Origin of the sequence: Bifidobacterium aemilianum (assembly GCF_003315635.1) — a bacterium.
Classification (GTDB): domain Bacteria; phylum Actinomycetota; class Actinomycetes; order Actinomycetales; family Bifidobacteriaceae; genus Bifidobacterium; species Bifidobacterium aemilianum.
On record NZ_PDCG01000004.1, the window covers coordinates 1 to 57,671 of the forward strand.

Below are 57,671 nucleotides of genomic sequence, written 5' to 3' on the forward strand. Positions count from 1 at the left end.
TCACCCGTTTGACGAGTCTGGATTTGGGGTCCAATGATCTCAGGGACGGCAGCCTGGCGCCCCTGGGCACGGGCTCGCTGACCTTGTTGGCCAGACTGTGCCTGGATCAGAACCACCTGACCGACCTGACGCCGTTGGGCAGCATGTACAACGGCGCCAATCCCAACCGCAAGCTGCCGGCCCTGGCCTATCTGGACGCCTCGGGACAGGCCATCACCATGCCCGAGCTGAGCACCAGCCTGAACAGCGTCCTCACCCTGGGACCCGCCAAATGGGACTACCACAACGGCTACAGAGACTACACGCTGGTCGCTCCCCCCAGCGGCGGCACCGCCAACCGCCTCACCGGGGGCACCGCCCGCGGAAGCATACCGGCCGCCCCCTCGCCCATCAACCCCGACACCACCTGGAAGGACGGGAACGGCACCCCCATCGCCAACGGCACCTGGCCCAAGGACACCTACTCCAACAGTTCCAACGGCACCATCCCCACCGGGGCAGGCACCATGAACTGGGCCAGACGCGGACCAGGCACCTACACCTACGGCTTCAGAACCCAAAAAACCCAGGGCGCCGGCATTAACTCCACCCCCGCCGGCGCCGACGGCACCATGATCTTCTCCGGCACCATCACACAAAAGGTCACCTACTCGGACGGCGGGTGCACCGTGGACTCCAGCACCATCACCGACTGCTTCACCAACAGCGACGGCGACAAACTCCCCAAAGCCGTCGCCAACGCCCTGGGCAAGACACCAAGCTCCACCTTCACCAGCACCGACACCACGGCGGCCAGCCTGAACCTGGCCGGCAAAGGCCTCAAGGACCTCACCCACCTGGACCGCTTCTGGTGGCTGGACACCCTGGACCTAAGCGGCAACCAGATCAGCGACCTGACCCCCCTCAAGGACAACACCCTCCTGACCAGTCTGAACCTGAACAACAACAAACTCACCGACCTCACCAACCTCAACCGTCTCACCCGTTTGACGAGTCTGGATTTGGGGTCCAATGATCTCAGGGACGGCAGCCTGGCGCCCCTGGGCACGGGCTCGCTGACCTTGTTGGCCAGACTGTGCCTGGATCAGAACCACCTGACCGACCTGACGCCGTTGGGCAGCATGTACAACGGCGCCAATCCCAACCGCAAGCTGCCGGCCCTGGCCTATCTGGACGCCTCGGGACAGGCCATCACCATGCCCGAGCTGAGCACCAGCCTGAACAGCGTCCTCACCCTGGGACCCGCCAAATGGGACTACCACAACGGCTACAGAGACTACACGCTGGTCGCTCCCCCCAGCGGCGGCACCGCCAACCGCCTCACCGGGGGCACCGCCCGCGGAAGCATACCGGCCGCCCCCTCGCCCATCAACCCCGACACCACCTGGAAGGACGGGAACGGCACCCCCATCGCCAACGGCACCTGGCCCAAGGACACCTACTCCAACAGTTCCAACGGCACCATCCCCACCGGGGCAGGCACCATGAACTGGGCCAGACGCGGACCAGGCACCTACACCTACGGCTTCAGAACCCAAAAAACCCAGGGCGCCGGCATTAACTCCACCCCCGCCGGCGCCGACGGCACCATGATCTTCTCCGGCACCATCACACAAAAGGTGTACAAGTATGATGTGACGTTCAAGCCGGGCAACGGGGAGGCGGACTGGACCCAGCACGTGTACAGCGACAAGGCCATCGAACCCAGCCAGCCCAGCTGGATGCACTATACGTTCAAGGGCTGGTACACCGCCGCCACGGGCGGCTCCAAGTGGGACTTCGACACCAAGCTGACCGACAGCATCACCCTGTACGGCCAGTGGGAGCCCATCATGCACCTGGTGGTGATCGACACCGACGGGGGCACGGGTCCCACCAGCCGCACCATCCACGAGGGCGACCCCATCGGCGCCATCCTGACAGCCAAGGAGGGCCACCACCTGGGCACACCAGCCTGGGTCAAAGTCGTGGGCAACACCGAGACGCCGTGGAACCTGACAGCCGACCCGGTCACCGCTCCCATGAGCGTCAAGGCCAAATGGCAGCCAGACCAATACACCGTGCGCTTCGCCAACCCCGACAGCACGGCCACACCACCGGCGGACCAATCCGTGCCCTATGGGTCCGGCCCCACCGACCCGGGGGCGCCCACCCCACCCGACTACGGGCCCAGCGAGGCCACACCCGCCTTCAAGGGATGGTGGACCCCCAAGGGCAAGCACTGGGACTTCAGCGCCGGCGGCAGCACCATCGGCCACGACGAGCTCGACGACCCGGGCCACACCATGACCCTGACTGCCCGATGGACCCGACAGGTCACCATCAGCTTCGACCTGGGCGGGGCGCCGGGGGCCACGCCGGCCGGCCGGACCATCGACAAGGGCGACACCCTGGCCGTGGCCAGCCTGCCCGCCGTCTCCTGGAGCGGGCACGCCTTCCAAGGCTGGTGCACCGACAACCCACCAACCAGACCATGGACCGGAGGCACCGTATCAGCCAACATGACCCTGCACGCCAAGTGGGCCCTCATCCACACCGTCACCATCCACGCCAACTGGCCCGGAGCCTCACCGTCCACCGCCACCCGCACCATCATCGACGGACGGAACGCCAGTAGCGAACTGGCCGGCCTAGGATGGAGCAGGCCAGGCTGGACCCGCACCCGCTGGACCCTCGACCAAGCCGGCACCCAGCCCTACACCAACCAACCCATCACCACCGATATGGACATCTGGGCACAATGGTCACCCAACCTCACCCAACTCCCCCACACCGGAGGACCACTCGGAGCCTGGACCGGACCAGTGGGCCTTGGGTTGGGATCGCTCGTGCTACTGGCCATCGACGGCCTCGTGTCCACCAGACGCAGGAACACGCGAGGCCACACGCTCAGGCGCTAAAAGACGCCTGAGCGAAGCCCGCACAAGACCGGGGCCACGGCACAGGGGATGCCGTGGCCCCCTTTTCATACCCACGCGAACAATCACAATCACAGCGGCCGGCTTGGGCGTAGCTCTGCCGCTTCCAGCGAAACTTGCGGAACGCTGCCATGTGACGACATACTGAACATAGAAAAGGAGGCTGAGATGACCAAGGCTGAGCACGTGTTTATTCAGAACGGCATAAGAACCGAATGGGATGACGATACCATCACCATCACCGAGGAAGGATTTCCTCATACAGCGACCCTTGACAACCAAGGAAACATTCTCAGCTCCACGTTCGGAAAGGATGGCATCAGCTTTCTCAATTACTATTGGGGAAAAATCATGCCTATGATTACCGATCTGCGTAACCTAGACCGGCAATACGCAAATGCCTGAGGTTTTCGTTCTTGATGGATACGCCGTCTATTTTTCCGCACTGGACAGGAACCATGGGGTCCATGTGCACGTTCGTAAAGGCAAGCAGCTAGATTTAGCACGCTTTACCATCAGTTCAGACCGAACCGTCGAGCTTGCGCACAACCACGGGAGACTTTCACAGTCGACCATCAATTATCTGCAGACGACAATCGCAGATACTATCGAAGAAGTACTGAGTCTCTGGGTCGTTTTTTCGGACCTAAGTATCACTTCGACAAGTAATTTCATGCACGGCTCCTGATCTGGGGTGAGCCGAGCCAGACCTGAACACTTCAGCAGCGAAAAACAATTGTGGGCGGCCCCTGGTCGGGGTCGCCCACAATTCTTGCTGGAGCCGGGTCAGCTGTATTCAGCTGACCTCAGCAGTCCGGATCTATCAGTCCTCGACAGCGCTGCGGCTATCAGTCCTCGGTCTCGAAGGGATCGAAGTCGTGACGGATGCGACGGCGGGGGCGCTCGGAGCGCTCCTCGCGGTCGGCGCGGTACTCGTTGTAGGTATCGTCATCGGTCGCGTAGCGGGGGTTGCGGTCGTCGCGGCGGCCACGGCCACCACGGCGGTCATCGTGGTCGGAACGGCTGCGGCGGTCGGACCGGCGATCATCACGATCATGGTCACCACGCCCGGCGCGGTCGGAACGGCGGGAATCGCGGTCCTCGTCCTCATAGCGGTCCTCATGGCGGCCACGGCCACCACGGCGGTCGTCATGGTCACGGTCGGAGCGGCGATCATCGCGGTCGTCACGGTCATGACCACGGTAGCCACCACGGTCACCGCCGCGATCTCCACGGTCCCCACGGTCACGGCCACCGCGGTAGCCTCCACGGCGGTCGTCGCGGCCACCACGGTCGCCACGATCACGGCTGGGACGGGAGGATTCCTGGTCCTCGAAGCCGGGGATGGCCAGGGAGATCTTGCCACGGTCGTCCACACCCTGGACGATGACGGCGACCTCGTCGCCCTCCTTGAGCACGTCCTCCACGGCGTCCACGCGCTCACCATCGGTGAGGTTGCGGATCTGGGAGATGTGCAGGAGGCCGTCGGTGCCGGGGGTCAGGTTGACAAAGGCGCCGAAGCTGGTGGTCTTGACGACCTTGCCGTTGAAGGTCTCGCCGGCCTCGGGCACATGCGGGTTGCCGATGCCGTCGACGATCTCGCGGGCCTTCTCGGCGGCATCGCCGCCCTCGGAGGAGATGTAGACGGTGCCGTCATCCTCGATGGCGATCTCGGCGCCGGTCTGCTCCTGGATCTGGTTGATCATCTTGCCCTTGGGTCCGATGACCTCGCCGATCTTGTCGACCGGCACGTGGGTGGTGATGATGCGGGGAGCATAGGGGCTCATCTCGGCCGGGGCGTCGATGCACTCGGTGATGACGTCCAGGATGGTGGTCCGGGCTTCCTTGGCCTGCTGCAGGGCTGCGGCCAGAATATCGGCGGGAATGCCGTCCAACTTGGTGTCCAGCTGCAGTGCGGTGATGAACTCGGAGGTACCGGCCACCTTGAAGTCCATGTCGCCGAAGGCATCCTCAGCACCCAGAATGTCGGTCAGGGTCTTGAAGATGTGCTTGCCGTCAACATCACCGGAGACCAGACCCATGGCGATGCCGGCCACGGGGGCCTTCAGGGGCACGCCGGCCGCCAGCAGGGACATGGTGGAGGCGCAGACGGAGCCCATGGAGGTGGACCCGTTGGAACCCAGGGCCTCGGAAACCTGCCGGATGGCGTAGGGGAACTCCTCCGTGTCGGGCAGCACAGGCAGCAGGGCCTTCTCAGCCAGGGCCCCATGGCCGATCTCGCGGCGCTTGGGAGAGCCCACGCGGCCGGTCTCACCGGTCGAATACGGAGGCATCTCGTAATTGTGCATGTAGCGCTTGGAGCTGGGACCGGACAGGGCGTCCAGGGTCTGCTCCATCTTGAGCATGTTCAGGGTGGAGACGCCCAGGATCTGGGTCTCGCCACGCTGGAAGAGGGCGGAGCCGTGCACGCGGGGGACGATGTCGACCTCGGCGGACAGGGTGCGGATGTCGCGCAGGCCACGGCCGTCAATGCGGTAGTCCTGGGTCAGGATGCGACGGCGGACAATCTGGCGCTGGAGTTCCTTGAAGGCGTTGCCCAGCTCCTTGTCCTTCTCGTTGGCATCCATGTCGAGGAACTCGTTGGCCAGCTGCTCGCGGACCTTCTCCTTGATCTCGTGAATGCGGTCCTGGCGGGGCAGCTTCTCGGCGATGGAGAGGGCCTCGTCCAGGTCGGCGTGGGCGATCTGGTCGATGCGGTTGTACAGGTCCTCGGTGTACTCGGGGAAGAGGGGGAAGTCCTTGGTCTCCTTGGCGGCAAGCTTCTTCAGCTCGTCCTGCGCCTCGCAGATGACCTTGATGAAGGGCTTGGCGGCCTCCAGGCCACCGGCCACGACCTCCTCATCGGGCTTGGTCTGGCCCTCATCATAGATGAGTTGCCAGGCGTTCTTGCCAGCACCGGCCTCAATCATGGCGATGGCGACATCACCGTTCTCAATGACACGACCGGCGACCACGATCTCGAAGACGGCACGGTCACGCTCGCTCCACTTGGGGAAGGCGACCCACTGGCCGTCAACCAGGGCCAGGCGCACACCGGAGACCGGACCCTCGAAGGGCAGGCCGGAGATCAGGGTGGAGGCCGAGGCGGCGTTCAGGGCGATCATGTCGTAGGCATCGTCAGGGTTGACGGCCAGGACGGTCTCGACGACCTGGACCTCATTACGCAAGGTGTGGGGGAACAAGGGCCGCAGGGGGCGGTCGATGATGCGGCAGGCCAGGATGGCCTCCGAGGACGGACGGCCCTCACGGCGGAAGAAGGAGCCGGGGATCTTGCCCGCGGCGTACATCTTCTCCTCCACGTCAACCGTCAGGGGGAAGAAGTCGTAGTTTTCCTTGGGGCTGGAACCGGCGGTCGTGGTCGACAGGACCATCGAATCGTCGTCCAGGTAGGCGGCTACGGCGCCGTCGGCCTGCTGGGCCAAACGGCCCGTCTCGAAGCGCAGGGTGCGCTTGCCAAATGTACCATTGTCTATTACGGCCTCAACGGCCTTGATTTCGGGACCCTCCAAGGGTTCCTCCTTTGTCTGTTCTTACTTCACTTACCACACGCTGGAACCGGTACCCACCGGCCAGCAATCATCCGAAGACCCCGCAGCATACCTGGCTGCGATCTTCTGTAGTTCTTCCGTCTTCCGCTCTGTTTCACTGTATCTTCAAATCCACTGTGCCATCAGAGCATATGAATTCTTGCAGATTCCCGGATATTCGGATGTTTGTCGGATGTTCTCCATCCATCGGCGGCCACCTGGCCACCTGTTGTTCTCTCTTTACTTGTATTCAGCTTGTGTTCAGCTGTATTGCTTACTGCTTACTGCTTGGCGGCCCTCACCTGAGGACCTCTGTCTCGTCTCGTTTCAACGTCAACCAGCAGCCACTGCAGGCCACACGACCTGCCCATCTTCCGTTTTCAGCACTCGACGCGGCCCCAATGCCCCTCCAAGCCGCAACATACCAGCGGGCTTGGGAGGGAGGTTCCGCAGCCATATGAAGCTGCCCGAGCGCAGGGCCCGGGCAGCAAGCACGACTTATCGACGCAGACCAAGCTGCTCGATGAGCGTACGGTAACGGTTGATGTCGACGCCCTTGAGGTAATCAAGCAGACGACGGCGCTTGCCGATCATCAGCATCAGACCACGGCGGGAATGATGATCATGCTTGTGTTCCTTCAAGTGCTCGGTCAGGTCGGCGATCCGCTTGCTGAGCAGGGCGACCTGGACCTCGGGGGACCCGGTGTCACCTTCGTGGGTCGCGTACTTCTTAACGATCTCTTGCTTCTCTTCAACCGTAAGTGCCACGGCATCCTCCTTATAGTAGCTGCGCGGTGCCAACGGCCCTATGCCGAAGCGCTCTGTATCCGCGGGCGAAACACGCCAAAGGCCCATTGTAAGCGAGGGTGTGGATTAAGAACGCGGCACGGGACGAAGCCTGGCCGTATGGGTGCGGCGCCCAATCAGACATGCACGGCCCGTCAGCGAAGGCCCACAGCGTACGAGCTGGGCAGGGCGGCCAAAGAACGAGTCGGACTTCAGGTCACCTAGAGAATACCGCCGAAAAGGATGAGGGCCAGGGCGATCAACTCGAACACGAAGAACATGATGAAGGCGGCCCAGGAGCGGGTGAGCACATTCAACGGCGAATCCTTGCGGACTAGAACCAGCAGCCCCACGAAAATCACGGCGAAGACGGCCACAGCCAAGCCAGCCGCGCAAATGCCGAGATTGGCGGCGTTGACCAGGTTGGAGGCTTGCCCGTAGACCACATAAGTGGAGTACCAGAAGTCGAACTTGAGCAGGGCGACCCCGGCGATCAACTGCTCCGCCGCCAGCGCGACCACAAAGATGATCCGCCAGAGCCAGCGGCGGGACTCGACCAGCGAGACGGCCAAGCCGGTGAACATGATCACCGTGACCGCCCAGGCTACCAGCGCGATACCCTGCGGCGCATAAGGCGTCAAGTGAACGATGATGGACTTGGTCCTGCGGATGGCCAGGGCACGGCCCAGCCAGTAGGGCACGATGATCGCGGCGAAAATCAGCAGACCATAGATGATTGCCGGCAAGGGCTTGGACCGCTCACGCTCGATATCCGCCAGCGACAGGTCGCTCTCCGGAATCGAAGCCTCTGGATGCTTGGACACATCCGTCGGCCCACTGACCACAACCATGCCCTTGCCTGTCCCACTAGCATCTTGGGAATTGCCCTCATTGCCAGCGGCGGCAGGAGCCAGGGACGAATCAGGCAAGCCGGCGGCAACGAAATCCCGCCGCTCCACCGAGCCATCGAATTCGCCCGTCATACCCACCTCACTCCGTAACACCATGTAATCCTCGCGCATGCAGAACCTCGCCACCGGTCCCCTGCCCGCGTCAATCACCGACATCCTACCCCAGCCCTTGGCCTGAAACCAATCACAGCCTTGACCTCTATGCGCACAATGTGTATTGCTGTGATATGAGATTCAGGGGGGGGGGGACGAACGAATCCTCCTCAGGGATGGATGGCGGTTCAGCACCCAACCCGGCAGCCACTGCCAATATGTCCACCCGACGAAATCAGGATGAGTGACCATCCCCAAACATAACGTCGACATCAATCCGACCACCGTCAAATCCATATGGAAGCAGGCTGGCATTACGGAAAAAGAGGACCAAATGAAACTCGCTTACCCCTCCATTCTCATCCCCTTCGAGGACCATTCGGGCGGCTAGACTGTCGAGTTCCCCGACCTGCCTGGCTATGTAAGTCAAGGCCGTACCTTGCCGGAGGCTCTCCTCATGGCCGAGGGCGCCGCCAGCGGCTGGGTGCTCGCGGAGCTGGAGAAGGGGAAAGGCGCCCCTACCGCCAGATCTTTCAAAGATATTCACCCTCAGACTGCTGGTGCGACAGTCTGCATGATTGCCTTGGACTTGGATGCCTACGCTGAGAAATACGGCTCAAAGGCAGTGCGCAAGAACGTCACCATCCCCGCCTGGCTGGACACCTGGGCCGGGCAGCAGGGCGTCACCTACAGCGGCACCCTACGCCAGGCCTTGGAGGAAGAGTACAAACAAGCCACACTGGCTCACTAAGGGGCTCCCATTCAACAGCTACCGGTCGCTGCCTCCATGGGGGGCGATGCCATATCTTGAAGGTCAGCCCCTGCCATCGTTGCCATAGCGCAACCAAGTTACTCATGGGCCCTCAACAGCAACCCCGGCAGCAATGAGGGCGCATTCAACGAGTGCATCTACCTCACAGTGGGCTCTATCTGATCCATCAAAACCACATATGAGCAATTCCCAATATAAGCTTTACCGCGAATCACGACCACGATTAGGCCTAACCCACACCTCAGCTTCTACGGTATGCCAAAGTAGTTCGACCCCACCCATACTTGAATGTATTCGTGCTCATCTAGGCATAGCGGTCAACCCTGCCCAACCATGCGGTCTCCCGACTGTCAGCCATACCTTTCCACAGGTGTAGCCGACACCGTAGCCTAAGCGCACCAAAAGCGGCCAAAACCAGTCCGAACTCGGATGCGGCCATCTTTCCCCGCTACGAACCGAAGCCTTGTATGACCTTCGTTCGCCGTTGGCATTCGGTGGTTGCCAACCCTCACATGTGGAGCGGATGACGGGAATCGAACCCGCGTAATCAGTTTGGAAGACTGAGGCTCTACCATTGAGCTACATCCGCGTGCGTGGCGCCCTGGGCGGCTGGTGCCGTCAGGAAGCAACTGTGCCATTATACACAATCACTGGCCCACGACAAGCAAGGCGACGGCCGAAGCCAAGCCGCCATCGTGGGTGAGGGACAGGCGCCAGGAAGGATGGGGGGTGGGGGTGGCTCCCGTGGCTGAAGGCAGCGAATCCTCAAGGGCCTTGCTGACACTTGGCGACATGATGACCTGCGGCCGGCCGCGTGAATCATCAAGAATCTCGACCTGCGACCAGGGAAAGTCGTCCAGGGAGTAGGGGTTGGACTCCTCCCCCAGCGACTGGCACCAGGCCTTGAGCACCGACTCCTTGCCGGCCCACTTGGCAGCCAGATGGATGGCCCGGCCGTCCCCCTTGGTCCGCCCGCGCTCGTCCGCCTGCCTGAGCTCGCGGGTGGAGAAGAGGGCCCCGAAGCTTGACCCAGGCTGATCCAATTGCCTCGCAAAGGCCGCGACATCAACAATGTCATGCCCCAGACCCAGCAGGTTCGTCAAGCTGCTTACCAAAGTCATCCCACTGCCCTCTCCTTGCATCATCAGCCATTGCCCACTGATCACAGAGACAAGCTAGGTGCCATCAGCACCCCCACACCCTACGCCCGTCACCTCGTCCCGTCACTCTACCGAATCGCTAAATGTCGTAAAACACATGCTCCTCACACAATCATGCACTTTTACGTCATTCATTCGCTCTATATGTCATAAAAAGTGCACCAAACTGTGTACAGCATGTGTCTCACGACATTTAGCGACGGGACTGGGAGAGTGGGCTGGAGGGGAAGACCAGGGCGGGCCGTCGCTGGTGGACGGCCCGCGGACCTGCCCTCGGGCGCGGGGCCCGACGGCTGAGCCTCAGGCGAAGTAGCCATCGGGGGCCAGGCGGGCGTCAGGGTTGAGGAGCATGGACTTCTCAGCCTCGTGGGCGCTGTAGCCGGGGGCATCCTCGTGGAAGCGGCGGTTGTCGATGGGCTCATAGAGCGGCGCCTTGCCCATCATGCCCTCCTCCAGGTGTCGCTGGCCGGCAGCCAGACGCTGGTTGGCCCGCTCACGCCAGGTCTCCAGGGCCTCGAGGCCGGCGGTGTTGGCCACGGCCGCCTCGAAGGCCCCGGGGTGGACGATGGCGCCGATACCGCTGACGTGCCCGAATCCCAGCGAGGTCACCAATCCGGCCTTGACCACACCGATGTGCAGGGGCTTGCGCAGCCAGACCATGTGGTCGTCTCCTCGCAGCTTGGGGTCCACACAATCCAGGGCCGCGTTGGCCGGCAGGAGACCGGACCCGAAGAGCTGGGTCAGGCCGTTGATCTGGAAGATGCAGGCCCCACCCTTGGCATGGCCGGTCAGGGTCTTCTGGGAGATCACGAAGAGGGGGTTGCCCTCAGACCGCCCGATGGCGTGGGCCAAGGTGTTGTGGAGCTCGGACTCGTTGGTGTCGTTGGCGTTGGTGGAGGTGTCGTGCTTGGAGACCACGGCGATGTCGTCGGGCGTGACGCCCAGCCGCGCCAGGTCCCGCACCAGCTTGGAGTCCCTACCGCCCAGTCCGGCCGCGAGCGCACCCAGCCCCGGAGCGGGGATGGAGGTGTGGGCCCCGTCGGCGTAGGAGTGGATGAAGCCGATCACGCCGGCCACCGGCAGGCCCATCCTCAGGGCTATGTCACCGCGGGTGAGCAGGATGGTGCCGCCGCCCTGGGATTCCAGGAAACCGCCGCGCCGCCGGTCGTTGGCCCGGGAGAAGAAGCGGTCGGAGATGCCCTTGTCGTACATCTCCTGGGACTTGGCCGTGGCGGACATGTTGCCGAAGCCGATGACCGATTCCACACCGATGTCGTCGATGGCGCCTGTGACCACGAAGTCTGCCTTGCCCAAGGCGATCTTGTCGGCGCCCTCCTCCAGTGAGACCGCGGCCGTGGCGCAGGCCGAGACCGGCTGGACCATGTTGCCGTAGCCACCGATGTAGGACTGCATGACGTGGGCGGCCACTACATTGGGCAGGGCCTCCTGGAGGACATCCGTGGGGATTTCGTGCCCCAGGAAGCGGTCAAGGTAGAGCTTGCGCATGGATGACATACCGCCGAAACCGGTGCCCTGGGTGGAGGCGACCATTGACGGATGGATGGCCTGGAGGACTTCGCTGGGGCTGAAGCCGGCGGAGAGGTAGGCGTCCACAGTGGTCACGATGTTCCACAGGGCGATCTGGTCCACGTCGCCGACCATGGAGGCGGGGATGCCCCACTTGAGCGGGTCGAAGCCCTTGGGGAACTGGCCTCCGACGGTCCGGGTCATGGCGGCGCGGCGAGGCACGCGGATCATGGAGCCGGGCTTGCGGGTCACCAGCCATTCATCGGATTCAGTGTCCGGGGCGATGGCGGTGTGGTCCGGGTCGAGCTTGACATACTCCTGGGCCAGGTCCGGGGAGGGGACAGAGAATTGGACCTCGTGGTCCAGGAAGATTTCGACCTCCTCCTCGTCGGTGCCGTCCCGGTAGTCGCTGCCCATACCCTCGTCAAAGGGGCGCAGGCCGGAGCGGGCCACGACCTCGTCATGGTAGCGCTGGGCGATGTCGCTTTCGGGGACCAGGTTGCCGTCGCTGTCGTACCAGCCGGGCTTGGGGCTGTCCTGCCAGGTGAGCAGGCCCATGTTCCAGGCCAGTTCGAGGATGGCGCCAGCGGAGAGGTCTACGGAGCCGTCGGACTTGATGCCCAGTTCGGCCTCGAAGCGGGTGCGGCCGGAGCCCCAGGGGCCGAGTTCGCCGATGGAGACCATGACGATCATGTCCTCGGGGCGGGCGGTGACTCCCTGCCAGTCCTCCAGGTTCACCTGTGGCTGGCGGCGTTGGCGCGGGGTGGGCAGGGCCTTGATGGTGGCCTTGGACTGGGCGGTCTGGGCGGTCTGACCAGCCTGGGCGAACTCACCAGTGTCACCAGTCTCACCGGCCCGGTCACCTTGCCGTTCGGCATCGGCCATGGCCTCGGCCCTCAGGGCCTTGATGTCCAAGGGTTCGGATCCCAGCCCACCGGTGAGGTCCACGTCCAGCGGCGCGGCCTGGGCCTGGAGTCGGGCCTGGTCGGTGGCCAGGTCCAGGATCTTCCGGGCGATTTCCTGGGTGGAGTAGGTCAGGATGCCGTGACGTTCGACCACGTCGACCAGGGGGTCGTTGCCACCCATGAGGTTGGTGCCGCGCACCCAGCCGATCTTGGGGTGGGCGAATGTCACCCGATCGGCCCAGTCGCGTTCGGAGCGCGAGCGGGTCACCATGGCGTCGAAGGCGGACTTGACCTCACCGTAGGCCCCGTCACCGCCGAAGACACCGCGGTTGGGCGAGCCGGGCAGGATGACATGGAGGCGGTGCTCCACATCCGTGTCGGCCCCGATGGCGCAGAAGCCGGCGATGGCCCGTTCAACCCCCCAGAGCATGAGCCTGGCCTGGGATTCGAAGAGGTCTCCGGCCTCGGCCAGGGTCCCGTGGACCGGCGGTGCGGCGAAGGGGAAGAAGAGACTGGGCTCGTAGGCGGGTTTGAGGATGGTGGTGGTGGCCCCGTTGACCTTCTTCTGGACATGACCAACCCAATCGACCAGGGCATCCACGTCACGGTAGGAGGACAGGTTGGCCGGGACCAGCCAGAGCTTGGCACCGCCCACGGCATAGCGCCGGTATGCTTCCTTGGCCCAAGCCTTGATGGAAGGCTTGAAGCTGTGGGAGGTGGCGATGACGGTGGCCCCGCCGGCAAGCAGACCGGTGACCACCTTGGCGGCGATCGAGTTGGGGGCCAGGCCGGTGACCACGGCCACATCGCAGGCGAAGCGGGTGGCGGCCGGGTCGTCCTTGGGGGACTCCTGAGCCTCCAGGGCTATGCGCTCATAGACGGCGGCCAGGGTCGAACGACCCTCCTGGGCGCACTTGCCGGCGAACCACTTGGCCTGCTGGGCGACCTCCTTGCCTGCTCCGATGAAGGAGAGGTCGGCAACGGTCTGGTCGTCCTCGTAATAGAGGCGGGCAAGGTCCTCACGGGCCGAGGCCCAGCGGTCATCAAAGAGGATGGCCTTGGACTGAGAAAAGCGGGGTTCGACCTGCTTGAGCCAGTCGGAGCCCAGTTCTGACTCAACGGCGGCGACCAAGGCGGCCGAATCGTCATCCTGCTCCGGGGCTAGCGGTTCCTGGACGCCCAGCTCCTGAAGGACGAATCGGGCCGTGGAGGCCAGGAGTCCTTGGGAACCGGTGACCTTCTGGGCAAAGGCATCCAGGGCGGCCGAGTCGACCACCGCTCCACCGGCCCCGGCACCACCGGCGGTCGGCATGGCGACCGACTGGCCGTGGGCCTGGGCTACAGCCTGGACGGCGGCATCAATCAGGGTGTTGGCGGCTGCGGCCGAGGAGACCGGCTGTGAATCCAAGGAGGCCAGGTCGCCACCGCGGGCGGAGGCACCGTCGCGGGTGCCCAGGACCAGGGCGGTGACCACATGGCTGGCCCATCCGGCCCCCAGGCCCCAGGCCCCGGTCACGCGCTGTTCGACCTGGGCGGGCTTGATGCCGGCGGCACCAAAGACGCCCTTGATCCTCTCACGCACGATGTCGGTCAGGACCGGGCCGAAGGCCTTGTAGTTGGGGGCGACCTTGTCGACCAAGGTGGACAGGTCAGGGATGGCGGCCTCAGCCGCCCCGTCCACGCTGGCCACGCCCAGCTCGGAGCTGATGTCCATGAGGAGCTGGTTGCGCCGGGAGGAGACCCCGTTGGTCAGGCTGTCGGTGGTGTCGGACTGGCCGATCTGGTCGGGGCGGACCTTGGCCGAGTAGGCCAGGAGGGTCAGGATGGCGTCTGAGGCCTTGAAAGGAATGTCCTCGTGAGGGCCATCAGCTCCGGGTGCCGGGGCGACCGGGGCCGCTGGGATGGCTGTGGACTCAGCAGCAGGAGCGGGAGCCGGGGCAGCGGCGGCCAGAGCCGAACCGGAGTCACCAGCAGCAGCGGCCTGGGCAGTCCCTGAACCAGCAGCAGCATCAGCAGCAGCGGCCTCAAGCTCAGCTTCCGACCCGGCATCCTTATCCTCAATGACGACCGCGGGATCGGTGTCGGTCATGTAGACCCGGGCCTGGTCGCGGCCCACATTATAGACGGTCACACCACGGTTGGAGAACTCGGGCAGCTTGAGGGTCTTGGCCGCCAGGTTGGCCAGGGTGGGCGAGTTGCCCAGCCCGACCTCCACGTACTCCTCAAGGCCGAGTCCGCCCTGGCGGCGGGAGCCGAAGAGCAGGGCCTGGGTCTCGATCCAGCGCACGGGCGAGGCGAACTGCCAGGAAAGTAGCTCGGTCAGCAGGAGCCTGCCCAGCCGCTGCTCATCGGCGGCCATGGCCTGCCAGGCAGCCGGGTCGTCTAGGAGGGCCTGGATCCGCTCGGAGGGGGCCACCTCCACGATCTTGGCGGCGAAGTCCCTGGTCAACTCGAAGGGGGCGGCTACCAGGTTGGGGATGTAGCGGCCCACCAGGCGCTGGTAGTCGATGTGCTCGGGCAGGAGCTGGTCCAGCTTGTCGCGGAATTCGGGCACGCCCTTGCGCAGGAGGCTGGAGTGGAAGGGGACATCGATGCCGGGCACCAGCATGAAGGGTGCCTTGCCACCGTACTCCTTGGCCCGACGGCTGGCCTCCTTGTTGAGGATGTCCAGGCCCTTGATGGTGCCTGCGACCACATACTGGGCACCGGCCAGGTTGTAGTTGACGATCTCCAGGAATTCGCCCGACTCGCGCGAGAGCTGGTCTATGTAGGCCTTGACCTCACCGTCGCCGACCCCGAACTGGTTGGGCCTCAGGGCCCCCATACGGTAGTTGGACCGGCCCTGGGCGTCGCGCTCGATCAGGTGATGCATGGTGGTGCCCCGGTGGAAGACCAGTTCCAGCACGGTCTCCAGAGGGATGATCTGGGCGAAGGAGCTCAGGGCGTTGTACTCACCCAGGGAGTGGCCGGCAAAATACGCTGGCCATATGTCCATACCGGCCTCACGCAGACGGGCGGTCTGGGCGAAGGCCACCGTGGCCAGGGCCACCTGGGTGAACTGGGTCAGGTTCAGGAGGCCCTCGGGGTGGTGGTAGCTGACCCCATGGGCGGTCAGGGTCTTGGGATTATCTCGGACGACGGCCAGGATGGAGAATCCCAACTTGGACCGGGTCAGGGCATCGGCCCGCTCCCAGGTCTCGCGGGCGGCGGCGGACTGGGCCCGCTCGTCCAGGACCATGCCCTGCTGCTGGATGCCCTGCCCAGGGTAGACGTAGGCGGTCTTGGGGGCCCGCGCGATGGCGGTGGCCCGGGATACGATCTGCCCGTCGATCCGGCAGATGACCTCCAGGGCCATGCCACTGTGGGCCAGCTTGCCCACCCGTTCCACGGAGATCTCCACCCGGTCACCCAACTGGACCATGCCATACATGTTGTAGGTCCAGCCGGCGATCTCATAGTGGACGCCCTTGAGGTCCATGGCCTGGACCACATGCTGGGCGCTGGCGGAAAGCCACATGCCATGGACCAGGGGGGCCTTGAGGCCGGATACAGCCGCTCCCCTGGCTGAGGTGTGGATGGGGTTGAAGTCTCCGGAGGTCCGGGCGAAGGCCGTCATCTCGGCGGGTGCGGTCAGGGTCACCCGGCGCAGGAGGCGGCGGGGTGTATCCAGCAGGTCCTCCTGAAGTCCATCCTGCCGGCGCAGGCCCAGATAGTCGCCGTATTCGGCAGCATCGGTGGGCAGTTGGTCGGAGTATGAGCGGCCACGGATGGCGAAACGCTCGGTCTCGTGGGCCAGGGTCTGGCCGTCGGCGGAGCTGTGGATCAAATGGATCGTGACAACACGGCCGGAGGCGGACTCCTGGTAGTCGTCGGCCCAGGAGGTCAGGCTGATGCGCTCGCCGGTATGGCTCAGGAGCTCCTCCTCACTGACATCCAGCTCAATGAGGTGGTCCAGGTGGACGGCGTTGAGCAGGCCCTCGATGACCGGGTAGCCCTTGACATAGACCGATCCCAGGGCCGCATAGATGGCCGGCCAGGCGGGGCCGACCAGGGCGTCCGGGGCCAAGCGGGAGGCCTTGAGGTCACCGGGCAGCGTTCCGGCCGTGGCGGCCTCGTGGTCCATGCCCAGGTTGGCGCAGAGGGTGTAGCCGGAGCGGGCCAGGCCGAAGGGGTAGGTGGTCTTGTCGGCCAGCTCCTCGATCTGGGGCATGACCTCCAGCCGGTCGCCGGTGATGGCGGTGTTGCCGATGCCGGCGGTGTCGGCCAGCATGGCGTAGACGTGCTGGGGCAGGCGCTCGCGGTCCACGACCGGGATGGCGCCGGGCCTGCTGCCGTCAACGATCAGGGGGATGACGATGTCGCGCACGGCGTGCCTGCCCAGTCCCCCGTCGGCCTCCTGGTCCCAGTAGGTGTCCAGGTGGATGTCCAGGTCAACGAGCTGCCGGCTGCCGGCACCGGCCACGGATCCGGCTCCCTGGCCGTCTGCGACCGGGCGGATCTCATAGTGACGGTCGCCCATGGGCGTGCCGAAGGCGGGGTTGGCCATGCAGTGGCCCACCCAGGAGATGTTGGGGCTGCGACGGATGAACTCCTCGGCGCTCGATGCGGCGGCCAGGGGCACAAAGGCCTGGCGGCCGACGCCGGCGGGTGCAGCGTCGGGGGCCGAGACCCCATGCGAGGCCTTGTGCTCCCCCGCTCCCAACTGGGCCCGTTCCAGGACGGCCTGCTCAAAGCGGCCCAGGATGTCGGCCACCGGCTCGTCGATGCTGGTGATGCCCGCCACGGAGATCGGCCCAGGGATGATCCGCACGGAATCAGCGGAGTAGCGCGGGTCCTCGGACTGCCAGAGCTGGTCCTGGCCCCACCAGCGCAGGAGGTCGTTGTCGATGACCGGCACGAATGGCATGGGCTTGGGGTACTCGCGCACCAGGGTCGGGAACCATGCGATGTCGGTGGGGGTCACCCGGATCAGGCCAGCCTGCGGGTAGGCCTGGTTCAGGCGGTCGATGGCGGCCTGGGGGTCGGTTTCAACGGCCTGGACCGAGACGAAGAGTGAGTCGAACTCACCGGAGTCCTGGTCGCGCACGCGGGCCTCAATCCGCTGCAGGAGGTCAAGGAAGCGCAGGGCGTAGGTGTGGTCTGCCCAGGGGAAGGCCAGGTCGGCGAAGCGCTGGGCCCATTCCAGGTAGGTCATGGTCTCCAGGTCGCCGAAGTAGGGCTTGGCCGTGGAGTTCAGGGCCTTGATGATCTCCTCGCGCCGGGCCTCCAGCTCCTCGGGGTGCTGCATGACCCTGACCAGCAGGCGACCGCAACGGGCCGAGGAGTTTTCCAGCTCATAGATATCGGCGTGGAGGTGGCTCAGGCCGGAGGTCACGCCCCCGCGCTCCTGGCCGGAGGGAACCCACTGCTCGCCCATGGGGGCGAAGGGGTCGGGGTCGGCGGTGTGGGCGATGCCAGGGGTTTCAACCAGCATCCGCTTGACCTGGGGGCTGGTGTGGGCCTCCTTGGCGGTCATGGCTGCGGTGCCCACCAGAACGCCGTCCACGGGCATATCCGGCAGTCCGTAGGCGCGCGACCATTGCCCGGAGATGTAGTCGGCGGCGCGTTGAGGGCTGCCGATGCCGCCGCCCGCCACCAGGACCAGGTTGTCGCAGGCCCGTACATCGGCGTAGGTGGAGGCCAGGAGGTCGTCCAGGGACTCCCAGGAGTGGTGGCCGCCGGCAGCCCCACCTTCGACCTCGACAATGACCATGGTCGGCACCACGGCCTTGGCGATGGCGATGACCTGGCGGATCTGGTCAACGGTTCCGGGCTTGAAGGCCACGTAGGGGAAGCCGTCGGCCTTGAGGCTGGCGATCAGCCCCTTAGCCTCCTCCAGTTCGGGGATGCCGGCGGAGATGACCACGCCGTCGATGGGTGTGCCGGAGGCGCGCTTCTTGGGCACGATACGGCTGCTGCCGAACTGTAGGTTCCAGAGGTAGCGGTCCATGAACATGGCGTTGAACTCAACGGTGCTGCCCTCGTCCAGAAGCTCCTCGAGCTTGTCGATATGCCGGTCGAAGACCTGGGCGTCGACCTGGCCGCCGCCGGCCACCTCGGCCCAGTAGCCGGCGTTGGCTGCTGCCGCGACAATCTCAGGTTCCACGGTGGTGGGGGTCATACCGGCCAGCATGACCGGTGCCTTGCCGGTCAGACGGCTGAACCTGGTGGAGACCTTCTCCCCGGCGGGAGTGGAGATGACCTGGGGGGCGAAGAGCCTCCAGTTCTCGGTGCGTTCCGGCTCCCCCTCCATGGTGGACAGGGCCGCCCGGTCGGCCCCGGTGGCCGCTTCGACCAGGCCGCTGCCGGTCCCTTGGACCAGTGCGGAGGTGAGCTTGCCCAGGGTGGTTCCCGGCCCCAGGTCAATGATCCAGAGTCCGGCAGGGTCGGTGGAGTCCAGGAGCCCTTGGATGCGGGCCGACCAGTCCACCTGGTTGATCAGGACCTCCTCGGCCAGGGTGCGGGTCAGGGCGGCATCAAGGCCGCAGGCCTGTGCCCAGGTCACCGTCTGGTCGACGGCTGCGGCCATGAGGGGCGAGTGGAAGGGAACGGTCACGTCCAGGTATTCCATGACCGGCGCGAAGGCCGATCCACCACGCTCCTTCTCCTGGCGAAGTTTGGCCTGGTGGCTGGCCTCCTTGCCTGCCTCTGCCATGAAGGCAGCCAGGTCCTCGGGGTGGCCGGAGAGCACATAGTGGGTCTGGGAGTTGACCACAGCCAGAGAGATGGGCCCGGCCGTGGAGCCCAGGCGGCCGATGAGGGCCTCTACCTGGCGGGCATTGGCCCCCTTGACCGAAAGCATGGGGCTCAGCTCGCCGCTCTGCCCGATGCCCAAGGCCCTGGCCTGGCGGCTGGCGGCCAGGCCAATCAGGCGTGCGATGGCCAGTATCTGGTCGATGCCGGCCTGCGCCTGGTCTAAGGATTGGGCGGACTGGATGGCGGCGACCATATGTTCGGCGATGACGCCCTGGGAGTGGCCCAGGACCGCCAGGGGCCTGACCTTGCCCAGGTCATAGCCCAAAGATTCCAGGTCCATGAGGGCACCCAGTTGGGCCAGGGCGATGCCGGGCACCGATGCTGCGGCATCGGCGGCCGCACCCAGTTTGGCCGTGGCCGATGGGAAGCCGAAAAGGTCCTGGGGCCTGCCCAGGGTGGCCAAGAGTTCAGGAGCCACAGGGGTCAGGAGGCTGTCGGTGGCCTCCAGGCGCCGCCTGAGTCCGGCCTCCAGATCGGGCTGGGTGGTCAGGTCGGCCAGGGCCGCCGTCCATGGGGTTGACTGTCCGCCGAAGATGAGGGCGTGGGGCTGGTCTTCCAAACTGCTGAGAAACATGGTCTTGTCGGTCATGGCTTCCTTCATATCTGATTGCGCTGTGTGCTGATGCTGGGTCTGATTGGTGAATGTCAAAGATGGTGCCAGTGGGTCCGGCCGGCGGTTGGGGCCCTGTGCGGGGGCCGGCCCATCCGGCTCCGGCCACAGAGCGGCCTACATGGGCTGGTTCCCATGGTGTTTGCCTGTGGCGGGCCGGCGCTGCTTGTCGGTCAGGAGGCTCAGGGACTGGCAGATGACCTGCCTGGTCTGCTCGGGGTCGATCATGGCATCTATCTGGCCGGTCTCCAAGGAAAGGTTGGCGTTGAGGGTGGTCTCCTCATAGTCGGCCACCAGCCTGGCCCGCAAGGCCTCGACATCCTGCCCCCGCTCCTGGGCCTTGTGGAGGTCCTTGCGGTGGATGATGTTGACGGCACCCTGTGCACCCAGAACGGCGATCTGACTGGAGGGCCAGGCGTAGTTGACATCTGCCCCGATGGCCTTGGACCCCATGACGATGTAGGCGCCGCCGAAAGCCTTGCGCATGACCACCGTGACCAGGGGCACCTGGGCGTTGGCGTAGGCATAGATGACCTTGGCCCCCCGCCGGATGATGCCGGCATGCTCCTGGTCGGAGCCGGGCTTGTAGCCGGGTGTGTCCACCAGGGTGACGACAGGCAGGTTGAAGGCATCACAGAGCCGGACGAACCGGGCGATCTTCTCGGATGATTCCACATCGAGAATGCCGGCCATGACCTTGGGCTGGTTGGCCACAATCCCGACAGGGTGCCCCTCCATGCAGGCCAGGCCCACCATCGCCGAGGGGGCGTAGAGCTCCTGGACCTGGACGAACTCGCCATAGTCCACAATGCAGCGGATCACATCCATCACGTCGTAGGGCTGGCGGTCATTGTCGGGCACGATGGCGTTGAGCCGCTCGGCGCGCTCATGGTCAGCCCGGGTGGCCGTGTAGGCGAAGACGGGGACCTTGGCCGAGGAGTTGGAGGGCAGGTAGGCCAGGATGGTCCGGGTGTAGTCGATGGCGTCGGCCTCGTTCTCTCCCAGATAGTGGGCCACACCGGACTTGGCGTTGTGGACCTGGCCGCCTCCCAGCTCCTCCATGGAGATGGTCTCGCCCGTGGCGGCCTTGACCACGTCAGGGCCGGTCACGAACATATTGGAGTTCTCCTTGGTCATGACGATCAGGTCGGTCAAGGCCGGGCAGTAGACGGCACCACCGGCGCAGGGGCCAAGAATCACTGAAATCTGCGGTACCAGTCCGGAGGCCTGGCAGGTCTTGCGGAAGATGCGGCCATACTGGCTCAGGGCCGCCACACCCTCCTGGATGCGAGCGCCGCCCGAATCAATCAGGGCCACGACCGGGACCTTCAGGTCCATGGCCATGTCCATTAGATGGCAGATCTTCTCGCCCTCGGCCCAACCCAGGGTGCCGCCCTGGACGGAGAAGTCCTGGGCATAGACGGCCACCTTGCGACCGTAGACCAGGCCGAATCCGGTGATGACCGCCGAACCAGCCACCCCGTGGTTGATGTCGCCGCCGGAGAAACGGCCGATCTCCTGGAATGAGCCGGAGTCGAAGAGGAGGTCCAGACGTTCGCGGGCCGTGCGCTTGTCTTTGGCGTGCTGGCGCTCGCGGGCATGGTCCTCGGCGTCCCGGGCCAGGGCTGCTGCCTTGGCCACGGCGGCACGGATGGGCTGCTGGTCCAGGGGCAGGCCGCTGTCCAGGGCCTCCTGGACGGCTGGCGTTGACATGATGTCCGTCATTGCTGGCCTCCTTGCGCACCGGTTTGATCGCCTGACGACTTGCTATGACCAGCTGCCACAGGAGCTTGGCCGGTCTGCCCGACTTCCGCCACCGAATCAGCTTGATCACCCTGAACTCCGGCATCGGGCCCGCCGGTCCTGACCCCGCGTCCCTTGACATCAATCGTCAAAAGCTCCTGGCCGGCCTCCACACCGTCGGATGGCCCCACACAGATCCGATCGACCTTGCCGGCGACCGGGGCATAGACATAGTTCTCCATCTTCATGGATTCCAGCACCACCAGGAGATCCCCCTTGGAGACCGCCTGCCCGGATGCCACGTTGACCCTGGTGACCACGGCCTGCATGGGGGCCGCGATCAGACCGGACTCGGACTGCCCCAGGCTCGCCTTGCTCTCAGCTTCATGAAGACTCTGACCGCGCAGGGGCTGGCTTGGGCGGCGACCGGACCGGGACCGGGAAGGGCCGGTGAGGTTCTCAACGACGTCCAGGGGAACCGTGAGTTTGACCCGGCGGTTGTCGATCTCGATGACAAAGGATTCACTGACCTGCTGGCTGGCCTGCGCCTGGGGCTCCCCCAGGGAGGCGGGCTGGCCGCTGGCGGCGGTCGAAGCGGGCTTGTTCAGGTAGGTCCGCTCCAGCCACTTGGTGGAGATGGAGAAGGCCCCTTCGCTCTCGCCGCCATCAGCGCCATTCGTGCGTCCAGGGGCCCCTACCTCAGCGGTGAAGTCAGGGTCCTCGAAGATCTGCGCGAAGAGAGGGGCCGGGCAGGGCACACCCTCGACCTGCAGCTCGGACAGGGCCCTACGGGCGCGTGCTATGGCAGCGGGCCGGTCCTGGGCCGTGACCACCAGCTTGCCCATGAGGGAGTCGAACTTGGGCGAGACCGTATCTCCCTCGACCACGCCCGAGTCCACACGGATGCCGGGGCCGGAGGGCCAGACCAGCCGGGTCAGGGTGCCTGAGGAGGGAGTCAGGTTGGTGGCCGGGTCCTCGCAGGTGATGCGCAGCTCGAAACTATGGCCGCGAATGTCGGCCCGGTCGACCTGGGAGAGCTCCCCACCGCCGGCGATGGTCAACTGCTGGCGGACCAAATCCAGGCCGCAGACCTCCTCGCTGACCGTATGCTCCACCTGGAGCCTGGGGTTGACCTCCAGAAAGTAGACCTTGTGCTGGCCGGTGAGCATGAACTCACAGGTGCCCAGGCCCACGTAGCCCACGGCCTCGAAGAGAGCCCTGGAGTAATCATGGAGCTTGCGCTCCTCATCCGCCGTCAGGAAGGGGGCCGGAGCCTCCTCGATCAGCTTCTGGTTGCGCCGCTGTACCGAGCAGTCACGGGTCGAATACACCGTGAAGTTGCCCTTGCTGTCACGACCGCACTGGGTCTCCACATGCCGGGCCTGGTCAATGAAGCGCTCAACGAAGTACTCGTCAAGATCGCCGCCTTGCAGGGCGTCGTGGTTCATGTAGAAGCTGCGCAGCTCGTCATCGTCCGCCACCAGGGTGATGCCCCGGCCGCCTCCCCCATCGGTCCGCTTCATCATGAGCGGATAACCGTGGGTGTGGGCAAAGGAGAGGAGCTCACGGATGTCGCGCACCGGCTCTGAAATGCCGGGGACCGGTGGCACGTGAGCCCGCTTGGCCACCCGCCGCGCCGAGATCTTATCGCCCAGCTCCTCCAGGGCGGAGGGCGACGGGCCCACCCAGATGGCACCGGCATCCATGACCGCTTGGGCGAAGGAGGCGACTTCGGACAGGAACCCATAGCCTGGGTGGACGGCGTCGGCACCTGACCGGGCCAGGATGTCAAGCATCAGGGGCTGGTTCAGGTAGGTGTCCCGATAGGTGTCGCCAGGCAGCAGATATGCCTGGTCGGCCTCTTCCACATATTGGGCCTTTCGGTCCTGTTCCGCATAGACCGCAACGGTCCCGATGCCCATCTCCCGGGCTGTGCGGACCACTCTCAGCGCGATTTCCCCACGATTGGCGACCAGCAATGTGTTGACAATTTTCGGCATAAATTCAAACATATCGCCGTCAGTCAGGCCGCGTCAGCGCAAAAGCTACAAATTCGCGTGGAGCCTTTTGTCCGATTCCACAAACGTAACCGTAGCTTGGCAGGGTCGAAGGGGTCGAAAGATAGCACTGTGCGAGGCTTCGGAGAGAAACCTGCATAGGGCATCCCTCAGTTAGCACATGCGTATCGCCAGCCAGCACAGGGGCAGGGCCAAGACGACACGAATGTTTCGCCAGGCAACACAGTATTGCTAGGCAATACAGGGGCGACCAAAACAGCGTAGAGGTATCGCCAGTCAGCTCAGAGGCAGGGCCAAGACAAGGCTGGGCAGCATGGGCCAAACACCCAAGCCCCTATTGCAGGGCCTGGAACTCAACCAGCCGCTATCAGCGCCCAGCTCTCATCTGGTATCCCCATGTTGGGCACGGCGGTGCAGGAGCACGGCAATGGCAATCATGGCGGTGAGGGGGCCTGAGACCAGACCAAGAGTCGGGGCCCAGCTACTGAGGGGAGCGCCGGACACAGGCAGGGTATCCACAGGGTAGAGCCAATACGCCTTCAATGCCAGATCGCTGGTGGCAAGCCGGGAAAACTGATATTGGGCGCCAGTGCTGGCATCGATCCACTACCTGAAGACCGCACCCGCTTGGGACGGGGCAGTCGGCCCGGGGACCATGCTGGCCCCATCGGGGTTCACGTACTCCACACAGGTGGCGGGGCTGTGACCGTCGGTGTCGAAGGTCACCTTCCGCTGCTTTAACCACTGGGCGTATAGGTCCAGGTCGTTGTCTGGCAGGGTGTCGGCGACCAGGTTCCAGGGACCGGAGCCATCAGCCTGCTGTGACCAGCCGCTCAACCAGTTGTGGGTACGGGTGTAGGCCGGCGCCATGCTCTCTAGGATCGCGCCATAGGCAGACCCAACCGTCGCATCCTGAGTGTTGCTTCCACTGCCATCGTGGTGATGGAAGTTGACATCATGGGGATTTGGGGTCCAGTGTTCCTTAAGGACCAGGCCATCAGCCGAAACGGCATCGTACTCCATGGTCCATTCCATGTCATTGCTGGCGTACACCCAGGACAGGCAGTGGCCGGTACGGGTGGGCAGGGCGTTGCCGGTCGGCATATAATCGCCGAGAATTTCACCATCATCAATGGTGATGTCTGGAACTATGGATGGGGTGACGCCGCCCTCCTGAGCAAAAGGCACTGTTCGCCGGTCCCTCGCCCATTTCACATCTTGCGTGACATCGCTTTGCAGGGTGGCAACATCTATGCCTGAGAGCCACACATGAGCTTCGTGCTTGAACTTATAGGTAACGACATCGTCTATCTGTATGTTCGTTGCTTGCCAGGTGACAGCGCCGTTCTCCTCATCCACCCGAAGCGGCTGCGGACTGATACTGGCAACATCAATCTCGCATAGCTACCGTAGGGAAGCTTGGCCGAATGTGGCGTGAATTCCTGATCGAGTGCCGTCTCCTTCTGTGGCAGCTTGACCTTTGGGGCATCCCACACTCCTGACATTCCAATGGCAGCGCTATAGTCGGGCTCCGCAACCATCGTGTGTGATCGCACATCCTTCAAGGCGGAGCAATCATATATGGGGCAATCATATACCAGCATGGTCTTGAAGTATTGGTTGGAAGGCAGGGGTTCGACATCATGCACTTCAGGCAGTTGCTGCACAGCTAAGGTACCGATGTTTGGAGGCAAGAGCGGCACCTAAGCGATCTTCTCGCATTTTATCAGGTAGATGCTCGAGATCAGGGGAAGATCCCGTGACAAGTCATCAGCCTTGATGCCATTCGCGCCTTCCAGGTACAGCGATAGGAGCTTGGTCAATCCGGATAATTGGCTGATATTCGTAAAGGAGCCACCCAAACCGAACTCAATAAGATTGGGCACGGTTGCCGCCCACCATGATGCTGGTGGCAATTGTGCAATTCTATTGCAGTCCAACCTACGTCTGGTCAGCCTAGGCAATGGCGGCGAGTCGGGGACAGCGGTAAATCCATCGTTATCGAGCATCAGAAAATTAAGATTGACCAACAGCTCCATACCGGTAAAGTCCGTAACCCTCTGGCTCGGCGCATACACTGTCTTGACGGTCTCATAGTCAGCTCCGGTTGCCTGATATTGGCGGCCGGCATTGCCCTGGCAACAGCCGCGGCCAGTTCCAGATCCGAAAAAACAGGTTTGGATGGTATCCACACCGGGAGTACAAGCCACTGCCCCACGCGGCTTCAGCTGCGATGCGCGGCTACCGCCATCGGGCTGGGTGCCGAATCACCCGTTTTCTTCACCACCGGAATCTTAGCCGACTGGGCGTAAGACTTGGATGCCATGGGCAAGAACCCGACTCCAGCAAGAAGAACCACCGCACTCAGCATGCCCACCATGGCACGCTTGACTACACTGCGTTCGTTATATCCGTTCACCCAGCCCCCCCAAAAAACGATCCAATAACGGCAGGGGACCGGCATCCAGCAAGCGGAAAGTGGAAAGGAACTTAGTTATCACATGTATAACCGAACATGACACCAACCCGTAGCTTGGCTATGATTCACGTGAATAAGCGATAAACAGTATTGCTCTCTACCGTCTTTCTACTGCCAGCGCTTAATCTATGATGAAGCGGACCAGTCCCCGATGAGTTCAACAATCTAGCGTACGGAAACTGACGAAAGCCGAAATCTTGTATGAAATCCCACAGATTCACCTGACTTAACGCTGTTCCTGCAGGCGCGCCCAGATTATACCCAAGCAGCTTCCAGACCCGAAAGGGCACTCCCCCGGCCGACTCTCCGCCACATCCCAAACCGCTTATGACAAGACCCCCAACATCTCCGGTGAGTCCCTAATGGAACCGGCCCTAGTCATCCTCGACAATCAGGGAGGCATCGGAGTCTGCGACATTGGACAAGAGCACCCTGCCCCATCACGTTTGTCCGAAATCCCTCAATACCAGCATCCACCTGAGGAAATACGGACAGAATACCGTGTTTTCTGTCCAAAATCCATCAATAGCAGAAAACTGGTGAGGGATTTCGGACAAAGGGGTGGCCGGCCCGAATCCGGTCGGGCCCTGCTGCACCGGGGGGGGGGCTGAGACCGGAGGCAGGCTGAGGTAGAAGCGGTATCACTCCGCTAGGGCAGTCCTTATCCCCGACCCTGCCTCTTTGGTCGCACGCGTTGGCCGGCGGCAGGACCGGGAGGGAGCCTCCACCTGGAGGCCGACACCATCAAGGACTTGTCCATCACCAGGTCGGCGGGAGGGACCACCGAGGCGGGGGCCGCCCCCAGGCCGAAACTGACTTTGTCCTGAGGCTTCCACCTGACATACAGGGTCAACGTATGCTCCCAAGTCGCCCGGCCTACCACACTCCTGGTGTACTCCCACTGGCTCCGGCCAACCGGTCGGTCCACCAACCAACAGGCGGGGCGCGGCCGCAGTGGGGTAGGCGACGGCTGGTTCTGCTGATCACCAGGCTCAGCCACATGACCGCCGAACGCCACCGACTGATCGGGAGACCCGTCGGGGAACCGTCCGAGGACAGGAACCTGACTGTGCACTGGTCCACCACCACTTGGCACGCAGGGTCATATCAACGGTCACCGGATTCAAAGCCATGTTCCGTGGAATCTCAGCATCCGTGTTTGGATCAACCTTCACCCAACCGGTCAGGCCATGGCCCGTCCAGGTGGGCAACGGGCTGATGCCATATGCACCGATAGTCCAACCCTTAAGCGTGTACACCTCGCTTGGATGACGGAACAGCCTTTCTGCTCCACATGCACCGTACGGTGCACCTGCCCATACAGGGCCTGGCCGACCTAGCCCGAATAGACGATGGACCCATCAGACAAAACCAAGGGAGTCGAGAAATCGAAGGAGAACATCACTTCAAGATTCAGGCCATACAACACCGAAGGAATCCACACCATCCTGCCTCGGACCGCGTTCACATGCCGAACGACCAAGCGTGCTAACCAATCAAGGCAAGATGCCAACATCTCCGGTGTGGACCTGCTGGGATTGACCCTGATCATCCTCGATGGTCAGGGAGGCATCGGGGTTGAGGGCGGTGGCCCGACCGACCAGGCTGCCACCGGCGGCCAGACGGGCCTCGACCTGGCGGCCCAGGGTCCAGGACTTGCCGCTGCACTCCTCCAGGAGAACCGTGGACTGGGCCTGGGGGTCGGCACAGAAATCCTGCAGGCGGGCAGCCAGGGAACGGGTCAGAGCGGCAAGAATCCGGTCAGACAGGTCAGTGATGGGCGGCAGGGGGCTCCAGTGCATATGCAGGGAGGTGGTCTGGGGTGTGGGATGCCGCTCAGCCCCCAGGGAAAGGTTCATGCCGATGCCCAGTATCAGGCCCATTCGGGTCCGCTCCCCCACCAGGGGCACCAGTTCGGCCAGGATTCCGCCCAGCTTGAGGCCCTGGCAGTAGATGTCGTTGGGCCATTTGAGTTGCAGGGAGCAGTCAGGGGCGCAGGGTTCGGCCTGGCAGGCGGCCAGGGTCTGGGTCAGGGCGTCCAGGGATGCCAGGCCGGCAATCATGGGAAGCCAGCCGTTGAAGCGGGGATCGGTGGCCAGATTGGTGGGTATGGGGCAGACGAAGGAGGCGGTCAGACTGGCTCCTGGTTCACTGACCCAACGGCGGCCCAGACGGCCGTGACCATCCTCCTGCCGGTCGGCCAGAACCACACTGACGCCAAGCTCGCGGCCGGATGCCAGGGGGAGCTCGCCGGATTGGATCATGCGGCGCGCCAGAGCATTGGTCGAGTCCACGCTGGACCGCCATATGATCCTGGCAGCCGCTTTCTCCGTCTCGGGCATATGCGGCAGCGCAGCCCAGTTTCCAGCCATCATATCTTCATGCTAGCGGGTACCCGCCACAGAGACAGAGACAATGGTGCAGAGGCGTAAAACAGAAACAACGGCCGAGATAACGACAGGTGTAGAGACATAGACAGGGAGAGAGAAATTGGCAAAGACAGGGGGCCGTGGCAGAGATAGGCGCAGGGGCAAGAGCAAAAACAAAAGCAGAGACAGAAACAGAAGCAGGAAATCGGTAGAGGCGGAGATAAAGACAGTGGCAGGGACCGGGGACAGAGACAAAGACAAAGACACAGGCAGAGACAGAGACGCAAATAGAAGCAGCGGGCAGAGACAGGGGGCGGAATCCGTGCATTATTCCAGCACGTCGGCAACAGACCTCATGGACCCGGACCCCAGGCAATGAACCCAGGGAGCTCATCAGCACCGAATGCCCCGCATTCTCGCTGATCGCTCAGGAACAGTGGGTCATTGAACTGTATACATAGGAAATGCGGGCTGAAACCCCGGGGAAGGTCACATCTTCCCGAGTACGCCGCTCGCACACCCAGGCAGGTTCCCGGAGAACTTCACCCCCTGCCATATGGGCGGTGCGTCGGGGAGCCCGTTCTGGCGGCCACGCTAGAATCTTGACCATGACCGAGACTTCCCTGCCGCAGACCGATGCTGCCACTCCTACGAATGGTGCGTCGGCGAAGAGGGGCAGCGTCTCAACCAGCACAGATGCAGGGAGCAAAGCCAGCAAACACCAGGCTTCCCGCAGCTGGGAACGACTGGGGAGCGCAAGCCGCTGGGGGCTGGTTGTGCTGGCCTGCCTCTGGTTGGCCCTGTGCATGGCGGTGGGGCCGATTTACTGGCGGCAAGGGTCCATTGCCGAATTCTCTTGGACCAATGGGCTCATATTCCTGGGTTCCTTCCTGGTCTACCTGCTGATTGTGGTGGAGCTGGTCCGCTTCGCCCGCGGACTGCGGCTCATGCCGGCGGGCTGGTATCGGCTCATCAACTGGCCCATCGGCCGCAGGGTCGGCAGCCCGGATTCACTCCAGCGGGAGGCCGGCAGCCTACGCACCCGTCTGAGATACAGCCGCCTGGGCCGGCTGCTGGCCAACACCCTCAACCTCCTGGGCCGGAGCCTGGTCAAGGCGACCGACCGCTGGTGGAAGCTGGCGCTGATTCTGCTGGTCGGCTGGCTCTGGGTGCCGACCACCCTGGTCACGGCCTTCGGCGCCGACGTGCGCTCGCAGATCCGTGAGTTCAGCTGGGCCTGGAACCAGTGGACGGGCCTGAAGCAGCCCTATATCGGCTTCTTCTCCTTCGTACCCATGGACATCTACCCCACCGCCCATTACCTGTGGCCCGCCCAGCCCACCTACCTGACCGACCAGCACAACATCGTACTGACGGTTATCTATGGTGCCGTGGCCACCGCCTCCCGCTACCTGACCGGCACCAACGATTGGGGCATCGCCCTCCTATCCTTCAGCCAGTTCCTCCTGGCGGTATTCGCCTGCGCCTCCTGCGCCAACCGCTTCTTCAACCTGCCCTGGTTGGGCAAACGGGTCCGTTGGCCCTACGACCGGGCCGAGGCCACCAGCCACATGCTGACCCACCCGGAGACCCGGCAGGCCTGGCGGCCACGGAACCTGATCCACCCCGAGTGGGGCGTGGAAGCGGTCAGCGAGCACATAGACGCCACGAGCGTCGGAAAAGCCGGCAATCCCAAGGCCTCACGGAGGCGGAACAGCCCCCTGTATGCCGGCAAACCAGCCCCCTACCAGACAGACCGGGCCGCCGGACCCCTGGCCCGCCTCCTGATACTCTGCTTCTTCCTCCTCAGTCCCCTGGCCACCCTCTCGACCATCTCCCTGACCAAGTCACCCCTCTTCGCCTACGCCTTCGTCTGGTGGTTCGGCATTGGCTACGAGCTCCATATGACCCGTGGCCAGCTGGGGGCCCAGGGGCGGCCCCGGCGCCTGCCCACCCATACGGTTCTGGGTCTGGCCGTCTCGACCTGCCTGATGATGATCTCGGCGAAATACGCCCTCTACATTCTACTTATCGAGATTCTGGCCCTGCTGCTGGCCGACCATAAGCGTTGGAAGACCTATCTGCTGGGACTGGTCATCCCCGTGCTGGTCCTCCACGGCGGGCTGACCCTGCTCCTGGGCACCGGGGCGGTCATCGGTGGCGACCCGATCGAAAGCCGGGGTATCCAGCTCCAACAGATAGCCCGGGTGGCCAAGCTCAACCCGGCAGGTATTGCCGAATCCGCCAGGGCCAAGCTGGCACCCGTCTTCAACCTGGACCAGATGGCGGAGGCCTACAAGCCCCAGGACGCGGACCCGGTCAAGTCATCCGGCATCCAGGCCAAGAAGGTAAGCTACCGCTGGCGGACCGTGACCAAAGACGACATGCGCAACTTCAACAGCGCCTGGTGGCAGATCGTCAAAGCCAACCCCACCATCGCCACCGACGCCTTCCTGGCCAAGTCCTACGGCTACTTCAACGTCAACGACAACCCCTATATCTCCATGGACTACTATGTGGCCAGCGACCATGTCCAACGGCAGACCAGCTGGATCAGGAACTGGTGCCACGACTGGCGGACCAAGGTCTCCTCCAAGACCAGGGAGCTGGAGGACAAACAGCTCTGGGGCTGCCTCCTACATGGCAACCTCTACGTGACCCTGACCCTGCTCCTGGGAGCCGCCGAGCTGGTTGAGAGGCGCTGGCGGACGCTAGCCTGGCACCTGCCCCTGCTCCTGCTCATGGGGGTCATGATCACCTCACCGGCCAACAATTTCGAGCGGCACATCCTGCCCCTGGCCTTCGTGTTCGGCTTCATGCTGCTGACCTTCTGGCGGGAATCCCAGCAGGGGCGTACAAGATTCCATAGGCGAGACATCCTCGCCCAAGCTGCAAGAAACGGTTAGGCTGGGCATATGAGCGCAGTAAGCAACGAGGATTTTCTGGACCTCCTGACCAAGTCCATCGCCATGACGGACCTGTCCGTTGAAAGAACCAAGGCAGGGGCCCTGACGCCCGCTTCCGGCACGGGCTCGAGTGCCGCCCTGCCCGCAGGAGATTCAGCGGATTCCTCGACCCTGCCGGACCTCTCAGTGCAAAGAGAGGTCCTGGAGACCCTGCTCTTCTCCTGTTTGATGCAGGGAATGGCCGACCACCGGGTCATGGCCATCAGCCACCTCCTGGGCTGGCCTGACGACTTCTCCTGCTTCGCCATTGGAGGCTCCCTTGCCTCAAGCTTCAAGCACAGTAGTCGGATTATGCGGCAGGCGGTACGCAACTTGGGCGGGGAGCACTGCCTGGTCGGACGCTGGCAGGGCTCCTGCCTGCTGCTCGTACTCAAACATAGGGCAGCCACCCCCAGCGTGACCTGCACGGCCGCCCTTGAGGCCTTCGACCCCCAGGCGCCCGTCTGCCTGGGTGGCCTGCGGCAGGGGCTTGAGGGGGCCGTTACCGCCTTGGGAGAGGTCGTCTCCTCCCTCGCGGCCGCGCCAGCCATCGAGGGGCATATACAGATGCGCCCCCTCCTGGCTGATGATCTACTCCCCGAACGAGCGCTCATGGGCGACCAGCTGGCCCGGCAGGCCCTCTACGAGGAGGTCTACCGCAGTCTACTCAGCAGCAATCCCGATGACCCGACCCTCATGACGGTCAAGACCTTTCTGGACTCAGGCAGCTCCTTGGATACCGCGGCCCGGGAGTTGCAGGTGCATGTGAACACGGTGCGCTACCGGCTCAAGCGGGCGGCGGATACGACGGGTTGGGATGCCACCGACCCCAGAGACGCCTTCGTGCTGCAGACCGCTATTGCCATCGGCAGGATGATGGATGCCAGGCCAGGCAAAGCTTAGACCTCTGCATGGCGTGACCAGCAAGGCAAGACCGGCCTGATTATAAGCCAAGGGTCCACACCCGTGTGAGGTGTGGACCCTTGGCAAGGAGCTGACCTGGGTCAAGCGGCAGGAATCACGATTCCAAACCTGCCGGACCCTGGCTCCGTCTCAGAGCTGATCTCAGGCCAGAGGGGCGGTGTCCAGTGGAACGCCGGGGCCCATGGTCGTGGAGATGGTGGCCTTGGTGATGTAGCGACCCTTGACCGTGGCGGGTTTGAGACGACGAATCTCGTCGGCGGCGGCGCGGAAGTTCTCATCCAGGGCCTTCTCATCGAAGGAGAGCTTGCCCAGGATGAAGGACAGGTTGCCGTTCTTGTCGACACGGAACTCGATCTTGCCGCCCTTGATGTCGGAGACGGCCTTGGCCACGTCCATGGTCACGGTGCCGGTCTTGGGGTTGGGCATGAGGCCACGGGGACCGAGCACGCGGCCCAGACGTCCGACCTTGCCCATCATGTCCGGGGTGGCGACCACGGCGTCGAAGTCAAGGAAACCACCCTCGACCTTGGCGACCAGATCATCATCACCGACGATGTCGGCGCCGGCCTCGGTGGCTTCGGTGGCCTTGGGGCCACGGGCGAAGACCAGGACCTTGGCGGTCTTACCAGTGCCGTTGGGCAGGTTGACGACGCCACGGACCAACTGGTCGGCCTTGCGGGGGTCGACATTCAGGCAGTAGACAGCCTCGACGGTCTCGTCGAACCCACGCTTGGGCATGCTCTTGAGCAGGGCGATGGCCTCGGGAGCGGTGTAGAGGTTGGTGCGGTCGACCTTCTCGGCGGCCTCGCGGTAGATCTTGGAATGCTTAGTCATGTGTCCCTCTCCTCTCAGTCGCTAACCGTAATGCCCATCGAGCGGGCGGTGCCCTCGATGATCTTCATTCCGGCCTCGATGTCGCGGGCTGACAGATCGACCATCTTGGTCTCTGCGATCTCGCGTACCTGAGCCTTGGTGACGGAGCCGACCTTGGTGGTCAGCGGGTTGTCGGTACCCTTCTTGATACCGGCTGCCTTGAGGAGCAGCGATGCCGCCGGAGGGGTCTTCAGCACGAAGGTGAAGGAACGATCCTCGTACACGGTGATGATCGCGGGAACGATCTGGCCCATCTTGTCCTTGGTGGCATCGTTGTAGGCCTTGCAGAATTCCATGATGTTGACACCATGAGAACCCAGGGCGGGGCCCAGAGGCGGTGCAGGATTGGCCTTGCCGGCCTCAATCATGACCTTGAAAGAAGCCGTTACTTTTTTCTTAGCAGGCATAGTGCTGTAATTCTCTTTCCACGAAGCGGTAGTAGCGAACCGATGAGGGACCGGCGGACCCAGGGGTCCGCACATCCAAGCACAGTTCTTCCGCAACTGATATTGCCGGCTTGGGACGGAGGGCAAGGCCCACTGAACACAAGCCTTACCAGTATGGCATTGCGACCGGACAAGGGCTCAATACGCCAAGAACCGCAGGTTGCCCTGCGGTTCTTGTACCTTCAGCTGCTATGAGCCTGACGCTCAGACAATCTTCTCGACCTGGTCGAAGCCCAGCTCCACGGGGGTGTCCCGGCCGAAGATGGAGACCAGCACGGTCAGCTTCTGGGTGGTCGGTTCCACATCGGAAACGGCTGCGGCCATGGTGGCGAAGGGGCCATCGGTGACGGTGACCTGGTCGCCCACCTTGTAGGAGACCTCCAGGGTGCGCTTCTTGGCCGCCGCGGGCTTGTCGCCGGCATCCTTGAGAGCCTGAGAGGCAATCATGGGAGCCATCATGTTGACGACTTCCTTACGCGACAGAGGCGCGGGCTCCTTGGAGGGACCAACGAAGCCGGTCACACCCTCGGTATCGCGAACGATGCGGCGAGCGGTCTCATCGGGGTACATGCGAATGAGCACATAGCCGGGGACCCGCACGCGAGTGACGACCTTCTTGCCCTTGTCGGTGTGCTTCTCGACCTCTTCCATGGGTATCTCCACCTGGAAGATCTTGTCTTCCAGACCGAAGCTCTGGACACGGGACTCGACGTTGGCCTTCACACGCTTCTCATAGCCGGAGTAGGTGTGCAGGACATACCACTTGCCCTCCAGGCCACGCAAGCTCTTGGAGAACTCCTCGACGGCCTTGCTGCCGGCATCCTCAAGGGGAGCCTCGTCGGCTCCGGCCTCCGGGGAGGCCTCGGAGTCAGGAGCGGACTGGGAGGAGCTGTCAGCCTCGGCAGGGGCGGAAAGCTCACCATCCTCAGCGGAGGCCGCATCGGCGGTTTCGCCGTCGACCGACAGGCCGGCCAGGGAGATGTCAGCGGACCCTGGGCCCGCACCTTCGCCATCAGCGTCCGCAGTGCCTGTATCAGCGCCTTGGTCGGTCTGGGGAAAGTCGGGGAGGGAATCAAGATTCTCGAGATTCAGTTCATCATTCATGCGTTTTCACCTTCAGATTGATGGATCAGCCGAAGATCCACAGCACAAGCTTGCCAAGGCCGAAGTCCATGGCCGTGACCATAACCATCAGCAGGCCCACGAAGATGAAGACCGAGAAGGACCAAGCGAACAGTTCCTTGCTGGTCGGGGTCACAACCTTCCCCAGCTCGCTAAAGATCTGCTTGATGAAGAGACCGATACGCACGAAAATGTTCGGCTTCGCATTGTTCCTGTCTTTGCGTTCCTTTGCCATGTCCATCCTTCGTTCGGCCGATATTCCGTGTTGTCCCGACGTGCTTGGCAGGGAAGGCGGGACTCGAACCCACAACCTACGGTTTTGGAGACCGTTGCGCTACCAATTGCGCCACTTCCCTAGGTGGCTGTTAGTCTACGGAAGCACGCCAAGGCATGCTACGAAGAGCCAACAATTCATACTAGCGAAAGCCCTCGATTTAGTCCACCGGAGCCCCCGACGCTTGGAGTGTCGCGGACCTAGCCGACCCACTCACGCAGGCGCCTCATGCCCTCCAGCAGGTCCTCATCCGACAGGGCGTAAGAGAAGCGCAGATAGCCCGGAGCCCCGAAGGCCTCACCCGGCACGACGGCGATTCGCGCCTGGTCCAGCAGGAGGGAGGCCAGGTCCTGGGAACTGGTTGCCTGGCTGCCTCGTGGACCCAAGGGCCGCCCCAGCAGGCCCTCGACCTTGGGGAAGGCATAGAAGGCTCCAGTCGGCACAGGGCAGTATATGCCGGGAATCTGGTTCATGGCCTCGGTGATGAGCTGCCGGCGGCGGTCGAAGGCCTCGCGCATGCGCTCCACGGCATCCAGAGACCCGGTCAGGGCCGCAATGGCGGCACGCTGGGAGATGTTGGAGACATTGCCGGTCAGCTGGCCCTGGAGTTTGGCAGCGGCCTGGATTACAGGCTTGGGGGCCAGCATCCAACCAACCCGCCAACCGGTCATGGCATAGGTCTTGGCGACCCCGTTGAGGACGATCAGCTGGTCGCGCAGCTCCGGCAGCTCCAGGCCCAGGTATGAGGTCTGGGCTTGGCCATAGTGGAGGTGCTCATAGATCTCGTCGGACAGGACCCAGATGTGGTGGTCCAAGGCCCACTGGCCGATGGCCCGTATGGTCTCCCTGCTCCAGATGCAGCCGGTGGGGTTGGAGGGGCTGGTGATGATGATGGCCTTGGTCCGCTCGCTCCGGGCCGCTTCCAAGGCCTGGAGGTCAGGCTCAAAGCCCTGGTCGGCAGTGGAGAGGACCGTTACGGGTTTGCCGCCGGCCAGCCTGACCATTTCCGGGTAGCTGGTCCAGTAGGGGGCGGGAATGATGACCTCGTCGCCTGGATTGAGCAGAATCTGGAAGGCCTCGTAGACGGCCTGCTTGCCACCATTGGTGACCAGGACCTGGTCGGCATCAACCTCATAGCCGCTATCTCGCTTGGTTTTATCGGCTATGGCCTGGCGGAGCTCCGGCAGACCGCTGGTGGCTGTATACCCATAGTTGGTCTCATCGCGGCAGGCGGCATCGGCGGCATCGACGATGTAGTCGGGGGTGGGGAAATTGGGTTGGCCCACACCGAAGCCGATGACATCAACGCCGGCGGCCTTCAGGGCCTTGGCCCGGGCATCGACCGCCAGGGTCGCGCTGGGGGCCACACGGTTGATGCGGTCACTGAACACTTGCCAATCTGCCATAGTCATGGTCCCCAGAATAAACCCAAGGGCCGGGAGCTTGCCAAGCCTATACCAAAACCAGATTGTCCCGATGGACCAGGGGGTGGGCGTACTGCTTGCCCAGCAGCCGTCTGACCTGACCGCTCTTGCGGCCCAGGAGCTGGGGAATCTCCTCCGCATCGAAGGCAGACAAGCCCTTGGCCAGGTGCCGGCCGGCCTCGTCGTCGATCCAGACCGGGTCGTTGGCCGAGAAGTCACCCTCCACAGCCAACACGCCGGCGGCCAGGAGGCTGGCCCGCCCTCCGCTTATGGCCCGGGCCGCTCCCCCATCGACGACCAGACGCCCACGGGGTTCGGAGGCGAAGCGGATCCACAGGCGCTTGGAGCTACCCCGCTGCTTGACCGGGGCGAAGGCGGTGCCCACCGGGTCGCCCATCAGGGCCGGGCCCGCGTTGGGGGCCGAGGTCAGGATGCTGGGGATGCCGGAGATGGCTGCCACCCGTGCGGCATCCATCTTGGTGACCATGCCGCCGGTGCCCAAGCCCGATGTGCTGCCGCCCACGGAAACCTGGCCCATGGCCTCCAGCACGTCGGACACGAAGGGAATCTTCCGGGAGCCGGGCTGCGAGGGGGGAACCGTGTAGAGAGCGTCCACATCGGTCAGGAGAACCAGGGCGTCGGCCCGGACCATGTTGGTCACCAGGGCTGAGAGGCGGTCGTTGTCGCCGAAGCGTATTTCGTTGCTGGCCAGGGCATCGTTCTCATTGACGATGGGGACGACCCCAAGTTCCAGCATTCGGTCCAGGGTGCGGCGGGCATTGCGGTATTGGGTGGGGCGCATGGTGTCCTCGGCAGTGAGGAGAATCTGGCCGGCCTGGAGACCATAGGCGGCGAAGGCGCTCTCGTAGTGCTCCATGAGCAGGCCCTGGCCCACGGAGGCCGCGGCCTGCTGGGAGGCCACGTCGGCAGGCCGGGAGTCAAAGCCCAGGGGGCCGAAGCCGGCTGCGATGGCCCCGGAGGAGACCAGGAGGAGCCTGGCACCCATGAGCCGGGCCTGGGCCAGGGCCGTCACCAGCTTGCGGAGCCGGTCCGGATCCAGGTGGCCGGTGGAGTTGGTCAGGGAGCTGGAGCCGACCTTGACCACGACGGTCCGGGCTTGGGCCACGGCCGCCCTGGTCTCCTCCTCAGTGGTCGGGAACGTCAAGGACTCTGACTCACGCACGGAATGATGGACCTGGGCGTGGCCGCTCACTGCCCTCAAGGCCTGGCCGGATTCGCTTGGTTGTTCGGCAGTCTGCACCATCAACCATCCTTCACGTGTGTCGTGGCACTGTGACCTGGCCGGCTGCCTTGGCCAGCCATCCAGTACCGGGGAGGAACAGGGCGGTGGGCCCTGTCCAACAACAAGTCTAACCAGCCAGGAGGAAGACCGGGGCGTTATGGCACGCTGGCTTGTCCGCTGCCAGCCACCGCAGGCCTAGTGCAAGCTGGACTAGGCCTGGTCTCCAGGGGTCGCAGGCTCGCTATCCTCTCCCCGCCCCAGGATGCCGTGTTCATCGTGCCGGTCATCGTCCAGGCTGGGATCGGCCCAGTGGCCGGCCTTACGTTCGGCCATCATGGCCTGGCGGACGGCCGCGCGGGCATCCATCATCTCATGGTACTGGCGGCGGCGCTCCTCGTTGGTCCTGCGTCGGCCACCTGCCTCCTGCTCCTCCAGGCGCAGGTCCTTGCCCCTGGCCCCCAGATTGGCCCCGTCCAGGATCTCCGCACCGGCGGCTATGGTCGGGTCCCAATCGAAGGCCACCGCCCGGTCACCCTGGCCGATGCGGACCTCGTCACCAGGCCGGGCCCCCAGATGGCGTAGTTCGTCCTCAACACCCAGCTTGGCCAGACGGTCGGCCAGGTAGCCCACGGCCTCCTCATTGTCGAAATTGGTCTGCATCACCCAGCGCTCAGGCTTGGCGCCGGTGACCGTGAACCAGAAGTCTCCGCCACGGTCCTCCTCGCGGACTATGGAGAAGTCGGAGGCGCTCCCCCGCCCGTCCTCACGGCGGCGGCGACGGCCGGTCTCCTCCAGAGGTTTGATGACCACCCGGGCCTCATCCTCGGCCTGTTCCTGGTCCAGGACTTGCCGGCGCATCTCCTGGACCTGCTTGCCCAGGGCAAAGCCGAACTCCTTGAGGCCCTCATGGGAGGCTGTGGAGACCTCATAGACCTCCAGTCCCATCTTCTCGAACTCAGGGCGGACGAACTCGGCCAGCTCCTTGGCTTCCGGCACATCCATCTTGTTGAGAACAATGATCCGGGGACGGTCAGGAATGGGAATGGATCCCAAGGGCAGCTTCAGGGCGTCGGCATAGAGGGCCAGCTCCTCCTCCAGGGCCCGGTAGTCGGACAGGGGGTCACGGTCCGGGTCCAGCGTGGCGCAGTCGATGACATGGACGATGATCTCGGTTCGTTCGATGTGGCGCAGGAATTCAAGACCCAGGCCCTTGCCCTGTGAGGCCCCGGGGATGAGGCCGGGCACGTCGGCGATGGTGTAGCGGTAGTCACCGTACTTGACCACCCCCAGGTTGGGCACCAAGGTCGTGAAGGGGTAGTCGGCAATCTTGGGCTTGGCGGCGCTCATGGCGGCGATCAGGCTGGACTTGCCTGCCGAGGGGAAGCCCACCAGGGCCACGTCGGCGATGGACTTGAGTTCCAGGAGCAGGTCCCGCTCCTGCCCGGGCTCACCCAGGAGGGCAAAGCCGGGGGCCCTACGGGTCTTGTTGGCCAGTGCCGCGTTCCCCAGGCCACCGGAACCACCAGCGGCGGCCACGAAGGTCTCTCCCTGGTGGCGCAGGTCGGCCAGGACCTTGCCGGGCTTCTTGGGCCGGCCCACAGGTCCCTTGGCTTCAAAGACCACAGTGCCCAGGGGCACGGGCAGGATCAGGTCCTCGCCACGGGAGCCGTCCTTGGTGTCGCCCAGGCCCATGGTGCCGTTACCAGCCGACCGGTGGGGCAGGAAACGGAAGTCCAGGAGGTTGTTGGCATTGGCGTCGGCCACCAGGATCACCGAACCGCCGTCGCCTCCATTGCCGCCGTTGGGGCCGGCCAGGGGCTTGTACTTCTCACGGCGGATGCCCGCGGAACCGTTGCCGCCGTCACCACCCTTGACATGGACGCTGACCCTATCTACAAATTCACTCATGACTTCACCTTACCGTTGGGGACCAACCCGTTCGCCCAGAGCGCCGGAGTCAGCAATGAAAAAGCCGCGTCGGTTGGACGCGGCTTGGAAATGCTTGAAGAGCAGGTCAGGCGGTGACTGCCTCGGCAGGCTCGACCACATCAATGACCTTGCGGTCACGACGGATGCCGAACTTGACCTTGCCATCGGCGAGGGCGAAGAGCGTGTGGTCCTTGCCAACACCGACATTGTGGCCGGGGTGGAACTTGGTTCCACGCTGGCGGACCAGGATGTTGCCGGCCAGCACTGCCTCGCCGCCGAACTTCTTCACACCAAGGTATTGCGCGCTCGAATCGCGACCGTTGCGCGAGGCGGATGCACCCTTCTTATGTGCCATGATTTCTTCCTTTCGACCTTAAGAATCCACAGACTCCAGCGAGTCAAGCTCAGGCGATGGCCGTGACCTTGATGGCGGACAGAGGCTGACGATGGCCCTTGCGACGGGTGACGCCGGTCTTGTTCTTGAACTTCATGATGTTGATCTTGGGACCCTTGGCCTCATCGTCAATGACCTCGGCCTTGACGGAGTGCTTGGCGAGATCCTTGGCGGCCATGGTCACCTTGGAACCATCGACAACGAGCGCGACCGGGAAATCCACAGACTCGCCCTTCTTGGCACTCAGACGGTTGACCAGGATAACGTCACCGACCTCGACCTTTTCCTGATGGCCACCGGCCTTCACAATCGCGTACATAATCCGTTCCTTGCTATTTGAAAAGCTATCCACCTGGCTGGCTGTGAGCCCACGGCCAGGCACCGACTATCAAACATACACCGGTGCCTGTACAAGCGTCAAGCCTACCGGCAGAACGTGTGTCGGCCCCAACCGACCCCTTCCGTCAGGCCAGAGGGAGCCTGCCAGCGTGAGGACAGGGCCGCGCCCGGCCCTAAAGCCGAGACCGCGGGCCTGAAGCACTCAGTCCTGCTGCTGGTCACCCTCCGGGGAGGCCTTGCCCTGGCCCTCACCGGACTTGTCCCTTGCCGTATCCGCCTTGGCGCTTTCAGTGGTCTGGGTGGACTCTCCGGCCACAACCACGGTGGGGACCGCCTCGGCCGAGCTGGCGCTGCCGGAGGGGCGGACCACCCGACGGGATTTGCGGGCACGGGGCTTGCGCTTCTCCTCGGCGGTCTCGCTCTCCTTGGCTGCTTCGGTCTCCTTGGCCGAATCCTTGGCCAACCCGCTGGCCGCACTGGCCTTGCCGGCCTTGCTGGACTTGGTCACCCTGCCCTTCTTGGGCGCGGCCTCCTCGGACTCCTGACCCTGGTCGCCCGGCTCATCGTTGGCGGCCACGGCTGCCGCGGCTATCTGGGCCAGCTTGGCTTTGACATCCGGGCTGGAACCCTTGGGAGCCTTGGCCTCGGGAGCGCTGGACCCATGGCCGTGCTTGTTGGTCTTAATAAAGGGGTCACCGCCCTTGACGGCGTAGGGGTCGGCATAGTCGGAGGAGATGGTGGGCTCGTCATGGACCAGGAAGCCACGGCCCTTGCAGGTGGGGCATTCCTCGGAGAAGGCCTCGACCAGGCCCTGGCCCACGCGCTTGCGGGTCATCTGCACCAGGCCCAGGGAGGTGACCTCGGCCACCTGGTGCTTGGTGCGGTCACGGGCCAGGCACTCGACCAGGCGGCGGAGCACCAGGTCACGGTTGGCGGGCAGCACCATGTCAACGAAGTCGATCATGATCATGCCACCGATGTCCCTGAGCCGCAGCTGGCGGGCTATCTCCTCGGCCGCCTCCAAGTTGCAGCGGGTTACGGTCTCCTCCAGGGACTTGCCCCGGCCTATGTACCGGCCGGTGTTGACATCCACCGTGGTCATGGCCTCGGTACGGTCGATGACGATGGATCCGCCGGAGGGCAGGTAGACCTGCCGTTCCATGCCCTTGCGCAGCTGGCTGTCGATCTGCCACCTGTCGAAGATGTCCTTGCCGTCATGCTCGGCCGGGTCCCAGGCCTCCAGCTTCTCGCAAAGGTCGGGAGCGGCCGCCTCCAGGTACTCCTTGACACGGCCGTAGACCTTGCCGCCCTCGACCATGAGTTTGGAGAAGTCGTCGTTGAAGATGTCACGGACCACGCGGATGGCCACATCAGGCTCACCCTGGAGGAGCTTGGCGCGCTTGCCGTGGCGGAACTCCTCACGCTTGGTCTCGATGGCCTTCCACTGGCGTTCCAGGTGCTCCAGGTCCTTGGTCAGGGCCTCCTCGCTGGCGCCATCGGCCGCCGTGCGGATGATCACACCCATGTCTTTGGGAGCGATCCTGCCAATGATGCCCTTGAGGCGGCCGCGTTCCTGCTCAGAGAGCTTGCGGCTCACCCCGGTCATGCCACCGGATGGCACCAGGACCAGGAAGCGGCCGGCCAGGGTGACCTGTGAGGTCAGACGGGCCCCCTTGTGACCGATGGGGTCCTTGGTCACCTGGACCAGAACCGGGTCCCCCGACTTGAAGGCCAGTTCGATACGACGGGGCTGGCCGTCCAGGCGGGTGGTGTCCCAGTTGACCTCGCCGGCGTATAGCACGCCGTTGCGGGCCTGGCCTATATCAACGAAGGCGGCCTCCATGGAGGGCAGCACGTTCTGGACCCGGCCCAGATAGATGTTGCCGACGGTCGAGACCTCCTGGATGTCGGAGACATAATGCTCGACCAGGATGTCGTCCTCAATCACGGAGATCTGCGTGTGCCGTTCGCGTTCGCGCACGACCATGAGCCGGTTGACGTTCTCACGCCTGGCCAGGAAATCCTGCTCAATGAGCTGGCTCTGGCGGCTGCGCTCACGGCGGTTGTCGCGCCGGCGCTGCTTCTTGGCCTCCAGACGGGTCGACCCCGCGATGTCGGTGATCTCGTCGATGTACTGCTGCTTACGGGAGCGGCCACGCCCACGCTCATGGTCGTTGGCGGAGGGCTGCTCCTCCTCGTCGGCGTTGCGGCCGCCACGACGGCGACGGCGACGGCGGGTCAGCGCCCCCTCCTCCGTCTCCTCGTCCTCAGACCTGCGGCGACGGCGGGAGTGGGTCGCGCCCTCCTCCTCGTCGGACTCCTCCTGGTCCTTCTGATCCTTGCGGTCATCGCGGTTCCGACGACGGGAGCGGGAACGGGTGCGGGTGCCCACTTCCTCCTCCTCGTCCTCGATCGGCCTGTAGCTGATCTCGTCGGACTCCAGGTCCTCCTCGATCTGCCCCACCTCATCGGCGGCCTGCCGCTCCTCGGCGTTCAGCCGACGAGAACGGCGGCGGTTCGAAGCGGACTCGTTGGATTCGTTGGTCACGTCGGACTCCTCGTGGCGGTCGCTGCCACGATTGTCACTCTCACGCTCACCCTGTTCCTCAGCGGCGTTCCGCCTGCTGGAGCGACGGCGGGTGGACCTGGATCCACGCCCCTCATCCTCATGGTCTTCCCGGTCACTGTCGGTCTCATGGGAGCGGCCACGGCGGCTGCCGGTTGCCCTGCGCGAGCGGCTGCGAGCACTGCCGGATTCCTCTTCCTCATCATCTGGCCTCAGGCTGGCTTCGGCATCACGCTCATGGACGACGGGGGGAAGCACTGGTTCCTGGAAAAGCAGAGAGGTCATGGGTCGGACACGTGGGGCCTGGGCCTTGGCGGCTTGGGCAGGGGCAGTGTTGGACCCGGTGGGGGCCGCGTCAAAGGATTCGGACTCGGCAGGCTCCTGGACCTGGCTCCGGCGGCTGCTGGACGTCCGCCTGCGCCGACCGGATTCCGCCTGCTCCCGGTCCTGGTCGAGGAGCTCCTGGGCCCTGGCTGACCGGCCACGGCCACCGGTGGAACGGCTTCTGCTGGTCCGGGCACGGCTGCTGGAGGAGCTCGTCTCCTCCTCTGTCGACTCCTGCTCAGGAGCCTGGGCCTGCGGGTCCTGCTTGCGGGAACGGGACTGGGGCCTGGACCTGGTCTTGGACTTCTCTTCGTCCTTGGTCTTGGACTTGGACTCGCCGGTGCTCTTGGACCTGCCGTTGGTCTGGGATTCATCCTGGGCCGGGGAACCCTCGACCTTCAGGGCCACCTGGGCGCCGGCGGCACCGGTCCCCCTGACCACCCGGCGGCCGCCCCGACGCTTGGCATTGGCTGCCGTCTGCTCTTCGGCCTGGGCTGAACCACTACTGTTACTGTCACTATTCAGGGTCTCATCTTGATCGAAACCCTTGGTCTGTACTCTAGGCACAATACTCCTCGCGATACGCTGCATCGTATCGACGTTCTGGGCCCCATACGCTCTCACCCCACGCTCTCACCGTGGTCACGCCTACCGCGTTCATATGAAGGCAATTCAAAAGTCATAGCTGCACGACAGCGGACACCGACGCTCACGGATAATACACATCTCGCGAGGGGATCGACGCCATCGAATGCCTCGATGGTTTGCAGAACCACCACTACCAGTATGTCACAAATTCTCACCAGGGGTGAGCACCAGCGAAACCCAATGCGCTAAGTCTGCGGGGACGGACCGGGCAAAGCGGCAAGACCAGGCCGAGATTAAGGTTGCCAAGACCCGAGCGGCCGCGTGTCACAGCGTGAAAAAACCGCAGGACAAGACTGGGAGCTGTGGCATACTGGGGCTGCTTGCACACTTCGGGCAGCTAAGGCCTGGAGCCGGATGATGAGGAAGGAAGCTGGAAGGATGGGTCTGCTCAGCGCCATGGAAGGCTTCTGCGTCATCGGCATCGTGATTGCCGTGGGCTACGTCGCCGCGCGCATGAGGGTTGGCGGGCCGACCTGTCAAACGGTCCTCAACCGTTTCAGTTTCTTCGTCTCCAGTCCCTGCCTCATGTTCGCCATCCTCTCCAAGGAACCGATCTTCGAGATCTTCCACTCCTCCATCGTCGTGGCCTTCCTGTCGGCCCTCCTGGTCGGGCTGGTCTTCCTGATCCTCAACCACTACTGCTTCCATCTGGACCCTGCGGACGCCATCATCGGCACCCTCAACTCGCTCTACCTTAACTCCAACAACATCGGCCTGCCGATCGCCACCTACATTCTGGGCAATCCGGCCCTGGTGGCCCCCATCCTGGTCATGCAGCAGGCGGTCTTCACCCCCGTGGGACTGGCCGCCCTGGACGCCGCCACAACCGGCAAGGTATCAGCCAGGAGGATCCTCACCCAGCCCCTCCACCAGCCCCTGCTCATCGGCTCACTCCTAGGCATTGCGGTCTCAGCCCTCAGCCATTGGATCGGCTTCTTCCCCATCCCCAAGTTCATCTTCGACCCGATCGACATGATCGGCCAGTCGGCCGTGCCGCTGATCCTCATGGCCTTCGGCATGTCCCTGTACGGGACCAGGCCTATGCAGGAGCGATCGAACCGGGCGGCCATCATCGCCGTGGCCCTGCTCAAGAACCTGGCCATGCCGGCCATCGCCTTCCTCCTGGCCTACTTCCTGATGGGCTTCCGGGGTGCCACCCTCTACGCCTGCGTGGTGCTGGCCGCCCTGCCCACCGGGCAGAACGTATACAACTATGCGGCCCGCTACAATGTGGGGCTCACCTTCGCCAGGGATGGCATACTCCTGTCGACGGTCACCAGCCCCATCTTCATCGCCATCATCGCGGCCCTGCTCTCCTGAGCCCGCCTTTGGCAGAGCAGGAGAGCCAGGGGCAGGACGGCAGGGAGCCAGCCAACACACCGTCCAAGAAGCCAGGCAACACTGTAGGTATTACAGGTCGCCGGACTGATGGGCGGGTCTATTTGGCCAGGCGGGCGGCCATCCGGTCAATCCGCCGGCGGAAGCGTGGCCAATCGGTGCGCAGGGCAGTCAGCAGCTTGCGGTCGGGCACCTCATCGATGGGCACCCATTCGATGCTCATGGATTCATCGTCGTTGGCCTTGAGATCGACCCTATGGCCGGGCTTCTCAAAGGCGAAGACGGTGGTGTAGGACCAGGGGCCGTGGTCCTCCCGGTAGGAACCGGTTACCGCGATGTCATCGGGATTGATGTTGGCTTCCTCATAGCTCTCGCGCAGGGCCCCCTCGATGGGGTTCTCGCCATCGGCGCTGGCACCGCCGGGAATCCCCCAGGTGCCGCCCTCAGCCGACCAGACGGCCCTGTGCTGCATGGCAATATGCGTGGCCTTGCCGCTGATCGGGTCCCGCCGGACCAGGAGGATGCCCGAGGCGCCATTGAGTCCCCAATGGCGGCGCCCGCAGGCGCAGTCCACCCAGCCGTCCCCAGGCTGGTGGACATTCTTTTTGGGTGGGATGGGGCTGGCTGCCTGGGCCGCAGCAGAGGGCTTGGGGCCCTGGTCCCGGGCCGGAACGGGGAGGGTGTTCCACAGGTCGGTCCATTCAAGGCCCAGCTGGGAGCTGAGCTTGCGCAGGAGGGGCAGGCTGATGCCCATGATCCCGTGGGGGTCGCCGTCGATGTACTCGATGAAGGCCGACCCATAGCCCTCCAGAGTGAAGGAACCGGCCACCTCCAAGGGTTCGCCGGTGGCGATGTAGCGGTCAATCTCCTGGTCGGAGTAGTCGGCAAAGTGGACCAGGGCCCGGCTGGCCGCCAGGGCCTGCCGGCCGGCCGCGAAGTCAATCAGGCAGTGGCCAGTCCAGAGCTCGCCGTGCTGGCCGCGCATGGCCTGCAGGCGCTCCCGGGCCACGGCCGGCGAATGGGGCTTGCCGTAGGGCTGGCCCTTGAATAGGAACATGGAGTCGCAGCCGACGATCAGGGGGCCCACCTTGGCGTCGCTGAAGCCGGGGGTCTTGCCCAGGGCCAGCCTCAGAGACTCCGCCTGGACGGGAACCTTGAGCTGCGAGAAGTCACGGGTGACGGTCATACGTTGCAGACTGGCCTGGCGGTCCTTGGGCGACAAGCGGTCCAAGTCCTTGGACCGGGCGGTCAGGTCCGCACGGTCCTCACTGCGGTCCCTTCTCAGGTCCGGAGAAAGGAGGGGGAAGGCCGTGATCTGGTCACCACCGGCCTCTTGTGAGACCTGGGCCACCTGCCGGTAGGTCCGGTAGACAGACCGGGCCTTGGCCTGGGCCAGGATGGTCACCCGCTGCTCCACACTCAGGTCATCAACGCTCACATCCAGCTTGCGGGCGGCATCGGCCAGTGCCGCCGGCTCGTCGATATGGGAGACATGGATGGTGGGCATGATGCCCGCATCGACCAGCACCTTCTGGCGGGAGGGCGATTGGGAGGCAAGGATCAGAGGTATTGACATGGGCACACCGCTTTCATTCATCTCACTTGCAGACTATCAGTTGGCCTCCGCCCCCACCATATCCGGGTGGTGCAGGGCACAGACTCCGAGAGGCACAGACCTTGAGGATACTACCCTCCTTGCAGGCCTTCAGGGCGCAGCCGACACCACCGACCCGCCAGTCATGCTGGCTCAGGACCGTTCCACCTGCACGCCAGAGGGGTGGACTCGGAGTTGCAGCAGCCGCCAATGGCCAGAGTCCAACTCCTCCTGGGCCAGCTGGCGCACAAGAGCCGGGTCGCCCCCCTGGTGGAGGACCAACACGCAGGGGCCGGCACCCGATATGGCGGCGGCGAAACCCCCGGCCCGCATGGCTTCGACCAGGGCCCAGGAGGCAGGCATGAGCTCCTTGCGGTAGGGCTGGTGGACCATATCTTGGGTGGCGGCGAAGAGCAGGGCGTTGGGATCCGCACGGGTGGCCAGGAAGTCGGGGTTCATGGCAGCCGGCAGGAGCCCCACCCTGGAGATGTTGGCGATGGCGTCCTGATAGGGCAGGGTCTTGGGCAGGGCATGGCGGGCGGCCTCGGTCGAGAGCTCGAAGTCCGGCACGAAGACGCTGGCGGTCAGGGAGTCCGCGACCGGGTATTGGACGGTCTGGTAACCCTGGGACAGGGGCTGCCCGTCAGGGATGGGGACCGAACCGACCCTTTCGGCCGCCTGAAAATTCCAGGAGACAGTCAAGCCGCCGAAAACCGCCGGGGCCACATTGTCGGGGTGCCCTTCGATGACGGCTGCCATGGCGAAGACAGCCTGGCGGTTGAGCTCACCGGGCTGGGCGAAGGCTGCCGCGGCGGCGATGCCCGCCACGATGGCCTCGGCCGAGGAACCCATCCCCCTGGCCTGGGGAATGCGGTTGCAAGCCTCCAAGGACAGGGGCAGTTGGTCCAGACCAAAGGTTTGGCAGGCCTTGCGGAAGGTGGAGACGACCAGATGGGTCTCGTCCCGTGGTAGGTCGGCCTCGCCCTCGCCGTGGATGACCACGGTCAGGTCCGGGCCATCAGCCCCGGCGGACCCAACTCCTGTCCTTGCCTCCTCCCCCAGGGTGAAGGTCAGTTCGTCACAGTAATCCAACGCCAGACCGACCGAGTCAAAACCGGACCCCAGGTTGGCGCTGGTGGCAGGCACCCTGACGGTGACCTGCGAACAGATGGGCTTCATGTTTGCCTCTTTCTCTGAGATGCCGACTTGCCTGGCAACGCCAAATCAGTCCTCCATGACCCTGATGATGGAGGCCCTACCCTCGGGCACGCCGTCAAGCTCATAGACGGCCTGGACGGTCTTGCGCAGGGTCTGCTCGTCGCACTGGTGGGTGACGATGCGCAGCTGCTGGAGCTCGCCCGAGTAGCCGGGGTCGTGGGGGGTGGGGGTCAGGTCCTGGTTGACACCGTTGATGGAGATGCCGAAATCAGCGAACTTCTGGGCGATCGCCGCTAAGATTCCCGGTCGGTCGCAGATGACGAAGCGGACGGCGAAGGCGGCGCGGGCCTTGCTCAGCGGCGCCAGGGGCAGGCTCTTGTAGGGGGAGATGGAGGGACCGGTGGTGCCCTGGGCGATATGCCGGGCCTCGGTGACGATGTCGCCTACCACTGCGGAGGCGGTGGGTGCCCCGCCGGCCCCACGGCCATAGAACATGAGATCGCCGGCGGCCTGGGTCTGGACGAAGACGGCGTTGAAGGAGCCGTGGACGGAGGCCAGGGGGTGGTCCTTGTCGATCAGGGCCGGGTAGACGCGGGCCGAGACCCCGTCCGCATCCTGTCTGGCCACGGCCAGGAGTTTGATGACCTTGCCCTCGGCGGTAGCGACTGCTATGTCGTCGGCCGTGATGGAACTGATGCCCTCGACGGTGACATCGTCAATACCCAGCTCGGTATGGAAGGCCAGGGTGGCCATGATGGCGGCCTTGTTCGCCGCATCCTCACCCTCGATGTCCCCGGTGGGGTCGGCCTCGGCATAGCCCTTCTCCTGGGCCTGGCCCAGGGCCTGGTCGAAGCCCAGCCCCTGGGTGGTCATCTGGTCGAGAATGTAGTTGGTCGTCCCATTGACGATGCCCAGGATCGAACTGATCTGGTCGCCCACCAGGGACTCTCGCAGGGGGCGCACGATGGGGATGGCCCCAGCCACCGCCGCCTCGAAGTAGATATCGACCCCGCGGTCTTCGGCGGCCCGGTAGAGTTCCGGCCCGAACTTGGCCAGGAGGGCCTTGTTGGCGGTGACCACCGAAGCGCCTGATTTGATGGCGGTCAGGACCAGGCTTCGCGCGGGTTCAAGGCCACCAATCAGCTCGACCACGATATCGGAACGCTTGCAGACTGCCTCACTGTCGGTGGTCAGCAGGGACCGGTCGATCCAGGGATCGCTGACCCGGTCAGGGTGCAGGCAGGAGATGCCGGTCAGCTCAAGGGGCCGGCCGATCCGACTGCCCAGCTCCCGGCCGTTCTCGACCAGCAGACGGGCGGTCTGTGACCCTACCGTGCCCGCTCCCAGCAAGCCGATGCGGATTGGGGTCTGCTCTAGTGCTGCCATGTCTGGACCTCCCGGAACGTGTGGCAATGGTTGTTCTACTCTAAGGAATCAATTCGACAGGTAACCGGCCGGGCTTCAGCCCTGGTCCAAGTCCAGAAGGTCCTCGATGGTCTGGCGGCGCATGAGCAGGTGGGCCCCCTGGGCTCCCACACCCACGACCGCTGGAATGAGGGCCTGGTTGTAGCTGCTGGCCATGGTCCGCCCATAGGCGCCCGTGACGGGGACGGCCAGGATGTCGTCGCGTTTGAGGTCGGCGGGCAGCCGGCACTCGTGAACGATGATGTCTCCGGATTCGCAGTGCATGCCGACCACACGGGCCAGCATGGTCTCCTGGGAACCCTGCCGGTTGGCCAGCCTGGCCGTGTAGTCGGCCCCGTAGAGGGCCGGGCGGATGTTGTCGGACATGCCACCGTCCACCGAAACATAGACCCGTTCGCTGATGGGCCTGCCCTGTGAGTCCAGGGTGCCCTCAGGCAGGGCCACCGGCTTGATGCTACCGACCCGGTAGAGGCTGACTCCGGCCGGGGCCACTATCCAGCGGCCCGGCTCGAAGGAGATGGAGGGGGCCGGCATGCCTAGGGACCGGTTGAGGCCATTGACCGCCCCCGCCAGGCGGGAGAGTTCGGTCTCGATGTCCATGGAGTCCTCGCCGTCCGTATAGGCCACGGAATAGCCGCCGCCCAGGTCCACTTCGGGCAGGGTGAAGGCATCGGTGGCATAGAAGGTCTTGCGCAGGAGCATCATGCGCTTGGCGGCCTGGATGAAGGCAGTGGCCTCGTGGATCTGTGAGCCGATATGGGAGTGGATGCCGACCAACTCCAGGTCATCCTGGCGGCTGAGCATGTCCTTGAGGACAGCCAGGGCCGGGCCGGCGGCCACCGCCTCCATGGCGGCTGCGAGCGCCCTATCCTGGTCTGTGACCTGGGCTCCCCTGATGTCGTAGGGGGAGCGGACCTGGTAGTCCAGCTCCCGGCCCTCCTGTGGTCCGGCGACCTGGCCCTGGGCATGCCCGGTATCGCTGACGGCCGGGCTGGGGTCGCTCAGGGTGTCCAAAACATCCAGCACTGCCGCATCGGTGCCTGCGGCCAGGAGGGAGACACCGAACTTCTGGTCCTCATGGGCGGTGGAGATGTATTCGTGGCCACCCGCGTGAATGCCGGCCGTCACCCTCAGCATGACCCTGGCCCTCTTGCCCAGCCTCCGGGCGATGGCCGCGATTCTGGCAGGCTCCTGGGGCTCGTCGACCACGATCTTGTCGAAGCCCTCATCGATGGCCAGGGCTATCTCCTCATCCGCCTTGTTGTTGCCGTGCAGGACCAGGCGACGGCCGGGCGCACCGGCCGCCAGTGCCAGGCGCATCTCCCCCATGCTGCAGGTGTCGACCAGCAGACCTGCCTCGACCACCAGCCGGATGATCTCCTTGGACATGAAGGCCTTGCCCGCGTATGACACATGGGTGGTGGAGTTGGCGAAGGCCTGGGCTGCCGCCTGGGCGAAGCGCCGGGCGCGGTTGGCCACCATGTCGGTGTCCATCAGGTATAGGGGGGATCCGAATTCGTCGAGCAGGGAGCCTGCCGTCCGCCCGTGAAAGCTCAGCTGCCCCTGCCCATCCAGACTGGCTGCATCGGGCCAGATTGCCGAGGGTTGTCTGTCAGACACTATGTCCATTGATCTAACCTTCTCCTTGTACCGGTCGCCTGCCGGCAGGGGCTCCAAGGCACCTGCCGGCGGGTCCGGTATCCGCTTTGCTGCTCACACTCTAACGGCACCGGCGCCTATGCCAAGGCCCGCTCCCAATAGATGGGCAGCGGGCCTTGCGCGGGATGGCGGTGGCTGCTCTTGCGAGATGGGGGTCGCCAGCCACCAGTCACCAACAGTCAACCGTCAACGGGCCGAATCGGTCACATCTTGTGGGGTGCCTCGACACCCAGCAGGTCCAGTCCGGCGGCGATGACCGTCTCGACCGCCTGGTTGAGCTTCAGACGGGCTGCGGCCCGGGCCGGCTCGGGACTCTTGGCGGTGCGAATGGCCTCGCGCTCGGCCGGCGACTGGCGCTCCTCCGGGTCGGTCAGAGCCATGGGGACCACGCGTTCCATGTTGTACCACTTGTGGTAGGCGGAGGCCAGGTCCTCCAGGTAGTGGGCGATCTTGTGGGGGGCACGCAGGTCACCGGCCTGGGCCAGGACCGAGGGCCACTGGGCCAGGGCCGCCAGAACCACGCCGTCCGCCTCGGTGTCAAGGAGGGCAAGGTCGGCCCCCTCGCTGCCGATTTGGGCATCGGCCGCGTTCCTGGCCACATTGCAGCTGCGGGCATGGGCGTACTGGACGTAGTAGACCGGGTTCTCGTTGCTGTGGGAGGCCAGGAGGTCCAGGTCGATGTCCACGGAGGTGTTGTAATCGGTGCGGGCCAGGGAGTAGCGGGAGGCATCCACGCCGATGGCCTCGACCAAGTCGTCGATGGTCACCACGTTGCCGGCCCTCTTGGACATACGCACGGCCTTGCCGTCCTTCATGACGTTGACCAGCTGGCCTATCAGAATCTGCATGTTGACGCCGGGCTCGTCGCCGAAGGCCGCGCACATGGCCATCATGCGGCCGATGTAGCCATGGTGGTCAGCGCCCAGCATGTAGATGGCCACCTGGGCCGGGTCCACCGCCCGGTGGCGCTTGTTGTAGTAGTAGGCGATGTCGGCCGCGAAGTAGGCGTAGTTGCCGTCGGACTTGATGATCACCCGGTCCTTGTCGTCGCCATGCTTGGTGGAGGCGAACCAGGTGGCCCCGTCCTTCTCGTAGATGTCTCCCTTGGAGCGCAGCTCGGCGATGGCCTTCTCAACCTCGCCGTCCTCGTAGAGGCTGTTCTCATGGAACCATACGTCGAAGTCGACCCGGAAGTCCTTCATGGACTGCTGGATCTCAGCGAACATCATGGGCACGGCCCGCTTACGGAACTCCTCGCGCTGGGGGGAGTCACCCTCGCCCAGGGGCTCGCCTTCCTTGTCCATACCGGCATCGACCCGGGGCAGGCCCAGCAGGTCCAGTCCCTCGGCCTTGGCCTGGGCGACCACGCGCTCGGCGATCTCGTTGATATAGGCGCCCTTGTAGCCATCCGCCGGGGTCTGCTCGCCGTGGGCCGCGGCCACCAGGGACTTGGCGAAGCGGTTGATCTGCTCGCCATGGTCGTTGAAGTAGTATTCGCGCACGACCTTGGCCCCGTTGGCCTCCAGGAGTCTGGCCATGGAATCGCCGACCGCGGCCCAGCGCACTCCGCCGATATGGATGGGGCCGGTGGGGTTGGCGGAGACGAACTCAAGATTGAGTGTCTGGCCGGACAGGTGGTCGTTGCGGCCGTACCGCCGCCCCTGGGCCAGGACCTGGTCGACCACCGCCGCCGCCGAGGCCTTGTCCAGGGTGATGTTGATGAAGCCGGGGCCGGCGACCTCCACGGAGGCGATGCCCTGGGCGGATTCCAGCTCCCCGGCGAAGAGCAGGGCCAGGTCACGCGGGTTCATGCCGGCCTTCTTGGCCAACTGCATGGCGATGTTGGAGGACCAGTCGCCATGGGCGCGGTCCTTGGGGCGCATGACGGCAAGCTTGCTGACGGGAGGAATCCCCTCCTCGGTCAGCTGACCGGTCTGGCCGGACTCAACCAGCTGGTGGGCAATCTGGGAAATCAATGCACTCAAAGCTTCAGGACTCATGTTCCATAGTCTACAGTCCCAGCCGACAGTCAGGCCCCACTCCCAACAACTGGACCAGCCACGCTCACCGGGCCATTGCGCCAGGCAAGCCAAAGGGCGGAAGCCGACCGTACAAGTCTGCTTTCCGCCCTACGATGGTGGGCTCAACGGGATTCGAACCCGCGACCTTTCGCTCCGGAGGCGAACGCTCTATCCACTGAGCTACAAGCCCGTTTAACTCACCCTACTCTACACAGGTCCTTGACTTTGCAGGGTCAGCGATTCGTGAACATCACTCTGAAGTCCGGCCGCAGGGGCTGGCCTGGCCCGCCCCTGGCATAGACTGAAAGCATGGACAATCAGATGAATGATTTCGAGTATGAGCGCCGCTTCTTCTGCCGGCAGATCCCCGCGGACCTGGATGACGGTGACGCCCCCCTGCTGATTGTGCAGAGCTACTACGTCCACGCCGACAACTACGCCCTGCGGGTGCGGCTCCAGACCCACTCCCTGCGCCTGGAGATGACCCCGGACACGGACCCGCTCGATGTGGTCAGACAGCATGAGGACCAGTTCACCGAAGCCTTCGTGACCATCAAAGGCCCGGCCGTGGGCGGGACCCGTTACGAGGCTGAGCGGGAGATTGATGCCCACATCGCGGCCGAACTCATCAAGCGCGGCGGCCAGCCCATCGTCAAGAACCGCCGTTCGGTCTGGCTGGGAGAGGACGGCTGGGCCATCGACAGCTTCGGCGGCGACAATGCCCCCCTGATCGTGGCCGAGGCGGAACGCAGCCGGCCTGTGACCAACCTGGTCATCCCCAGCTTCTGCCTGACCGAGATCACCGACCAGGCCCGCTTCTCCAATGATGGCCTGGCCTCCCACCCCTTCTCAACCTGGGCGGACGACTTCAGCAGGGAACTGCAGGAGCAGGGTCCGCATTTTGAACAGGTCTTTGGACACAACCGGATGGAGTGACGCCAGGCCCTAGGCCTGAGACCATCAGTACATGAGGGTGGCCAGGCGGCGACGAGCACGCTGCAGGCGGCCGTCAGTGGGTTCGGGAATGGCGAAATACTCCAGGAGCCGCTGGCGGACGGCTTCGGTGTCAGCCTTGTGGCCGGCCAGGAAGTCAAGCAGACGGTTGAAGGCGTCCTCAATCTGCCCGCCGATCATATCAATATCGGCAACGGCCAGCTGCGCCTCCACATCATCACGATGGGCGGCTCCCCTCTCGCGCACCTGGCGCACATTGGCCTGACCGGACCGGGCCAGCAGCAGGGCCTTGGACCGCTCACGCTGGGCCAGGCTGTCGTTGGGGTCGGTCTCCAGCAGATGCTCGTAGGCCTTGGCGGCCCCCCCGTAATCACCCTCGGCGGCCAGACGGTGAGCCTCGGCGTGGGCAGGCGGCAACTCCTCGGCCCCAGCCGAACCACTGTCGCCGTCGGACTCGGTCTGATCGGCAGGGTCCCCCGCATAGGGGGCGGTGCCCGAAACCCCGGCCTGAGCCGCCACATCCATGAGCTTGGGAATAACCTCGTCAGTGATCTGCCGCATCTCATCGCCCTGGGGCAACCCTTGGAGGATGGGCATGGGCTGGCCCCCGATAAGGGCTATCAGGGCCGGCGCCCCCTGAACCTGGAGGGCCTGGGCGATGGAGGGATAGCTGGCCATATCTATACGGGCCAGTTGAATCCTGCCCTCAAGGCCGTTGACGGCGTCCCCCAGGGCCTTGGCCATGGGGAAGAGCCGGTCATCGGTGGGGACCCAGAGGAAGAGGAGGACCGGGTAGGTGGCTGAGGTCTGGACGATGGCCTGGAAGGAGCCCTCGGTCACATCCACCACATAGGCGCCAGCTGCCGGGGCACCGCCCACCTGGCCGGGTTCGGCCTCGACCTTATGCTTGAGCGCACCCAAATCAACCGCTCCCGCCATGGAAATCCCTGGATTGTTCTGCTGTCCTGCCACGATCATGTCCTTTCGACCGACACCTCTGTTTGTTCCTACGTTGAATTACCTGGACTCAAGCCTCAGCCGCACGCATGGGTTTGGGTGGCTGGGCCTAGAGGGCCTCCACCTTGATGGGCTGGCGTTCGGCCCCCACGGCGGCTATCTGCTGGCCGGACCCGGCAGGGGGCACATAGAAGGCGAGCACGTTGACATAGGTCACCTTCATGGTACTGGTCACCTGGCCGTCGCCGAACAGGGCCTTCTCCGCATCGGAGGCCGGCTTGGAATCACGGCCCTCTCCAGCCTGCCGGGTCCATTCGGAGTTGATCTGCGCCACGACCAGGTCCCCGCCATCACTGGAGCGCATGACGGCGATCCTGTCCTTGACCGGCGTGAAGGTCTGCGTCTGCGTCCCCTTGTTGCGCTCCATGCCCTCTTGAACGGTCTGGGAGAGCTTGTTCAAATCCTGACGGAAGAAGTCAGAGGCGAAGGAGTCGGCATACTTGCTGGCATCGCCGGACTGGAGGAGGTCGGCGTAGCGGTCAACGGCCTCCTGGGGGGTGGCGACCAGGCCCTTGTCCTGGGGCTTGCCCATCTGGGAACCGATCCTGGGCACCGCGAACTTGGGCAGCTTGGCCCCCTGGAAGAGCCGGGTGACGGCCCAGAGCTGGTAGTTGCTGTGGGCGGATTCCTGGGTCATGACCAGCAACCTCTTGGACTGCTGGTCCTCGGTGGTCGTGGTGATGGTGAAGACCGACCGGGGCCAGGAGGCATCCGTGGGAATGACCACCTGGGTCATCTCCTTGGGAATCGTGGTCTTGGGGTCCAGCTTGTCGGTGGCCTTGGCGATGTTCAGCTCACTGGTGCGCACGTCGAGGGCCGGGCCGGTCACGCGACCAGCCAAGCCCGAAGGATCCTTGGCCTCATTGGCCTTGTCCAGGGTCTCCAGGATTCCGGTACGAATCCTCTTCTCCTGGGCCTCGGTCAGGTCCGGCTGCTCCTTGACCTGGCCTGTGGAGGCCTCATCATTGGTCATGTCCGGCTTGGGGACCTGCCCCTCGCAGGCGGCCAGAGATATGGCTGCCAGCACGGTAAGCGCCGAGGCGACCATCCGTGTGAATCCTCGTGCCTTGCCCATCATTGCTGGCCCCCCTCCTCGGCTCCGTCGTCAGCGGATTCGGTCTCCTCCGCCGCCAGGCGGGCGAGATACTCGTCGAACTCATTCTGGCTGATGAGGGTGGTCTCCTCACCCACGCCCTCCGGCTCCGGGGCGGCCGTTTCCTGGTCCTGGATCCCCAGGGCGGACAGGTCTAACTCCTGCGACTGTTCTGCCGGCAGGTTGCGGTTACCGGGGTCGTGAACGACCGGCCCAGTGGCGGCAGGCGTGCCAAATGGCGTATCACCGCCCGCATCCACCCTGCCATGCCTATGGACCATATGGGCGGACTTGCCCGGGGCCGCCAGACTTGCCGCCTCCTTCAAGCTGTAGAGGCTGCCGGTGACGGCATCCTTGATACTGACCTCCTCCTGGACCGGTGTGGCGGTGCTGACCAGCTCACGCTTGCGCCGCTTATGGGGAGGCATGGCGAAGACCGAGGCCGACAGGACGGTCAGTACCACGAAGAGTGCGCCCACGAAATAGAATGGGGTGGCGAAGTCAGGCAAACTGTGCCGGACCCAGTGCAGGGACACCCGGGCAGAAGAGGAGGTATTGGCGTTTTTGCCGAGATAGATCAAGGCCACCCGGTCCGCATCAGCGGAAGTGGTGTTCATCCGGGCGGAACCCTTGCCGCATCTGACCCTGGTCCACATGTCGGAATCCTTGAAGGCCACATCCTGGCCCTTCACCCCCTTGGCCTGGGACCGATCATGGGCCTCATGGGTCGACAGACTCGCCCAATCCTGAAGACCGGTGATGCGTACGTAATCCTTACCGGCGGTCCAGCCGGCCACATCCTTGGGGCTGCCCAGAGCTATGCAGACCTCCTGACTGGAGGAGGGGCCCGTAACCTTCAGTTCGGCCTGCTCATCCACCAGGGTCAAGACCTTGGGGTCCGTGGCGATATAGCGGGCACCGGCGACCCGGGCTTGCGCCCTTATCTCACTGCTCGGTTTCCAGACAGTGGCGTTCAGACACCCCAAGACTATGCTGGCAACCGCCAGAATCCCGAAGAAGGGGGCCACCAGGCCGCGCATGATGACAGCATGGCGAGAAGGCCGGGTGGGCTTGCGCGATTCACCGCGATCAGTATCTGCATCAGTCATAACATGTTCATTCTACAAGCACCGTGGCCTAAATGGCTCCGAGAAAATTCAGCCATCTGCCAGGAAAATCGAATTAGCAGGATAGAGTAGTGAACCATGCGTAATATATTGAGAGAAAAGCACGCTGCCAGCACCTTGCTTGCAGCCATTTGTTCACTGGCCCTCTGCACCGGCCTCGCCGCTTGCGGGACCGACGACAGCAGCACCGTCAACAAGGC

Annotated in this window: 36 protein-coding genes, 3 tRNA genes and 1 pseudogene (1 of these 40 running past the window's edge); 9 read left to right on the plus strand and 31 right to left on the minus strand. The window is 64.1% G+C overall.

Annotation, left to right across the window (positions count from 1 at the left end):
* The 3 genes from CRD60_RS05135 to CRD60_RS09445 all read left to right on the plus strand — a co-directional run.
* On the plus strand, window positions 1-2,900 hold a 2,900-nt coding region (locus CRD60_RS05135; RefSeq protein WP_201737218.1), incomplete at its 5' end, for an InlB B-repeat-containing protein.
* 186 nt (window positions 2,901-3,086) lie between these two features.
* Window positions 3,087-3,323, plus strand: a complete 237-nt coding sequence (locus CRD60_RS05140; RefSeq protein ID WP_113860237.1) for a hypothetical protein — start codon at window positions 3,087-3,089, stop codon at window positions 3,321-3,323.
* Window positions 3,316-3,606 carry a DUF4160 domain-containing protein gene (locus tag CRD60_RS09445; protein WP_113860238.1) on the plus strand — a complete coding sequence of 97 codons (291 nt, stop codon included), beginning with the start codon at window positions 3,316-3,318 and terminating at the stop codon, window positions 3,604-3,606. Before CRD60_RS05140 ends, CRD60_RS09445 begins: the two co-directional genes overlap by 8 nt.
* 160 nt (window positions 3,607-3,766) lie before the next feature.
* Here the strand turns inward: CRD60_RS09445 and CRD60_RS05150 are convergent, their stop codons facing one another.
* From CRD60_RS05150 to CRD60_RS05160, 3 genes are all read right to left on the minus strand, one after another.
* On the minus strand, window positions 3,767-6,448 hold the full coding sequence (locus tag CRD60_RS05150; protein WP_113860239.1) for a polyribonucleotide nucleotidyltransferase: 2,682 nt from the start codon (window positions 6,446-6,448) through the stop codon (window positions 3,767-3,769).
* A 516-nt stretch (window positions 6,449-6,964) separates the two neighbouring features.
* Window positions 6,965-7,234 (minus strand): 30S ribosomal protein S15, encoded by a 270-nt coding sequence (gene rpsO / locus CRD60_RS05155; protein WP_113860240.1) that lies wholly within the window; start codon window positions 7,232-7,234, stop codon window positions 6,965-6,967.
* A gap of 239 nt (window positions 7,235-7,473) precedes the next feature.
* Window positions 7,474-8,103, minus strand: coding sequence for a hypothetical protein (locus CRD60_RS05160; protein ID WP_236630860.1), 630 nt, complete (start codon window positions 8,101-8,103; stop codon window positions 7,474-7,476).
* 487 nt (window positions 8,104-8,590) lie between these two features.
* On the opposite strand from CRD60_RS05160, the pseudogene CRD60_RS05170 reads away from it, so the two are divergent.
* Window positions 8,591-9,007, plus strand: a pseudogene (locus tag CRD60_RS05170) (type II toxin-antitoxin system HicB family antitoxin).
* Window positions 9,008-9,543: 536 nt separating this feature from the next.
* Here CRD60_RS05170 and CRD60_RS05175 read toward each other — a convergent pair.
* The 8 genes from CRD60_RS05175 to CRD60_RS05215 form a co-directional block, all read right to left on the minus strand.
* Window positions 9,544-9,617 (minus strand) — tRNA-Gly (locus CRD60_RS05175).
* Window positions 9,618-9,675: 58 nt separating this feature from the next.
* Entirely contained in the window at window positions 9,676-10,149 is a 474-nt protein-coding gene (locus tag CRD60_RS05180) for a holo-ACP synthase (RefSeq protein ID WP_113860242.1), read from the minus strand.
* A gap of 339 nt (window positions 10,150-10,488) precedes the next feature.
* Complete coding sequence (locus tag CRD60_RS05185; RefSeq protein WP_113860243.1) at window positions 10,489-20,004, minus strand: type I polyketide synthase; 9,516 nt, start codon at window positions 20,002-20,004, stop codon at window positions 10,489-10,491.
* 138 nt (window positions 20,005-20,142) lie between these two features.
* A complete protein-coding gene (locus CRD60_RS05190; protein ID WP_113860244.1) occupies window positions 20,143-21,750 on the minus strand; it encodes an acyl-CoA carboxylase subunit beta in 1,608 nt (535 codons plus the stop codon).
* Window positions 21,747-23,768, minus strand: a complete 2,022-nt coding sequence (locus CRD60_RS05195) for an ATP-binding protein (RefSeq protein ID WP_113860245.1) — start codon at window positions 23,766-23,768, stop codon at window positions 21,747-21,749. Before CRD60_RS05195 ends, CRD60_RS05190 begins: the two co-directional genes overlap by 4 nt.
* A gap of 624 nt (window positions 23,769-24,392) precedes the next feature.
* Window positions 24,393-24,974 (minus strand): InlB B-repeat-containing protein, encoded by a 582-nt coding sequence (locus CRD60_RS05200; RefSeq protein ID WP_127975647.1) that lies wholly within the window; start codon window positions 24,972-24,974, stop codon window positions 24,393-24,395.
* Window positions 24,975-25,489: 515 nt separating this feature from the next.
* Window positions 25,490-25,978 (minus strand): leucine-rich repeat domain-containing protein, encoded by a 489-nt coding sequence (locus CRD60_RS05205; protein ID WP_127975648.1) that lies wholly within the window; start codon window positions 25,976-25,978, stop codon window positions 25,490-25,492.
* Window positions 25,979-27,761: 1,783 nt separating this feature from the next.
* Entirely contained in the window at window positions 27,762-28,640 is an 879-nt protein-coding gene (locus tag CRD60_RS05215) for a biotin--[acetyl-CoA-carboxylase] ligase (RefSeq protein WP_330848981.1), read from the minus strand.
* A 602-nt stretch (window positions 28,641-29,242) separates the two neighbouring features.
* On the opposite strand from CRD60_RS05215, the gene CRD60_RS05220 reads away from it, so the two are divergent.
* Window positions 29,243-31,540, plus strand: coding sequence for a DUF6020 family protein (locus CRD60_RS05220; RefSeq protein ID WP_127975649.1), 2,298 nt, complete (start codon window positions 29,243-29,245; stop codon window positions 31,538-31,540).
* Between the two features lie 9 nt (window positions 31,541-31,549).
* Complete coding sequence (locus CRD60_RS05225; RefSeq protein WP_236630854.1) at window positions 31,550-32,482, plus strand: PucR family transcriptional regulator; 933 nt, start codon at window positions 31,550-31,552, stop codon at window positions 32,480-32,482.
* Window positions 32,483-32,644: 162 nt separating this feature from the next.
* Here CRD60_RS05225 and rplA read toward each other — a convergent pair whose 3' ends face one another.
* The 11 genes from rplA to CRD60_RS05280 form a co-directional block, all read right to left on the minus strand.
* A complete protein-coding gene (gene rplA / locus CRD60_RS05230) occupies window positions 32,645-33,337 on the minus strand; it encodes a 50S ribosomal protein L1 (RefSeq protein ID WP_113860250.1) in 693 nt (230 codons plus the stop codon).
* A 14-nt stretch (window positions 33,338-33,351) separates the two neighbouring features.
* Entirely contained in the window at window positions 33,352-33,783 is a 432-nt protein-coding gene (rplK, locus tag CRD60_RS05235) for a 50S ribosomal protein L11 (protein ID WP_113860251.1), read from the minus strand.
* A gap of 243 nt (window positions 33,784-34,026) precedes the next feature.
* On the minus strand, window positions 34,027-34,926 hold the full coding sequence (nusG, locus tag CRD60_RS05240; protein ID WP_113860252.1) for a transcription termination/antitermination protein NusG: 900 nt from the start codon (window positions 34,924-34,926) through the stop codon (window positions 34,027-34,029).
* A 25-nt stretch (window positions 34,927-34,951) separates the two neighbouring features.
* Complete coding sequence (gene secE, locus CRD60_RS05245; RefSeq protein WP_407923173.1) at window positions 34,952-35,185, minus strand: preprotein translocase subunit SecE; 234 nt, start codon at window positions 35,183-35,185, stop codon at window positions 34,952-34,954.
* A 39-nt stretch (window positions 35,186-35,224) separates the two neighbouring features.
* Window positions 35,225-35,300 (minus strand) — tRNA-Trp (locus CRD60_RS05250).
* A gap of 118 nt (window positions 35,301-35,418) precedes the next feature.
* Window positions 35,419-36,624, minus strand: coding sequence for a pyridoxal phosphate-dependent aminotransferase (locus tag CRD60_RS05255; protein ID WP_113860254.1), 1,206 nt, complete (start codon window positions 36,622-36,624; stop codon window positions 35,419-35,421).
* A 46-nt stretch (window positions 36,625-36,670) separates the two neighbouring features.
* On the minus strand, window positions 36,671-37,768 hold the full coding sequence (gene proB / locus CRD60_RS05260) for a glutamate 5-kinase (protein ID WP_407923176.1): 1,098 nt from the start codon (window positions 37,766-37,768) through the stop codon (window positions 36,671-36,673).
* Between the two features lie 327 nt (window positions 37,769-38,095).
* A complete protein-coding gene (gene obgE, locus CRD60_RS05265; protein ID WP_113860256.1) occupies window positions 38,096-39,793 on the minus strand; it encodes a GTPase ObgE in 1,698 nt (565 codons plus the stop codon).
* Between the two features lie 106 nt (window positions 39,794-39,899).
* Complete coding sequence (gene rpmA / locus CRD60_RS05270; protein WP_113860257.1) at window positions 39,900-40,169, minus strand: 50S ribosomal protein L27; 270 nt, start codon at window positions 40,167-40,169, stop codon at window positions 39,900-39,902.
* A 49-nt stretch (window positions 40,170-40,218) separates the two neighbouring features.
* Entirely contained in the window at window positions 40,219-40,527 is a 309-nt protein-coding gene (gene rplU, locus CRD60_RS05275; protein WP_113860258.1) for a 50S ribosomal protein L21, read from the minus strand.
* 222 nt (window positions 40,528-40,749) lie between these two features.
* The gene (locus tag CRD60_RS05280) at window positions 40,750-44,004 is read right to left on the minus strand and encodes an Rne/Rng family ribonuclease (RefSeq protein ID WP_407923174.1); all 3,255 of its coding nucleotides are present in this window, start codon (window positions 44,002-44,004) and stop codon (window positions 40,750-40,752) included.
* Window positions 44,005-44,463: 459 nt separating this feature from the next.
* On the opposite strand from CRD60_RS05280, the gene CRD60_RS05285 reads away from it, so the two are divergent.
* A complete protein-coding gene (locus CRD60_RS05285) occupies window positions 44,464-45,405 on the plus strand; it encodes an AEC family transporter (protein ID WP_113860260.1) in 942 nt (313 codons plus the stop codon).
* Window positions 45,406-45,523: 118 nt separating this feature from the next.
* Here the strand turns inward: CRD60_RS05285 and CRD60_RS05290 are convergent, their stop codons facing one another.
* From CRD60_RS05290 to CRD60_RS05315, 6 genes are all read right to left on the minus strand, one after another.
* Window positions 45,524-46,999, minus strand: a complete 1,476-nt coding sequence (locus CRD60_RS05290) for a Maf family protein (RefSeq protein WP_113860261.1) — start codon at window positions 46,997-46,999, stop codon at window positions 45,524-45,526.
* A gap of 171 nt (window positions 47,000-47,170) precedes the next feature.
* Window positions 47,171-48,196, minus strand: a complete 1,026-nt coding sequence (gene thrB / locus CRD60_RS05295; RefSeq protein WP_113860262.1) for a homoserine kinase — start codon at window positions 48,194-48,196, stop codon at window positions 47,171-47,173.
* Between the two features lie 45 nt (window positions 48,197-48,241).
* Window positions 48,242-49,561 carry a homoserine dehydrogenase gene (locus CRD60_RS05300; protein WP_113860263.1) on the minus strand — a complete coding sequence of 440 codons (1,320 nt, stop codon included), beginning with the start codon at window positions 49,559-49,561 and terminating at the stop codon, window positions 48,242-48,244.
* A gap of 75 nt (window positions 49,562-49,636) precedes the next feature.
* Complete coding sequence (locus CRD60_RS05305) at window positions 49,637-51,220, minus strand: diaminopimelate decarboxylase family protein (RefSeq protein ID WP_236630855.1); 1,584 nt, start codon at window positions 51,218-51,220, stop codon at window positions 49,637-49,639.
* A 242-nt stretch (window positions 51,221-51,462) separates the two neighbouring features.
* Window positions 51,463-53,259, minus strand: coding sequence for an arginine--tRNA ligase (gene argS, locus CRD60_RS05310; RefSeq protein ID WP_113860265.1), 1,797 nt, complete (start codon window positions 53,257-53,259; stop codon window positions 51,463-51,465).
* Between the two features lie 135 nt (window positions 53,260-53,394).
* Window positions 53,395-53,470, minus strand: a tRNA-Arg gene (locus CRD60_RS05315).
* A 119-nt stretch (window positions 53,471-53,589) separates the two neighbouring features.
* Between CRD60_RS05315 and CRD60_RS05320 the strand changes: the two genes are divergently transcribed.
* Window positions 53,590-54,216 (plus strand): CYTH domain-containing protein, encoded by a 627-nt coding sequence (locus tag CRD60_RS05320; protein WP_113860266.1) that lies wholly within the window; start codon window positions 53,590-53,592, stop codon window positions 54,214-54,216.
* A gap of 24 nt (window positions 54,217-54,240) precedes the next feature.
* On the opposite strand, the gene CRD60_RS05325 is transcribed toward CRD60_RS05320, so the two are convergent.
* The 3 genes from CRD60_RS05325 to CRD60_RS05335 all read right to left on the minus strand — a co-directional run bounded on the left by CRD60_RS05325 (window position 54,241) and on the right by CRD60_RS05335 (window position 57,453).
* On the minus strand, window positions 54,241-55,212 hold the full coding sequence (locus tag CRD60_RS05325) for a tetratricopeptide repeat protein (protein ID WP_113860267.1): 972 nt from the start codon (window positions 55,210-55,212) through the stop codon (window positions 54,241-54,243).
* 88 nt (window positions 55,213-55,300) lie between these two features.
* A complete protein-coding gene (locus CRD60_RS05330; RefSeq protein ID WP_407923175.1) occupies window positions 55,301-56,329 on the minus strand; it encodes a hypothetical protein in 1,029 nt (342 codons plus the stop codon).
* On the minus strand, window positions 56,326-57,453 hold the full coding sequence (locus tag CRD60_RS05335; RefSeq protein WP_113860268.1) for a hypothetical protein: 1,128 nt from the start codon (window positions 57,451-57,453) through the stop codon (window positions 56,326-56,328). The genes CRD60_RS05330 and CRD60_RS05335 overlap by 4 nt, the downstream gene beginning before the upstream one ends.
* A gap of 96 nt (window positions 57,454-57,549) precedes the next feature.
* Between CRD60_RS05335 and CRD60_RS05340 the strand changes: the two genes are divergently transcribed.
* Window positions 57,550-57,671 carry the 5' end (the start) of an FKBP-type peptidyl-prolyl cis-trans isomerase gene (locus CRD60_RS05340; protein WP_113860269.1) on the plus strand. The gene runs 901 nt beyond the window's last position, so only the first 122 of its 1,023 coding nucleotides appear in the window; its start codon is at window positions 57,550-57,552; its stop codon lies off the right edge, out of view.

Coding starts and splice junctions, on each gene's coding strand:
- CRD60_RS05140 (WP_113860237.1), top strand. CDS start 3,087: ATGACCAAGGCTGAGCACGTGTTTATTCAGAACGGCATAAGAACCGAA.
- CRD60_RS09445 (WP_113860238.1), top strand. CDS start 3,316: ATGCCTGAGGTTTTCGTTCTTGATGGATACGCCGTCTATTTTTCCGCA.
- CRD60_RS05160 (WP_236630860.1), bottom strand. CDS start 8,103: ATGGTTGTGGTCAGTGGGCCGACGGATGTGTCCAAGCATCCAGAGGCT.
- CRD60_RS05180 (WP_113860242.1), bottom strand. CDS start 10,149: ATGACTTTGGTAAGCAGCTTGACGAACCTGCTGGGTCTGGGGCATGAC.
- CRD60_RS05185 (WP_113860243.1), bottom strand. CDS start 20,004: ATGACCGACAAGACCATGTTTCTCAGCAGTTTGGAAGACCAGCCCCAC.
- CRD60_RS05190 (WP_113860244.1), bottom strand. CDS start 21,750: ATGACGGACATCATGTCAACGCCAGCCGTCCAGGAGGCCCTGGACAGC.
- CRD60_RS05195 (WP_113860245.1), bottom strand. CDS start 23,768: ATGCCGAAAATTGTCAACACATTGCTGGTCGCCAATCGTGGGGAAATC.
- CRD60_RS05215 (WP_330848981.1), bottom strand. CDS start 28,640: ATGATGGCTGGAAACTGGGCTGCGCTGCCGCATATGCCCGAGACGGAG.
- CRD60_RS05220 (WP_127975649.1), top strand. CDS start 29,243: ATGACCGAGACTTCCCTGCCGCAGACCGATGCTGCCACTCCTACGAAT.
- CRD60_RS05225 (WP_236630854.1), top strand. CDS start 31,550: ATGAGCGCAGTAAGCAACGAGGATTTTCTGGACCTCCTGACCAAGTCC.
- rplA (WP_113860250.1), bottom strand. CDS start 33,337: ATGACTAAGCATTCCAAGATCTACCGCGAGGCCGCCGAGAAGGTCGAC.
- rplK (WP_113860251.1), bottom strand. CDS start 33,783: ATGCCTGCTAAGAAAAAAGTAACGGCTTCTTTCAAGGTCATGATTGAG.
- nusG (WP_113860252.1), bottom strand. CDS start 34,926: ATGAATGATGAACTGAATCTCGAGAATCTTGATTCCCTCCCCGACTTT.
- secE (WP_407923173.1), bottom strand. CDS start 35,185: ATGGACATGGCAAAGGAACGCAAAGACAGGAACAATGCGAAGCCGAAC.
- CRD60_RS05255 (WP_113860254.1), bottom strand. CDS start 36,624: ATGGCAGATTGGCAAGTGTTCAGTGACCGCATCAACCGTGTGGCCCCC.
- obgE (WP_113860256.1), bottom strand. CDS start 39,793: ATGAGTGAATTTGTAGATAGGGTCAGCGTCCATGTCAAGGGTGGTGAC.
- rpmA (WP_113860257.1), bottom strand. CDS start 40,169: ATGGCACATAAGAAGGGTGCATCCGCCTCGCGCAACGGTCGCGATTCG.
- rplU (WP_113860258.1), bottom strand. CDS start 40,527: ATGTACGCGATTGTGAAGGCCGGTGGCCATCAGGAAAAGGTCGAGGTC.
- CRD60_RS05285 (WP_113860260.1), top strand. CDS start 44,464: ATGGGTCTGCTCAGCGCCATGGAAGGCTTCTGCGTCATCGGCATCGTG.
- CRD60_RS05290 (WP_113860261.1), bottom strand. CDS start 46,999: ATGTCAATACCTCTGATCCTTGCCTCCCAATCGCCCTCCCGCCAGAAG.
- thrB (WP_113860262.1), bottom strand. CDS start 48,196: ATGAAGCCCATCTGTTCGCAGGTCACCGTCAGGGTGCCTGCCACCAGC.
- CRD60_RS05300 (WP_113860263.1), bottom strand. CDS start 49,561: ATGGCAGCACTAGAGCAGACCCCAATCCGCATCGGCTTGCTGGGAGCG.
- argS (WP_113860265.1), bottom strand. CDS start 53,259: ATGAGTCCTGAAGCTTTGAGTGCATTGATTTCCCAGATTGCCCACCAG.
- CRD60_RS05320 (WP_113860266.1), top strand. CDS start 53,590: ATGGACAATCAGATGAATGATTTCGAGTATGAGCGCCGCTTCTTCTGC.
- CRD60_RS05325 (WP_113860267.1), bottom strand. CDS start 55,212: ATGATCGTGGCAGGACAGCAGAACAATCCAGGGATTTCCATGGCGGGA.
- CRD60_RS05330 (WP_407923175.1), bottom strand. CDS start 56,329: ATGATGGGCAAGGCACGAGGATTCACACGGATGGTCGCCTCGGCGCTT.
- CRD60_RS05335 (WP_113860268.1), bottom strand. CDS start 57,453: ATGACTGATGCAGATACTGATCGCGGTGAATCGCGCAAGCCCACCCGG.